The following is a 57,065-nucleotide window of genomic DNA, read 5'->3' as shown; positions in this document are numbered from 1 at the left end:
CGACCGCTCGAGCTTGGCGCCCTCGACGTCGACGTCCGGCACGATCCGGTCGAGCCACTTCGGGAACCACCACGCGCTCTCGCCGAGCAGGTGCATCGCGGCCGGGATGAGCAGCATCCGGACGACGAACGCGTCGACCAGCACACCGAACGCCAGGCCGAAGCCGATCGGCTTGATGGTGGAGGAGTCCGAGAAGATGAAGCCCGCGAACACCGAGATCATGATGATCGCGGCCGCCGTGACCACCGCGCGACCGGCGTGCAGGCCTCGCTGGACCGCGACCTTCGCCGAGGCTCCGTGGGCGTACGCCTCGCGCATGCCCGACACCAGGAAGAGCTGGTAGTCCATCGCGAGCCCGAACAGGATGCCGATCTCGATGATGGGCAGGAAGCTCAGGATCGGTGCGGGGTCGTGCACCCCGAAGACGCTGCCGAGCCAGCCCCACTGGTAGATCGCGGTCAGGCCACCGAACGACGCCAGGACGGACAGGATGAAGCCGGCCGTCGCGGTGATCGGCACGAGGAACGACCGGAACACGATGATGAGGATGATCAGCGACAGGCCGACGACCACCACGAGGTAGAGCGGCAGCACGTTCGAGAGCTTCTCGGACACGTCGATGTTGGCGGACGCGTTGCCGGCGACGCCGAGCGTGACCTTCCCGTCGTCGGTGGAGACGGTCTGCTCGCGGAGGTCCTTCACGAGGGTCTCGGTCGAGACGCTGTCCGGGCCACCGGCGGGCTTCACCTGGAACGCGATGATGTCGCGGTCCTTCGAGGCGCCGATCGGCAGGACGGCCTTGACGTCGTCGTTCTTCGCGATCGCTTCACCGATGGTGACCTCGGTCGCGGTGACGTCGTCCTCGCTGACCGAGTCCGGCAGGGTGGCGACGACGAGGAGCGGCCCGTTCTGGCCAGCACCGAACTCGTCGTCGAGGGCCTTGTACGCCTTGTACTGGCTGGACTCCACGGACTCGGACGCACCCGTCGGCAGGCCGAGGCGCATCTGCGTGGCGGGGAGGGCGATGGTGCCGAGCACCGCGACGCCGGCGACGAGCGTGATGACCGCGCGCCAGGTCGACATCGGCTTGTTCGGGACGCGGGTCGAGTCGGTGTTGCCGATCTTCGCGCGCTCCTTCTTCCGGAGGATCCGCATGCCGATGAGCGACAGCAGCGCCGGGGTGAAGGACGTCGCGATGAGGATCGCGAAGAACACGGCGACGGCACCGACCGTGCCCATCAAGCCGAGGAACGGGATGCCCGTGATGTTCAGGGCGAGCAGCGCGACGATGACGGTCGCGCCGGCGAAGACCACGGCGTTGCCGGAGGTGCCGTTCGCGAGCCCGATGGACTCGTGCACGCCCATGCCCTGCTTCAGCTGGGTCCGGTGTCGGTTGAGGATGAAGAGCGAGTAGTCGATGCCGACCGCCAGGCCCAGCATCACCCCCAGCACCGGCGTGACCGAGATGAACTCGACGAGGCTCGAGAACGACAGGGCCGCGAGGGATGCGACGCCGACGCCGAGCACGGCGGAGACGAGCGGGACGGCGGCGCCGATGATCGTGCGGAGCATGAGGAACAGCACGATCGCGGCGATGATCACGCCGCCGATCTCACCGGGGCCGAGGATCGACGGGACGCCCTGGGCGATGTCGTTCGAGACGTACACGTCGACGCCGCTGATGTCGGCCGCCTCGGCGTCGTCCGCGATCTGGGTCTTCGTGTCGGCCGGGACCTCGTAGGTCGACTTCGTGAACTGCACGGTGCCGATGACGGCGCTGCCGTTCGACGACACGAAGCGGATGTCCTTCGACAGGTCGAGGAGCTTGGAGCCCTGCTCGAGCTCCTGTTCGCTGTCGTCGAGCTTCTTCGTGTTGTCGTCGATCTTCTGCTGTGCGGCCTCGATCTGCTGCTCGCCCGAGGTGATCTGCTGCTGCTGCGCGTCGATCTGTGCCTGTGCCTGGGCGAGCTGGGTCTGGGCGGCCGCCGCCGCGGCACCTCCCGCTGCCTCGGCCTGGGCCTTCTGTGCGTTCAGCTGGGCCTGCGCGCTGGCGATCTGCTCCTTGCCGGACGCCAGCTGCGACTTCTGCGCGTCGAGCTCCTTCTGGCCGCTCTCGATCTGCGCACGGCCGTCGGTGATCTGCTCGCGGCCGTCGACGATCTTCTGCCGCTGGTCGTCGAGCTGCTGCTGGGTGTCGAACCCGCTCGTGGCGCCCTTGACGCCGTCGAGCTTCTCGACCTTCTGCAGGAAGTCGGCGACGTCGGACTTCTGGGCGTCGCTGAAGGCCTTGCCGTTCGTCGTCTCGAAGACGATCGTGCCGGTGCCGCCGTTCGCGGACGGGAACTTGTCGGCGAGCTCGTCCTGCACCTGGCTCGTCTTGGTGTTCGGGATCGTGATCGACGACGAGATGGTGCCGGCGAAGAGCGAGTACGTGACACCCGCGATGCCCATGATCACCACCCACGCGATGATCACGAGCCAGTGGCGTCGTGCGGAGAACCGTCCGAGACGGTAGAGGAGACCGGCCATGCGGTTGCCCCGATCCTTTCGTTGTCAGCTGCTGTGGAGCGGGGTGCGCCGGTGGACCCCTGGGAGGGAAGTGTCAGTCGTCGGCCATGTAGCCGCTGCGGACGCTGTGCACGAGTCGTGCGAGCAGGGCGTCCCAGTCGTCGAGCGCGTCCTGGTCGAGGCGGGGTCCGGTCGTCGTGAGCCAGTGCTCGGCGATCACGACGATCCCGCTCATCAGGGACTCGACGAGGAGTGCGGCGTCGAGGGCGTCGGCGGCCGGGTGGCGTCGGGCGACCTCGTCGCGGAGTCGTTCGGTGACCCGTGCGAAGGCGGTCTGGGTGAGCACCGCGGCCTTCGGGTCGTCCTTGCCGGGGTCGCCGAGGATCCGGTACATCCCGGCGATCGCGGGCGCCAGGTCGGCACCGCGGGCGGCGGACTCGAGCTCGTCGAACATCGACGAGCGGCTGCCGTCGCCGACCGGGGTCTTCGCCATGTCGGCGAGGAAGCGGTCGATGATGACCGAGAGCTCCTGCTCGCAGACGGCCAGCAGGACCTCGTCGAGCGACCCGAAGTGGTTGAACACGGTCCGGCGGGCGATGTCGGCCCGTGAGGCGAGGTCCTCGACGCTGAACCCGCGGCCCCCGCGCTCCTCGACGAGGTCGCGGGCGGCCTGCAGGATCGCCGCACGGTGCTTCGCCTTGAGGGCAGCACGGCGGTCGATCGACAGGGTCACGGCCACGACACTAGGTGCATCGATGCACTCGGTGCAACGACGTGGAGAGCATCTTCAGGTACGTACCCCGGCAGGAACCGTGGTTCTGAACAGATGTGCACGTGGTTGACTGGGCGAGCACGTCCGCCGTACGAAGGAGTACCCGATGCCCGTCCGTCTGTCGCCGCAGCACCTCGACGAGATCGCCGCGAGCGGTGTCGCCGTCCCGACCTACGACCGCGACGGGATCACCGCCGGCATCGTGCACTTCGGCGTCGGTGGCTTCCACCGGGCGCACCAGGCGATGGTGATCGACCGGCTGCTCCAGCAGGGCGAGGCCCGCGAGTACGGCATCTGCGGCGTCGGCGTGCTCGAGCAGGACCGTCGGATGGACACGGCGATGGCCGAGCAGGGCGGGCTGTACACGCTCGTGCTCAAGCACCCCGACGGCACCCGCGAGTCCCGCGTGATCGGCAGCATCGTCGACTACCTGCTCGCCGTCGACGACCCCGACGCCGTCGTCGAGAAGATGGCGCACCCGGACACCCGGATCGTCAGCCTGACCATCACCGAGGGTGGCTACAACTTCGACCACGTCACCGGCGAGTTCGTCGCCGACGAGCCGGGCGTCGCGGCCGACCTGCGCGGCGACGGCCCGCCGCACACCGTGTTCGGACTCGTCGTCGAGGCCCTGCGGCGCCGGCGGGACCGTGGGCTGGAGCCCTTCACCGTGATGTCCTGCGACAACATCCAGGGGAACGGGCACGTCGCCCGCGAGATGTTCACCGCCTACGCCCGGCTGCAGGACCCGGCGTTCGCCGACTGGATGGACGAGCACGTCTCGTTCCCGAACTCGATGGTCGACCGGATCACCCCGGTCACCGCCGACGAGGACCGCGCCTGGGTCCGTGACGAGCTCGGCATCGAGGACGCCTGGCCCGTCGTCGCCGAACCGTTCTTCCAGTGGGTGCTCGAGGACGACCACCCCGCCGGGCGCCCACCGTACGAGCAGGCCGACGTCCAGATCGTCGACGACGTCGAACCGTACGAGCTCATGAAGTTGCGGCTGTTGAACGCGAGCCACCAGGGCCTGTGCTACTTCGGGTACCTGTCCGGGTACCGCTACGCGCACGAGGCCACGCAGGACCCGGCGATCGCGACCTTCCTGCGCCGGTACATGGACGAGGAGGGCACGCCGACCCTGCACCCGGTGCCCGGCATCGACCTCGAGGACTACAAGTCCACCCTCGTCGAGCGCTTCCAGAACCCCGAGGTCCGCGACACCCTCGCCCGGCTCTGCGCCGAGTCGAGCGACCGCATCCCGAAGTGGCTGCTGCCGGTGGTGCGCGAGAACCTCGCCGCCGACCGACCCGTCACCCTGTCCGCGGGCATCGTGGCCTCGTGGGCACGCTACGACGAGGGCACCGACGAGTCCGGCGAGCCGATCCAGATCGTCGACCGGCTGGCCGAGCCGTTGCACCGCATCGCGCTCACGCAGCGGGACGACCGGCTCGCCTTCATCCGGAACCGCCAGGTCTTCGGTGACCTGGTGGACGACGACCGGTTCGTCACGGCCTACCGCGACGCCCTCGACGGGCTGATCGCGGACGGTGCCCACGCGACGGTGACGCGCCTGTCGCGTTCCTGAGACGCGACCGGATACGGTCCAGGAGGCGCGGTGCCAGTCCGCACCGCGCCTCCTGGCCCGTCCTGTGGTGCGTCCAGGGCGCTAGGGTCGCGTCGTGAACCGGACCGACCGCCTGTACGCGCTCGTCGAGGAGCTGCGCGCGGCGGCACCCGGCCGGCGGAGCGCTCGTCGCCTGGCCGAGCACTTCGGGGTGAGCGTCCGCACCGTCGAACGGGACCTGCACGCGCTGCAGGAGGCCGGCCTCCCGATCTGGTCCGAGCCCGGACGCACCGGCGGGTACACCATCGACGCCCGCGCGACGCTCCCGCCCCTCGGGCTCACGGTGGACGAGGCGCTCGCCGTGGCGATCGGCCTCGGGACCCTCGGTGCGAGCCCCTTCCGCGACGCCGCCAGGAGTGCGGCGCGCAAGGTCACCGCGGTGCTCGCCGAGGACGACGCCCGTCGGACGGCACGACTCGCGGCACGGGTGCTCCTGCTCGAGGCGGGGGACCGGGCCCCGGCACCCGTCGCACTCGCGGGGGCGCTCACGGGCGGACGCGTGGTGCGGATGCGGTACCGGGACGCGACCGGCACCGAGACCGACCGCACGGTCGAGCCGCTCGGGTACGTCGGCAAGGGGGAGGACTGGTACCTCGTCGCCTGGTGCCGACTGCGCGACGGGGTCCGGGCGTTCCGCGGCGACCGGGTGCTGGCCGTCGAGGAGACCGACGAGGTCGCGCCGCCGCGGGTCGTCCGGACCGAGGAGCTCGACATCCCGCACGGGGTGCTCCGACCCGTCCTCGGGGACTGACGGTCCGATCCGCGGAAACCCCGACAGGACGGTGTCGCGGACGGCGAGGATGCTCGACCCCGGGTGGCCACGGTGGTCACCCGGGAAGGCACACCGTGGAGTTCGCATCGATCCGCATCATCACCGACGACCTGGACGGGATGGTGGCGTTCTACGAGCGCGTCACCGGCACCACCGCCCGACGTCCGGCACCGGTCTTCGCGGAGATCGTGACCGGCGGCCTCGTGCTCGCGCTCGGGACGCCGGCGACGGTCGCGGTGCTCGGCGTCGACGCGCCCCGGGCGGGGGCGGCGGGCAGCGCGATCGTCGAGTTCCTCGTGGCGGACGTCGACGCGACGTTCGACCGCCTGCAGGACGGTCCCGCCGACGTGGTGCTGCCGCCGACGACGATGCCGTGGGGCAACCGGTCCGCGATCCTCCGGGACCCGGACGGCACGCTGGTGAACCTGTTCAGCCGTCCCGCGTGACCGTTCGGGTTCGTCGATCCCGGGGATCGCGAACCGCGACGGTCAGCGCTCGTCGTCGTCCCACGGCACCGGCGTGGTCGTGCCCGTCTCCCAATCGCGGCGGAGCACGCCGTAGCCGACCGAGGCGACGGGGCGTCCGCCCTCGACGGGCCAGCCCTCGCGGTAGTGCGCCTCCTTCACCCAGCCGGCGCGGACGAACACGCGCCGCATCGCGACGTTGTCCTCGCGCGTCTGCCCCTCGAAGCGCGTGACCTCGGGCAAGGTGCGGAACACGTGGTCGGTCGTCGCGCGGAGTGCCGGGACACCGAGGCCCTGCCCGCGGAACCGACCGGCGATCCGGAGGTCGAAGAGCGGGACGGGGTCGGCCAGGTCCTCGAGCCGGACGATCCCGACGCGGCCGAGCTCGTCGTGCTCCAACCAGGAGGTGTCGTGCTCGTCGTCGCGGTACGTACCGGCGTCGACGGCGGCCTCGGCGTCGGCGCGGGGGATGGTGCGCCGGACGTGGAACGGGAACTCCTCGCCGGTGAGGAACGCGATCAGGTCGGTGCGGTCGGCGCCGGTCGGGTCGAGCCGGACGAGCGAGACGGAGGACATGGCGATCAGGGTAGCGGCGTCGTGCTCAGCGGCGTCGTGTTCAGCGGCGTCGTGTTCAGCGGGGGAGCGCGGCGGCCCAGCGGCCGATCGCGTCGTAGGCGCGCTCGCGGACCTCGGGGGCGGAGAGCACGACGTCGTGCACGGCGCCGTGCAGGCGTCGGACCGTGACCTCGCTGCCCAGGGACAGGGCGCGGTGCGCGACGACGTCCACGTTGAGCGCGACGTCCGCCCGCGCCATCCCGTCGTCCCACCGGGGTTGCAGCATGCTCTTGTCGCTGAGGAGGACGAGCACGGGCACCTCGAGGTCGAGTCCGGCCTCGACCGTGGCCTGGCCGTCGAACACCGCAGCGAGCCAGTTCGGGTGCAGGGGGAAGCCCCGGTCGGGTCGCCACTGCTGGTCGTACGTCCACGAGCCCTCGCCCGCGGCGGACACCGTGCGGGTGTAGAAGCCGGGGTCGACGGCGGGCATCGGCGCGAGCGGGTTCCGACGGGCGCCGAGCTTGATGACCGGCGCCACGATCGCACGGCCGACCGCGCTCGCCTGGAACTCGAGCCACGGGCTGTTCAGGATGAGACCGTCGACCCGGTCGGCGTGCCGGGCCGCCCACAGCGACAGGGTCAGCCCGCCGGTCGAGTGGCCCATCGGCACGAGCCGACGACCGGTCTCGCCGTGGTGCTCCGCGGCGATGGCGTCGAGCGCGGCGGCGATGTCCTCGTCGTAGGTGGCGAGGTCGTCGACGTTCCCCGGGGTCTGCCGCGGTCGCAGGCTCCGCCCGTACTTGCGCAGGTCGAGGGCGTGGAACCGTGCGCCGAGCCGCTCGACGCGTTCCGCGAGCTCGACCTGGAAGAAGTAGTCCGACCAGCCGTGCACGTACAGCACGTCGACGCCGTGCAGCGGACCGCGTGCGTGCAGCAGGAGGTCCGCGGCGGATCGGCGTCGTCGGACGAGCGTCGCCACCACCGGTCCCTCGTGGTCCTCGCCGAGCGGGAGCTCGAGGCGCTCGAACGGCGCCCCGAGGACGTCCTCGCGCCACCCGTGGTCCGCCATCCGTCGAGCGTATCCGGAGCCCCTCCGCGTGGTACCGGGGTACCACGCAGCGCGCCCGGAGATCGGTTCCGGTGCCGATGTGCGGGCGGGTGCGGTCTCCGTACGGTTGCCGCATGATCGAGATCCAGAACCTGACGAAGCGCTACGGCGAGAAGGTCGCCGTCGACGACGTGTCGTTCACCGTCCGCCCCGGGGTGGTCACCGGCTTCCTCGGCCCGAACGGCGCCGGCAAGTCCACGACCATGCGGGCCGTGATGGGCCTCGACAGCCCGACCTCGGGCAGCGCCGTGGTCGACGGGCGCCCGTACCGCGAGCTCCGCGACCCGCTCCGCCGCGTCGGGGCGCTGCTCGAGGCGAAGGCCGTGCACAAGGGCCGCAGCGCGTACGACCACCTGCGCGCCCTCGCCGCGACGCACCGGATCCCGAAGGCCCGGGTCGAGGAGGTCATCGGCATGACCGGTCTCGAGCGGGTCGCGAAGCAGCGCGTCGGTGGGTTCTCCCTCGGCATGGGGCAGCGGCTCGGCATCGCCGCGGCGCTCCTCGGCGACCCGCAGACGCTCATCCTCGACGAGCCGGTCAACGGCCTCGACCCCGAGGGCGTCGTGTGGGTACGGCAGCTCGCCCGGAGCCTCGCCGCGGAGGGCCGTGCGGTCTTCATCTCGAGCCACCTGATGAGCGAGATGGCGCTGACCGCGGACCGCATCGTCGTGATGGGCCGTGGCCGGGTCCTCGCCGACACGGACCTCGCCGACCTCGTCGCGTCCTCGACCGAGCGCTCCGTCTCCGTCCGGACGCCGGAGCCCGACCGGCTCATGACCGCCATCGCCGGTCCGGACGTCACGGTGACGTACGAGGACGACGGCGCACTGCACGTGCGCGGACTCGGCGCGGAACAGATCGGCGAGGCGGCCGCTGCGTCCGGGATCGTCCTGCACCGGCTGGCCTCCACCGAGGCGAGCCTCGAGCAGGCGTACCTCGAACTCACGCACGACGAGGTCGAGTACCGGTCGGAGGTCGCACGATGAGCGCCACGATGACGACGGACCGGCCCCGCACGCTGCACCAGCACGACGCCGCACGCATCCGGTTCTCGGGCGTGCTGCACTCCGAGTGGATCAAGCTGCGGTCCCTCCGCTCCACGATCTGGAGCCTGCTCGTCCTCGTCCTCGTGCCGATCGGCATCGGCGTCCTGCTCGCCTCGCTGGCGGACGACGGGGGCCGGACCGTCACCGGGGACGCCGCCCGGAACGCGCTCGTGCAGTACAGCACCAGCGGTGCGACGATCGCCGTCCTGGTCGTGGCCGTCATCGGCGCCCTCGTCGTGACCGGCGAGTACGGCACCGGCATGATCCGGTCGACGTTCTCGGCGGTGCCCCGGCGGTGGGAGGCGCTCGCCGCGAAGGGCATCGTGCTCGCCGCGACCGTGTTCGTCACGAGCGCCGTCAGCGTGTGGGCGACGGCGTTCACGACGCTGCCGATCGCCGACGCGAACGGGGTCGAGGCCTCGCTCGACGCCAGCGTCGCGATGCCGCTGCTCGGTGCGTCGGTGTACCTGACCCTCATCGCGCTGCTCGCCTTCGCCGTGGGCATCGTGCTGCGTTCCACCGCGGGGGCGATCGCCACCGTGCTCGGGCTCATGCTGGTGGCCCCGGTGGTGGTCCAGCTCGTGCAGGGATTCACGAACGCGACGTGGCTCGGCACGCTGAACAACCTGCTCCCGCAGAACGCCGGGCAGCCGCTCATGCAGTTCGGCACCGAGGACACCTCGGGCTGGCACGACGGCGTCCTAGCCTTGGGAGGGTGGAGCGGATTCGCGGTGCTGGCGGCCTGGGTGGTCGCGGCGTCGGTGACGGCACTCGTCCTGGCGCAGAAGCGGGACGCGTGACGATGACCGAACCCGTCCCCGGCGCCGTGCACGACGGCGCCGGGGACCTCACGCTGCCCGTCGCACCCGGGCGGATCCGGCGCTGGTGGGCCGGACACCCGCGTGCGGCGGACGTCCTGCTCATCCTGTTCTGGGGCGGCCCCGAGGTCGCCTTCGCGATCGGCGGTGTCTGGCGCGCGGACTCCTCGGTCACGAACACGGTCGTGGTGCTGGTCCTCGTCGGCATCGCGGTCGCGGGCATCCCGTTCCGTCGGACCCGGCCGCAGGTCACGGTCGTGGCCGGGCTCGTGTCCGTCGTCGCGATGGCGTGGACCGAGGCGGGGTACTCGCCGATGCTGTTCGCCGCCTTCGCCGCGTGCGTGTGGTGGTCGCGGGCAGCGGGGTGGTGGAGCATCGCCGTCGCGTCCGTGCTCGGTGCGGCGGCCACCGGGGTCCGGGTGTGGGTCGTGGCCCCGGGATCGGGTGGACTCGGCGAGGTCTTCGCACCCGCGCTGCCGGCCTTCCTGGTCATCGCGGTGCTGATCGGCACGACGACCGGGGACCGCCGCCGCTACACCGAGGCGCTCATCGACCGGGCACGCCAGCTCGCCCGCGAGCGCGATCAGCAGGCCCGGCTCGCTGCGGCAGCCGAACGCGCACGGATCGCCCGCGAGATGCACGACATCGTGTCGCACTCGGTCACGATCATGGTCCGACTGGCCGAGGGCGCCGCGGCGGGGCTGCCGGACGACGACCCGTCCGCGACGGCGATGCGCGGCGTCGCGGACGTCGGCCGGAGCGCGATGACCGACATGCGGCGCATGCTCGGTGTGCTGTCCGAGCCGGGTGCCGGCAGCGGCGGCGCCGACGCTGCGGACTCCCTCGCCCCGCAGCCGGCCGTCCGTGACCTCCCGCAACTCGTCGACGGCTTCCGCGCGCTCGGCACCCCCGTCACGCTCGAGGTCGCCGGTGGTCCGCCGGACGACGACGCCCTGCAGCTGGCGGTCTACCGCATCGTCCAGGAGGCCCTCACGAACGTCGTGCGGTACGCCCCCCGTGCCCGCGCGGTGACCGCCACCGTGACCACCTCGTCCGACGAGGTCGTCGTCACCGTGACGGACGACGCTCGACGCACCGCCCCAGCACCGCAGATCGGTGCCGGGCGTGGGCTCGTGGGCATCCGCGAGCGCGTGCACGCCCTCGGTGGCAGCGTCCACGCCGGTCCGCGCCCCGCGGACGGCTGGGAGGTCCGGGCGACGATCCCGGTCCGGAAGGAGGCCTGAGTGATCCGCGTCGCGATCGTCGACGACCAGCAGCTCATCCGCACGGGGTTCCGGCTCCTGCTCGACGCCCAGCCCGACATCGAGGTGGTCGGGGAGGCCGAGGACGGTGCCGCCGGCGTCCAGCTGGCACGCGCCCACCACCCGGACGTCGTGCTCATGGACGTCCGCATGCCCCGCGTCGACGGGGTCACCGCGACCGCCGCGATCGTCGAGCAGCTCCCCGACACCCGCGTGCTCGTGCTCACGACGTTCGACCTCGACGAGTACGCGTTCGGCGGGTTGCGAGCGGGGGCGAGCGGGTTCCTCCTCAAGGACATCAGCTCCGCGCAGTTGCTCGACGCGATCCGTGCCGTGGCCTCGGGTGAGGCGGTCGTCTCACCCCGCGTCACGCAGCGGATGCTCGACCTGTTCGGCACCCGGCTGCCGGATCCGGGGGACGGCGGCCCGGACCCCGCGGCCGCGCTCACACCCCGGGAACGGGACGTGCTGCTCGCGATGGCGCGGGGACTGTCGAACCAGGAGATCGCGTCGTCGCTGCACACGAGCGAGTCGACGGTGAAGACGCACGTCGGCCGGGTCCTCGCGAAGCTCGGCCTGCGGGACCGCGTGCACGCGGTCATCTTCGCCTACGAGCACGGCCTCCTGTAACGATCCGTACCGCCTCGGGACCTTCCCAGCCGCCGTGACGGACTTCCCCGGGGAAGTCCCGGCTGTCGTCCGACCTCGGCTGGGACGCTCCGGGAACCGCAGCAGCGGTGATCCACACGAGGGGGAGGCCCAGGGGATGACGTTCAGACGTGCAGGAGGAGCCGCGCTCGGCTTCGTCGGCGGGAGTGTGCTCGCCGGGTTGCTGGTCGGGGTCGGCGTGACGCCGGTGCTGGCGGTGGCCGGGGTGGGGACGACCTCGGCGATCGGGGTCTTCGACTCGATGCCCGAGTACATCGAGATCGGCGAACTGCCGCAGCGCAACGAGGTCTGGGCGTACCGCGGCGGGAAGCCGGTGCACCTGGCGAACGTCTGGGCGCAGAACCGGCAGGAGCTCAGCCTCGACCAGATCAGCGACACCCTCGAGCACGCGGCCGTCGACGGCGAGGACAAGCGCTTCTACGAGACCGGCGGCGTCGACGCGACGAGCATGGTCCGGTCCCTCGTGAGCGTGGTCGCCGCGGGCGGCAAGGGTGGCTCCGGCGGGTCGACCATCACGATGCAGCTGGTGCGGAACATCAAGATCCAGCAGGCGAGCGAGCTCCCTACGGCCGAGGAGCGGGACGCCGCGTACAAGGAGGCGACGAAGCGTTCCGCGCAGCGCAAGCTCGCCGAGATGAAGCTGGCGATCGGCCTCGCGAAGGAGTACTCGAAGCAGGAGATCCTGTCGGCGTACCTCAACATCGCGTACTTCGGCGACCAGACGTACGGGGTGCAGGCCGCCGCGCAGCGCTACTACGGCAAGGACGCCACCGACCTGTCCCCGGCCGAGGCCGCGTCGCTCATCGCGATCGTGCAGTGGCCGGAGCGGCGGGACCTGTCGCGCCCGAGCCACTACGCCGACAACGTCGCCCGCCGCGACGTCATCCTCCGGTCGATGCGCGACCAGGGGCACCTGAGCCGTGCCGAGCTCACCGAGGCACTGGCGTCGAAGCCGGCCGAGTACGTCCGCCTGACGCCCCCGCAGCAGGGGTGCGAGGCCGTCGCCCGCGGCGCCGAGTTCTTCTGCCAGTACGCGGTCGAGGCCGCGCGGGAACTGCCGCAGCTCGGCCCGACGCAGGACCGCCGCGACGACGCCTGGCGGAAGGGCGGCTACCGCGTGCAGACGACCCTCGACCTCGACCTGAACGGGCAGCAGAAGGCGCTGCTCGACCGCTACGACCCGGCCACCGAGTCCCGGTTCGCACTCGGCGCCACGCTGGACACGGTCGAGGCCGGGACCGGTCGGGTCCTGACGATGGCGCAGAACAAGGACTACGACCGCTCGTCGAACGCCCCCGCGAGCGCGACCTCGCTGAACTACGCGACCGACGAGGCGAACGGCGACTCGACCGGGTTCCAGGTCGGCTCGACCTACAAGATGTTCACGCTCCTGCAGTGGCTCGCCGCCGGCAAGAGCCCCGACGCGGTCGTCGACGGCACCCGGCACGGGCGGAGCTCGTGGACGCAGTGCGGGCAGACGCTCGACTCGTACTGGAACCCGAAGAACGACTCGCCGGGGCAGACCGGCCGCTTCACGGTCCGCGCGGCGACGGCGCAGTCGGTGAACGCCGCCTACGCGTCGATGGCCGAGCAGCTCGACCTGTGCGACATCCGCGACACCGCGGCGGCGCTCGGCGTGCACCCGGCGACCGGGGGAGCCCTGCCGGCGAACCCCGCGGCCGTGCTCGGCACGACGAGCATCGCGCCGCTCACCATGGCGGCCGCGTACGCCGGCGTCGCGAACGGCGGCGTGTACTGCGCGCCGGTCGTCATCGACCAGGTGACCTCGCGGGACGGCGAGCAGCTCGGCGGCCAGCAGCGCTCGTGCCGGCAAGCCGTCCCCACCGCCGTCGCGACCACCGCGTTCGAGGTCATGCAGGGCGCGTTCCGCGGCGGTACCGCGAACGGCGGGCAGACCCCGGACGGTGCGACCCTGTTCGGCAAGACCGGCACCACCGACGACGCCGACCAGATCTGGCTCATCGGCGGGACGACCCGCGCGGTGACGGCCTACTGGCAGGGGAACACCGACGGCGGGAAGGCGAACCTGCGCCACTTCGACAACGTCGAGGGGACGTACGCGAGCACCCGTGCCGCCGTGTGGCGGCAGGCGCAGACGGCGGTCAACGCGGCGGTGCCCGTGGGGTGAGCTGCAGCGGACGAACGACGGGAGGCGCGGTGCCAGCCGGCACCGCGCCTCCCGTCCGTCGTCCGGTGGCGACTAGGACAGCTTCTTGCTGTCCTCGAGCCAGCCCGCGAGCTTCGTCATGTAGCCGGCCTGCGACGCGTAGTCGAGCGCCGGGAAGGTCCAGCTGTGCACCTGGCCGGCCTCGAGCGCCGCGTTGTCGGCGAACGTCGGCTGCTTCTCGAGGTCGGCGACCTGGTACCCCTGCTGCGACAGCAGGATCACGTCACCCGAGATCTGCCCGGCGTTCTCCCACGAGTAGATGCCCCAGTAGAAGCCCTTGGGCTTCGGGTTCACGAAGTCGACGCCGAAGGACGTGTACATCTGCAGCGTCGGCTCGTCGCTCGGGCGGGTGACGTAGGCGCCGTCGCCGTCGGCGTACATCGAGACGACCGAGAGGTCGGACTCCTTCGCGGCCTTCTCGAGGTCGTCCGCTGCGGTCTCGAAGCGGTCCTCGGCCGCGTCGACCGTGGACTCCTTCGCACCGAGGGACTCGGCGAGGTCGGCGATCGTCTTGATGACGTCCTCGCCCTTGCCGCCCCACTTGACCTGGGCGACCGGAGCGATCGCCTGGACCTGCTTCTGCTGTTCCTTGTCCTTGAAGCCGTAGCCCGGCTGGGTGGTGTCGAGCGTGCCCTTCTCGTCCGTCGGGTAGACCGAGGTGACGACGAGGTCGGGCTTCAGCGCGGCGAGCTGCTCGAGGTCGATGTCGCCGTAGGCCTCGCCGAGCTGCGTGATGCCGTCGGTGTCGAGGTCGTCGAAGCGGGCGTCCTTCGCCATGGTGAGCTGCCCGAAGGTACCGACCGGCTTGAGCCCGTACTCGATGAACGAGATCGCGATGTCGTTGAGCACGACGACGCGCTTCGGGGTGTGGTCGACCTTGACGGTCGTGCCGGTTGCGTCCTTGTACGACCAGGCGCCGTCGGCTGCGGCGCTGCTGCCGCTGCCGGCGCTGTCGTCGGAGCTGTTCGTGCTGGAGCAGCCGGCGAGGAGGAGGGCCGAGACGGCCACGGAGGTCACGAGGGCGGCGCGGAAGGAGCCGCGGCGGAAGGTCTTCACGTTAGGAGAGGCTAACCTAAGTTTAGCGCGCCCGCCAGTTCGTCGTGGCGGACCACGTCGTGCTCGTCGGCCTCGGGGACGATCATCGGGGCCCCGGTCACCGGGTCGGCGACGACGCGGGCGTGCAGCCCGAACGCGCGTTCCAGCAGCTCCGGCGTGAGGACGTCCGCCGGGGTGCCGTCCGCTGCGACACCGCCCTCGTGCAGGACCACGAGCCGGTCCGAGTACCGGGCCGCCAGCGTCAGGTCGTGCAGGACCATGACCACGGTCGATCCCTGTTCGCGGTTGAGGCGCCGGACGAGCCGGAGGACCTCGAGCTGGTGCGCCAGGTCGAGGTAGGTCGTCGGTTCGTCCAGCAGGAGCGTCTCGGCCTGCTGCGCGACCACGAGCGCGATCCAGGCGCGCTGCCGCTGCCCGCCCGACAGGCTCGCGACGTCCCGGTGGGCGACCTCGGTCAGACCGGTCGCCGCGATGGCCTGCTCGGCGACGTCGGCGTCGTCGGCGGTCCACGGCTTCGCCCACGACTGGTGCGGGTTCCGGCCGCGCATCACCAGGTCGAGGACGCTCGTCCCGGCCGGGGCCACGGGGGACTGCGGCAGGATCGCGAGCTTCTTCGCGACCGCTCGGTTCGACTCCCGGCGGATCGGGGTCCCGTCGAGGTGGACCTCGCCGGCCTGGGGCTTGAGCACCCGGCCGAAGGCCTTGAGGAGTGTGGACTTCCCGCAGCCGTTCGCGCCGAGGAACGTCGTGACGGTACCCCGCTCGATCCGCAGGTCGAGGTCGGAGAGGACGGGGTGCCGGTCGTAGCCGACCGCGAGCCCGCGCGCCTCGAGCACGGGGACGGTGGCGTCGGTCGTGGTGTCCGGGGTGGGGGTCATCGGGACATCTCCTTGCGGTGACGGATGAGGAGCCAGATCAGGTACGGGGCGCCGATCACGGTCGTGATGATGCCGACCGGCACCTGCCACGGGAACGCCGACCGGGCGAGCAGGTCCGCGGCGAGGACGAGGGCGGCACCGAGCGCTCCGGCGAGCAGCAGGGGTGGACGGTTCGTGCCGGCGAGCCGGAGCCCGACCTGCGGGACCACCAACGCGACGAAGCCGACCGGGCCGGCCGCGGCGACGGCGGCGGCGGTCAGGACGACCGCGAGCGCGATCACGACGAGTCGGTGTCGCTGCACGGCCAGGCCGACCCCGGTCGCGACCTCGTCGCCGAGCTGCCCGATGCCGAGGGCGGCGCTCGTGGCCAGGGCCAGGGGGACGGCGATCGCGGCGACCACGAGCAGCGGCCAGACGCTCGACCACGAGGTGCTCGACAGGCTGCCGACGAGCCACTGCGAGGCCGCCGCTGCCGCCGTGATCTTCGCGCGGACGAGCAGGTAGCTCGTGACCGCGTCGAGCGTGGCGCTCACCCCGATGCCGACGAGGATCAGCCGGTAGCTCTGCACGCCGCCACGCCACCCGAACCCGTACACCGCCGCGGCCGCGAGGAGCGCACCGATCGTCGCGGCCACCGGGATGCCCCCGCCGAGGACGATCGCCGAGACCGAGTACGACCCGCCGCCGAGCACGATCGCGGCCACCGCTCCGACGCTCGCGCCGGACGTCACCCCGATGATGTCGGGCGTCCCGAGCGGGTTCCGCGTGAAGGTCTGGGTGAGGGCGCCGGCGACGCCGAGGGTCAGGCCGACGAGTGCGCCGGTGAGGACACGGGGGAGGCGCAGGGTGGAGACGATGAAGGCGTCCGGCCCCGTCTCGAGCCCGAACAGCGAGCGGAGGACCGTGCCCGGGGCGATCCAGGTCGAGCCGATCGCGACACCGAGGACGACCAGGACGCCGACGGTACCGAGCGCTGCGACCGTGTACCAGAAGACGCGGGGGCGCCAGGCGAGCCCGACGGGACCGACCACGACGCCGCGACGGCGCGTTCGCGCCTGCTCCGCCGCGCTCACAGCGACACCAGCGATCGGCGACGTGCGACGGCGACGAACACGGGCCCGCCGATGACGGCCAGGACGATGCCGACCTCCACCTCGGCGAAGCCGCCGATCAGGCGACCGACCACGTCCGCGAGCACGACGAGCGCCGCACCCACCAGCGCGGACACCGGCAGGGTCCAGCGGTGCCCCGTGCCGACGAGTGCCCGGGCGACGTGCGGCACCGTGAGGCCGACGAACCCGATCGGGCCCGCGGCGGCGGTCGCCCCGGCGGCGAGGAGCGTGATGCCGCCGAGTCCGACGAGCCGCGCGACGAGCACGTTCTCGCCGAGGCCCTTCGCCAGGTCCGTCCCGAGCCCGAGCGCGTCGAGCGCCCGCACGTTCAGTACGGCGAGCACGAGTCCGACGACGAGGAACGGCCAGACCGCTCCGAGGACGTCGAGCTGCCGTGCCGCGAGCGACCCGACGACCCACAGCCGGTACGCGTCGAGCGAGTCCTGGTCGGTGAGCACCACGAACGACGTCAGGGCACCGAGCAGCGCCGAGACCGCGGCTCCGGCGAGGGCGAGGGGCACCGGGCTCGCGGTCCCGCTGCCCGCGATCGTCACCGAGAACACGACCACGCTCGCCACGAGGGCCCCGACGAGCGCGAACCACACCGTGGCGCCCGTGCTCGTGATGCCGAACACGTAGACGCCGATCACGACCGCGAGGCCGGCGCCGGACGAGACGCCGAACAGGCCGGGGTCGGCGAGCGGGTTCCGGGTGTGCCCCTGCATGAGCAGGCCCGCGATCCCGAGCGCCGCTCCGACCGCTGCACCGATGAGGGTGCGGGGGATGCGGGAGCCCCAGACGATCGCCTCGTCCGTGCTGCTGCCGGTGCGCATGAGCCCGTCGAGGACGCGGTCGGCGCCGATCCGGTTGCTGCCGAGGAGCAGGCTCGCGACCGCCACCAGGGCGAGCACCACGACGAGGGCGACGATCACCAGGGCCCGGCGTCGGACGGCGGTTCGGTGCACGCCGAGCGCGTCGGTCGGACGCGTGGCGGGGGCCTCCCGGACGGGAGCCAGGGTGGGGATGGGGGCTGGCACGGAGATCATCTTAGGTTAGCCTTGCCTCATGGCGAAGATCCCGCGGCTCCTGCCCGAGAACCCCCGGCTCTTCCGCGCGCGGGTCGTCCGCACCGAACGGGTCACCCCGTCGATGCACCGCGTCACGGTCACCGGTGACGACCTGCACGAGTTCCGCTACCTCGGGTTCGACCACTGGTTCCGCCTGTTCGTGCAGCGCCCGGACCAGGACGCCTTCCGGATGCCCGACCTCGACGGCACCAAGTGGTGGCCGACCTACCTCGCCATCCCCGAGGACGTCCGCCCGCACTGCGCGAACTACACCGTCGCGGCCTTCCGCCGGCTCGCCGACGGCACACCCGAACTCGACGTCGACTTCGTCGTGCACACTGACGCAGACGGCACCCCCGAGGGCCGCGCAGCCATCTGGGCCTGCGACGCCCGCCCCGGTGACGAGCTCGCGATGCTCGACCAGGGCTGCATCTTCGACTGCCCGCCCGACACGAGCGAGGTGCTGGTCGCCGCCGAGGAGACCGGGCTCCCCGGGGTCGTCGGCATCGCCGCCTCGCTCCCGCGCGACGCGGTCGGCCGCATCATCCAGGAGGTCCCGTCCAGAGGCGACGTCCGTCCTCTCGACGCACCCACGGGTGTCACCGTCACGTGGATCGTCCGCGACGAGGTCGCCCCGCACGCGGTCCCCGGTCGGGCGGCGCTCGCCGAGCTCCAGCGGCACGTCCCGGCCGACGACCGCGGGTACGCCTTCGTGGTGGGCGAGTCGACGCTCGCGACGGAGGGACGTCGACACCTGCACCGTGCCGGGCTGCCGAAGTCCCGGATCACGTTCTCCGGCTTCTGGAAGCACCAGGCCCGCGAGTCCGTCTCCGCCTGACCCGCGCCCCGTCGCGTCAGGGCGTCCAGCCCCGCGGCACGATGGCCGCGTCCCACAGCGCACGCCCCGACCGATCGGCGGTGCTGACGTCGAGCATGATGCCGTCGGCGTCGGCGGGCACCGTGATGGACAGGCGGGTGGTCGCGCCGCAGACGATTTCGCCCTCGTCGAGGACCGTGCGGGGATCCGTCGACTCGCCGTCGTGCTCCTTCCGCGCGGTGAAGTCGCGGATCGTCAGGTGCACGGTCGCCGTCGAACGGCACACCGCGAGGACGTCGTACGGGCCCGAGAGCTCGTACTGGAGCGCGGCTGACCCGGTGACCGGTCCGTGGTCGTCGTCGTCCGCGAGGAGCTGCCCACCCGCTCCGCCCTCCCCGTCCTCACCGCCGCCGAGGAGGGTCGTCATGCGGTCGAGCCACGCGTGCCCGTAGTCCTTCGGGAACGCGTTGTGGTGCGTGCACCCGGTCAGGGACAGGAGGACGCCCGTGGCGGCGATGGCGGCGAGCAGCCGCCGGTGGGTCTTCGGCACCCCGCGATCATGCCGGACGACGCGGCGGGCCGGCCACCCCGCGTCCGGGGTCCCCACACGCGGGACGGGAGGTGGGCCCCACCCGCCGGTTCCGGCGCACCGCGCCAGCGGGGTGACGGCCGAGACGGGAGGGACGGTGCCAGCTGGCACCGTCCCTCCCGTCCGTCCTGTGGTCGCGTCAGCCCTTGAGGCCGGAACCCGTCACGCCCTCGACGATCTGCCGCTGGAAGATCAGGTACAGGATGATCAGCGGCAGCGCCGCCAGGATCGCCCCGGCCTGGATGTCCGCGTAGCGCTGACCGAAGCTGCCCTGGACCGTGGCGAGCCCGACCGGGATCGTCATGAGGTCCGGGTTCGACAGCACGAACAGTGGCAGCAGCAGGTTGTTCCAGACCCCGACGAACGTCAGGATCGCCACCGCGGCGATGACCGGTCGCGAGAGCGGCAGGATCACCGACCAGTAGATCTTCCACATGCCGGCGCCGTCGATGCGCGCCGCCTCCTCGAGCTCCCGGGGGATGCCGTCGAAGAACTGCTTGAAGATGAACACCGCGATCACCGCGGGCACCTGCGGGAAGATGACCGACCAGTAGGTGTTCAGCAGGCCGACCGAGTTGAGCTCCTGGAAGATCGGGATGATCAGGACCTGCGTCGGGATCATGATGCCCAGGATGATGAGCAGGAACGCGACGTTCCGCCCGCGGAACGCGAGCCGGGACAGCGCGAACGCCGCCATCGACGCGAACAGCACCGTCAGGGCGGTCGTCACGAGGCTCGTGATGCCGCTCGCCAGGTACCAGTTCCAGATGTCGCCGGCCTGGAACAGTGCCGCGTAGGAGTGCAGCGTCGGGTTCCAGTTCGACAGGATCGAGTTGGCGCCGAGGGCCGCGACGCCGTTGTCGGACAAGGACGTCTTCAGGGCGAACAGGCTCGGGATGAGCCAGATCACCGCGAAGACGCCGAGGATGATGCCGGCGACGAGGTTGAAGCCCTTGCCGGAGACGCCGATCTTGGCGGCGTTCGCCGGTGCCGCGGCGGAGACCCCGGTGCGGAGCTTCGGGCGGTCGGTCGTGATGCTCTCGGTGGTGGTCACGTCAGGCACCCATCTCTCGCTTGGCGGCAGCGCGCTCGACGATCTGCCGGATGATCGCGATCGCGACGATCACGATGAACAGGAGCACCGATGCGGCCGATGCTGCGCCGAGTCGGTTGTCGGTGAAGCCGACGCCGGTGATGAGCTGCAGCGAGACCTGGGTCGAGATGCCCGGTCCGCCGTTCGTCATCAGGTACACCTGGTCGAAGATCTTCAGGCTGGCGATGATCTGCAGCAGGATGACCAGCGTCGTGGTGCGGCCGAGCAGCGGGAGCGTGATCGACTTGATCTGCTGCCAGTTCGACGCGCCGTCGACGGCCGCCGCCTCGTACAGTTCGCGCGGGATCTCCTGCAGGCCGGCCAGGTAGAGCACGAAGTTGAAGCCGAGGGTCCACCAGACCGTGGCGATCGCGACACCGATCATCGCGGTGTTCGGGCTCGCCAGGACGCCGGCGCCGGGGGTCAGCCCGAGGGCCGACTGGATCGACGCGAACAGACCGGTCGCGGGGGTGAAGATGAACACCCAGATCAGCGAGATCGTCGCCGACGGCAGGATGAACGGCAGGAAGAACGCCAGTCGGAAGAACCACTGGCCGCGGTTCATCCGGTTCGTCAGCACGGCGAAGAGGAACGCCAGGATGACGAGCGGCGGCGTCGTGTAGAGCGTGAACTGCAGGGTGTGCCAGAGCGACGACCAGAAGTCGTCACGGCCGAGCATCTCGGCGTAGTTCGCGAACCCGGCGAAGCTGCCGAGCCCGGTGCGGACCGTCGAGGTGTTGAAGAAGCTCGACACGATCATCCACACCGTGGGGCCGAGCAGGAAGGCCAGGTAGAACAGGCCGAAGGGGGCGAGGAAGAGCCACCCCGTGCGGCCCTGGCCGCGCGTGAGGCTGGTCCGGAAGGAGCCGGCCCGGCGAGCACGCGGCGCCGTGGTGGCGTCGGTGGGCCGGTCGAGGACAGGTGCTGTGGTCACGTCATCGTGCCTTTCGCGCGGGCTTACAGCGGGCTCGGGGTGTTGAGGTAGGTGGACAGCTGGGACTTGATCGCGGACATGGCCTGCGCGGGGGAGCTGCTGCCCTGCTGGACGAGGGCGAGCTGGGCGCCGACCGTGTTCTCGAAGGTCGACCCCGATCCGCCGTACCAGGCCGGGTCGTCGAACACGGCGCTCTCGGCGGCCGAGGCGTAGTTCGACTGCGGCGTGAGCTTCTTGTACGCGGTGCTGTCGTAGGTCGGCATGTAGGCCGGGACGTGACCGCCCTGCGCCCACGTGAGGCTCTGCTCGAGCATCTGCTTGATGAAGAGCATGTGCGCCTTGCGCTGCTCGGGCGTGCGGTCCTTCCTCGGGAGGATGAACGTGTGCGAGTCGGCCTGCGTCGCCGGCTTGTCGAAGAGCTGCGGGATCGGCGCCATGCCGAACTTCAGGCCCTTGATGGACTGCGCCGTGCTGATCTCCCACTCGCCCTGCATGAAGAAGCCCGCCTTGCCGGTGAACATCAGCGTCTGCGCGGTGGCGTAGTCGAGGCCCTTGTTGAGCCAGCCGTTCTTCACCCACTTCTGGGTCATGTCGGTGACCTTCGTGTACGCGTCCTCGTTGACGGTGAGCTTCGCGCCACCGTCGCTGATGAACGGCGTCGCACCGTCGATCTGGTTGTACATCGTCCAGAAGAACCGCCACGGGGTCGCGATCTCGCTGACGTTCGCGACGTTGAGGGCCGTGCCGCCGGTGACCTTCGCGACCGCGGCGAGGGCGCTCTCGAAGGCGTCGATCCCGGTCAGGTCCTTGAGGTTGCCGTCGCTGTCGATGAGGCCGGCCTTCTGGCAGACATCAACGTTGTAGAAGAGCACGAACGGGTGGGTGTCGAGCGGGATGCAGATGTTCTTGCCGTCGGTCTTCTGCGCCGTCCACGCCTTCTGGTTGAAGTCGCTGGCACTCAGGCCGACGCTCGCCAGGTCCTCGTTCGTGATCGGGTCGAGCAGGTCGCCGTCCCAGAGCGGCTTCGCACGGGTGAGGTGGGCGATCGCGACGTCCGGCGGCTTGTTCCCGACGGTGGCCAGTGTGACCTTGGAGTAGTACGGGTTGCCCCACGCGAACGTGGTCGCCTGCAGCGAGGACGAGCCGCCGTGCTGCTTGGCGTAGCCGGCCTCCATCTCCTGCATGCGGAGGCCGTCACCGCCACCGAACAGGTTCCAGAAGACGAGCGTCTCCGGGTTGAGCGGTGCACCGGCGATGCCGGCGGCGAGGGGGCTGGAGCAGGCGGCGAGCGGCAGGACCGTCGCGGCGGCTGCGCCCGCGGCGAGGAGGCTCCGCCGTGTGAAGGCGCCGCCTCGTGGGTGCGGGGTGGGTACGGGGATTCGGTTCGGCATGGCATCACTCCATCGGGACGGGCCGAGTCGGAGCAGGGTCGGTGCTCCGTGAGCGCTCACATTAGCGCGCGTCCCGGCGTGCCGCCACCCTTTCGGCGCGGGTGACGACCGATCCGTGATGTTCGTGGCCGCCCCCTTTCGTGTCGCGCGGAAAGCCGCTAGCGTTTCGGGAACGTGAGCGCTCACTTTCGCCGAGCGCAGGCAGCCCCACGATCGAAGGAGATCCATGCCCCGCACACACCTCGTCCTCGACGCCGCGTTCACCGTGGGGCCGGTGCGACGTCGCCTGTTCGGCGGGTTCGTCGAACACCTCGGACGCCACGTCTACGACGGCATCCACGAGCCGTCGCACGAGACCGCCGACGAGCACGGCTTCCGCAAGGACGTCGTCGAGCTCGTCAAGGAACTCAACGTGTCCGCGATCCGCTACCCCGGCGGCAACTTCGTCTCCGGCTACAAGTGGGAGGACGGCGTCGGCCCGGTCGAGCAGCGCCCCCGCCGCCTCGACCTCGCCTGGCACTCGACCGAGACGAACGAGGTCGGCCTGCACGAGTTCCAGCACTGGCTCGACCAGGTCGGTTCGGAGCTCATGCTCGCCGTCAACCTCGGCACGCGCGGCACGCAGGAGGCCATCGAGCTCCTGGAGTACGCGAACATCGACGCCGGCACCGCCCTCAGCGAGTACCGCAAGTCGAACGGTCGCCAGGAGCCCTTCGCCATCAAGATGTGGTGCCTCGGCAACGAGATGGACGGCCCGTGGCAGCTCGGTCACAAGAACGCCGAGGACTACGGCAAGCTCGCCGCCATGACCGCCAAGGCCATGCGGCAGATCCAGCCCGACCTCGAGCTCGTCGCCTGCGGTTCCTCCGGGGCGTCGATGCCGACGTTCGGCGAGTGGGAGCGGACCGTCCTCGAGCACACCTACGACGACGTCGACTACATCTCCGCCCACGCCTACTACGAGGAGGGCGACGACCTCGCCTCCTTCCTCGCCTCCGGCGTGAACATGGACCACTTCATCAAGACGGTCACGACCGCCGCCGACCACGTACAGGCGCAGAAGAAGTCCGACAAGCGGATCGACATCTCCTTCGACGAGTGGAACGTCTGGTCCATCTCGAAGTGGAACGAGCAGCAGAAGACCTTCGAGCTGCAGGACTGGCCGGTCGCGCCGCGCCTGCTCGAGGACGTCTACACGGTCGCCGACGCCGTCGTCGTCGGTGGCCTGCTCATCTCGCTGCTGCGGCACGCCGACCGCGTCGCCTCGGCCTCGCTCGCGCAGCTCGTCAACGTGATCGGCCCGATCATGACCGAGCCCGGCGGCCCGGCCTGGCGTCAGACGACGTTCTTCCCGTTCTCGCTGACGTCGAAGCTCGCCAACGGCACGTCGCTGCAGGTCAAGGCCTCGGGTGACACGGTCGACGGCGGCAAGTACGGCGAGGTCCCGGTCGTCGACTCGGCCGCCACGGTCTCGGACGACGGTGCCGCGGTGTTCCTCGTGAACCGGCACCCGTCGGAGTCGACCACGGTGACGATCGACCTCGCCGGCCTGTCGGTCGACGGTGACGTCCGTGCCGAGGGCGTCTGGGACGACGACCTGCACGCCGTGAACGACCTGGCGAACACCGAGCGCGTCGGGCTCCGCACCAACGAGTCCGTCCGCCGCGAGGGTGACACCATCACGATCGAGCTCCCGCCGGTCTCCTGGACCGCCGTGTCGATCGGCTGAGACGCCTCGGCGCACGCTGCGGCGGGCGTCGAGTGAGCACAGAGGGCGTCGGACCGCTTCGCGGTGCCGGCGCCTTCTGCCGTGCGGCGCGGCCGCGGGGCGGGGCGGGGCGGTCGCGACTTCACGGGGTGGGCGACAGTTCACGGGGCTGCTGGCGCGTGAGGTGTCGCTGGGCGCGTGAGGTGCGCGACGGCGGACGGGAGGCGCGGTGCGGACTGGCGCCGCGCCTCCCGTCCGGCGGTCAGTCGCAGCGCAGTCCGTGCTGCGGAAGCGACAGCCTACCGCGTGCGGCGCGCGTCCGTGTCGCCAGGGCGACAGATGTGCGCCGGAGGTTCGCTGTGACCTGTCGCTTTCGTGACGGCGGCCGGGAGGCGCGATGCGGGCTGGCACCGCGCCTCCCGTCCGTCGGCGGTGCGGCGCAGTCCGTGCTGCGGAAGCGACACCGTGCCGCGTGCGGCGCGCGTCCGTGTCGCCAGGGCGACAGTTGTGCGCCGGAGGTTCGCTGTGACGTGTCGCTTTCGCGACGGCGGACGGGAGGCGCGCGGCGGACTGGCACCGCGCCTCCCGTCCGTCGCGCTCGTCAGGCGTGCGGCGGCGGCGTGCAGCGCACGGCGCGCGCCCGCCACGAGATCTCCTCGACGAAGGCAGCCGTGTCGGGGCCGAGCGGGTCGTCGGCGGCGTCCTCGATGAGGAGCCCGAGCGCCGGGGCGAGCAGGAACGACGTCGTCGTGGTGCTCCCGAACGCGTCGACGGTGGGGACGGCGACGGTGTCCGCGAGTCCGGCGTGCGCGAGTGCTGCGGCGTAGTCCAGCACGGCGTCCGCGGCCTCGTCGGAGGTCAGGACGGCGGTCAGGCCGTACACGATGTTCTTCATGATCCGAACGCGCCGAGGTGGGGAGATGAGGACCGCAGCGGTGGCTCGTCCTCCGGACACACGGAAGTGGCGCACACCCGGGGCCGGGACAGCAGACCGGCTCCGTGTGCACGGTACGCCCCGCGCGCTGACCGTGTGACGGACGCCGCGGCGGCGGGGTGCGTCAGGCCGGCGGCGGCGCGGTGCTCGCCCGGACCACCAGGCGGACCGGCACGAGGTCGGCCTCGGCGCGGACCGGCTGCCCGTCGATCTGGGCGAGGAGGTTCCGGACCGCCCGGCGCCCGACCTCGTCGAAGGACTGGTGCACGGTGGTCAGCGGCGGCCAGAACGAGTCGGACTCGGGGGAGTCGTCGAAGCCCACCACGCTGAGGGTCTCCGGCACGGGACGCCCGAGTTCGTGGGCGGCGCGGAGCACCCCGAGGGCCGTCTGGTCGTTCGCGGCGAAGACGGCCGTGATCTCGGGGCGGCGGGCGATCTCCTGCCCGGCGCGGTACCCGGACTCGGCACCCCAGCCGCCGCGGAACACCGACGGGACGGTGCGCCCGGCGGCCTCGAGCGTGGCCTGCCAGGCGGCGAGACGCCGGGCGGCCGAGTACGACGACTCGGGGCCGGCGACGTGCCAGACGGTCTCGTGCCCGAGGTCGAGCAGGTGCTGCGTGGCCCGGCGGGCGCCGTCGGCCTGGTCGGTGTCGATCGCCGGGTGCTGCGTGGTGCCGGTCGAGTCGACGACGACCATCGGGACGCCGTCGGGCAGGACGACCTCGGCCGTGTCGATGATGTGCGACTCGATGATGATGACGACCCCGTCGACGGCCTGTTCGTGCAGGCGGGAGAAGGCCGAGCGGACGCCTTCCTCGGTGCGGGAGGCCATCGGCAGCAACGTGATCGTGAAGTCGGCGACGCCGGCCGCGTCGGCGATCGCCTCGAGCGTGCGCATGTTGCCGTACGACGCGAGGGTGAACATGATCACGCCGATCGTCCGGAAGCGCCCGGAGCGGAGGGCCCGGGCAGCGCGGTTCGGGCGGTAGCCGAGGTCGTCCATCACACGCTGGACCCGGTCACGGGTGTCCGGCGAGACGTTGTCGAAGCCGCGAGCGACGCGGGACACGGTCTGCATCGAGACCCCGGCGGCCTCGGCCACGGCGGCCATCGAGGGGGACCGGCGCGTGGCGGACAGGTCGGTCGTCACGGGGTCTCCCATCGGTGCGAGTGGACGTCGAGCGCGACGGCCTGCACCGGACGCTAGCGCATGTTGACGTTGCCATGCTATCGTCGCGCCGTTCGATGTTGACGTCAACATCGACGGACCCGAACACAGCACGACAAGGGAGTCACATGAGCACGCTGGAAGCGCGCGCAGCCGGAGCCACCGCCCCGGCCGTGCCACCGCGGCGCCGCGCCAGACCGCGCGGCCGGTACACGGGATGGCTCTTCGTCGGCCCGTTCGTCGTCGTCCTCGTCGCGATGCTCATCGTCCCGATCGGCTACGCGCTCTGGCTCAGCCTGTTCCGCGACCAGCTCATCGGCGGCAACCAGTTCGTCTGGTTCGCCAACTACGTGCAGCTCTTCCAGGACGCGAAGTTCTGGTCGGGCCTCGGCCGGGTCGCGGTGTTCCTCGTCGTGCAGGTCCCGATCATGCTCGGCCTCGCGCTCGTCGCCGCCCTCGCACTCGACAGCGCGCGCCTCTGGGGAACGAGCTTCTTCCGCATCGCGGTGTTCCTGCCCTACGCGGTCCCCGGTGTCGTCGCCGCGCTGATCTGGGGCTTCATCTACGGCAACCAGTTCGGCCTCACCGGTACCGCGAACCACGCGCTCGGCATCGACCTGCTGCAGCCGTTCAGCCCGGACTGGGTCCTCACGTCGATCGGCAACGTGGTCACGTGGGAGTTCCTCGGCTACAACATGCTGATCTTCTACGCCGCGCTCCGCACCGTGCCCGGCGAGCTGTACGAGGCGGCCGAGCTCGACGGCGCCGGCCCGATGCGCACGGTCTTCTCGATCAAGCTCCCGGCCCTGCGCGGCCCGATGGTGATCGCCACGATCTTCTCGATCATCGGCAGCTTCCAGCTCTTCAACGAGCCGAACCTGCTCAAGACGCTCGCCCCGAACGTCATCGGCAGTGCCTTCACGCCGAACATGTACGCCTACTCGCTGTCGTTCAGCGGCCAGCAGTTCAACTACTCCGCCACCGTCGCGATCGTCATGGGCGTGATCACCGCGGTGATCGCCTACGTCGTCCAGGTCCGCGGCACCCGCGAGGAGAACCGATGAGCACCCTGCAGCACCCGGCGACCGGCGCGTCCGGCCCGGCTACCGTCACCGAGGCGACCACGACGCTGCGCGACCCGCAGGCCCGGTCGAGCCGCGCCTCCAGGCGTGCCGAGCGGAAGGCCGAGCAGCACGTCGACGGACGCAAGCCGAAGCGTTCCGGCCTGCTCACGGCCGTGATGATCGTCTTCGTCGTCTACTCGTTCGCGCCGCTGTTCTACCTGCTCGTGAACAGCACGAAGACGCAGGCCTCGCTCCTCTCGACCTTCGGCCTGTGGTTCGGCGGGAAGTTCAACCTCTGGCAGAACATCGTCGACACGCTGACGTACAACGACGGCATCTTCGTGCAGTGGCTCGGCAACACGCTGCTCTACGTGGTCGTCGGCGCCGGTGGCGCGACCCTCCTCGCCACGATCGCCGGCTACGGCATGGCGAAGTTCCAGTTCCCCGGCCGCCGTGCGGTCTTCGCCGTCGTCCTCGGTGCGATCGCCGTCCCCGGCACCGCCCTCGCCGTCCCGACCTTCCTGCTCTTCTCGCAGTTCGGCCTGACGAACACCCCGTGGGCGATCATCCTGCCGTCGCTCATCAGCCCCTTCGGCATGTACCTGATCTGGACCTACGCGGTGGACGCGATCCCCGCCGAACTCCTCGAGGCCGCCCGCATGGACGGCGCCGGCGAGTTCCGGATCTTCTTCACCATCGCGCTCCGCCTGCTCGCGCCCGGTGTCGTCACGGTCCTCCTCTTCGCCGTCGTGGCCACCTGGAACAACTACTTCCTGCCGCTCATCATGCTGAGCGACCCGAAGTGGTACCCGCTGACGGTCGGCCTCAACCAGTGGAACGCGCAGGCCACCGGGTCCGGTGCCGAGCCGATCTACAACCTCGTCGTCACGGGATCGCTCCTCACGATCATCCCGATCGTGGTCGCGTTCCTCTTCCTCCAGCGCTTCTGGCAGTCCGGCCTCGCGGCCGGTTCCGTCAAGGCCTGATCCGTCGGACGGGAGGCACGCAGCGGCCCCGCCACGCGCCTCCTGCCCGACACACAGCAGCTCCACCCCCTCTCCACGAAGAAGTGAAAGGCACCTCCATGAACAAGCGTCTCCGGCGCGGCCTCAGCGCCGTCGCCATCGGCGTCACCGCAGCCGTCGCCCTCGCCGCCTGCGCCTCCGGCGGCTCCTCGTCCGGCGGTTCGTCCGACGACATCTCGAAGGCCCTCAAGGACGGCGGCACGCTGACCTACTGGTCGTGGACCCCGTCCGCGAAGGACCAGGTCGCCGCGTTCGAGAAGGCCTACCCCAAGGTGAAGGTCAAGCTCGTCAACGCCGGCACCGGCGCCGACCAGTACACGAAGCTCCAGAACACGATCAAGGCCGGCTCGGGCGCCCCCGACGTCGCCCAGGTCGAGTACTACGCGCTCCCGCAGTTCGCGCTGTCCGACTCGCTGCTCGACCTGTCCTCGTACGGGTTCGGCGACCTGAAGGACAAGTTCGCGACGAGCACGTGGAACTCGGTCGACATGGACGGCAAGATCTACGGTCTGCCCCAGGATTCCGGCCCCATGGCGCTGTTCTACAACAAGACGGTCTTCGACAAGCACGACATCGCCGTGCCGACGACGTGGGACGAGTACGTCGCCGCGGCCAAGAAGCTGCACGACGCCGACCCGGACGCGTACATCGCGGCCGACTCCGGCGACGCGGGCTTCACCACGAGCATGATCGCCCAGGCCGGCGGCACGCCCTTCACCACGACGGGCGACAAGGTCACGATCAACCTCGAGGACGCCGGCACGAAGAAGTGGACCAAGACCTGGGACCAGCTCGTCGAGCAGGGTCTGCTGTCGAAGACCGTCGGCTGGAGCGACGACTGGTACAAGCAGCTCGGCAACGGCCAGATCGCCACGCTCATCACCGGCGCCTGGATGCCCGGCAACCTCGAGGCGAGCGTCGCCGACGCCAGCGGTGACTGGCGCGTCGCGCCGATGCCGACCTACGACGGCGGCAGCGCGCAGACCGCGAACAACGGCGGCAGCGCCGAGGCGGTGATGAAGCAGTCGAAGAACCCGGCGCTCGCGGCGGGCTTCCTCAAGTGGCTGAACTCCTCGAAGGAGTCGACCGGGATCTTCATGAAGTCCGGTGGGTTCCCGTCGACCACCGCCGACCTCGAGTCCTCGGCGTTCCTCGACGAGAAGCCGGAGTACTTCGGCGGCCAGCAGATCAACAAGGTGCTCGTCGACGCGTCGAAGTCGTCCGACAACGACTTCACCTACCTGCCCTACCAGGTGTACGCGAACAGCGTGTACGCGGACACCGTCGGCCAGTCGTACGAGAACGGCACCTCGCTCGAGAGCGGTCTCGCCGCCTGGCAGAAGGCCCTCGCGAAGTACGGCAAGGACCAGGGCTTCACGGTCTCGTCCAAGTAGTCACCACACCAGTTCGACCCGGGGCCGTGCGGAACCTTCCGCACGGCCCCGTCTCCTGAAAGAGTTCCCCCATGCGCTTCGCCATCGGCGACACCGACTTCCTGCTCGACGGCGAGCCGCACCGGATCCTGTCCGGCGCGATCCACTACTTCCGTGTCCACCCCGACCTGTGGGCGGACCGGATCCGCAAGGCGAAGCTGATGGGGCTCAACACCATCGAGACGTACGTCGCCTGGAACGCGCACGCGCCGTCGCCTTCTTCGTTCAGTTTCGAGGACGGTCTCGACCTCGGCCGCTTCCTGGACCTCGTCGCCGCCGAGGGCATGCACGCCATCGTCCGTCCCGGCCCCTACATCTGCGCGGAGTGGACGAACGGCGGCCTGCCGTACTGGCTCTTCGCCGACGGCACCGTCGCAGTCCGCCGCGACGAGCCGGGGTTCCTCGCCGCCGTGCAGGGGTACTTGGAGCATCTCGCGCCGGTGCTGGTCCCGAGGCAGATCGACCACGGCGGGCCGATCGTGCTCGTGCAGGTCGAGAACGAGTACGGCGCGTACGGCTCCGACCCCGTCTACCTGTCGAAGCTCGAGGCGATGCACCGCGCGATCGGGCTCACCGTCCCCTTCACGAGCGTCGACCAGCCGATGGGCACGATGCTCGAGGACGGTTCGCTGCCCTCGCTGCACAAGACCGGGTCGTTCGGCTCGCGTTCCGTCGAACGGCTCGCGCGACTCCGACAGGCCCAGCCGACCGGCCCCCTGATGTGCTCGGAGTTCTGGGACGGCTGGTTCGACAGCTGGGGCGAGCACCACCACACCACGCCCGCCGTCGCCTCAGCGTCGGACCTGGACGACCTGCTCGCCGCCGGTGGCTCGGTCAACATCTACATGTTCCACGGGGGCACGAACTTCGGCTTCACGAACGGCGCGAACGACAAGGGCGTGTACCGCCCGATCGCGACGTCGTACGACTACGACGCACCGCTCGACGAGGCCGGGCGTCCGACGGAGAAGTTCCACGCCTTCCGCTCGGTCATCGAGCGCTACGCGCCCGTGCCGCCGCTGCCCGCTGCGATGCAGCCCGGTGGGTCGGGTCGGCTCGCATCCGTCGGTCCCGTCGGACCCGTCGGTCCCGTCGGGTCGGCTCCGGGCCAGGAGGCGCGGCTCGCCCCCGCCTCGGACGTCGCCGTCCGCCTCGACCGCGTCACACCCCTGCGCTCCCTGCTGCCGTCCCTCACGTCGTGGTCCGCGCACGACACCCCGCCGACGTTCGACGCCCTCGGCGCTGCGAGCGGCTTCGTGCTGTACCGGACCGAGGTGGACCTGCCGTCCGGCGGCGTGCTCACCGTCGGCGAGGAGGTCCGCGACCGCGCCGTCGTCTCCGTGGACGGGATCGTCGTCGGTGTGCTCGAACGGGAGCACCACGACCGCGCCATCGCCCTGCCCCCGGTCACCGGCAAGCTCGAGCTCCTCGTCGAGGACCAGGGCCGCGTCGACTACGGCCCGCGCATCGGCGAGCCGAAGGGCCTGATCGGCGGGATCGCCGTCGACGGGGTCCCGCTCGCCCGGTGGACGGCGTCGCCCCTGGCCCTCGACCCGTTGCCCGAGGCCGCGCTGACGATCCTCGCCGACGCACTGCCCATCGACGGCGACGTGCTGGCCGGACCGGTGTTCGCCACGGGGTCGTTCGACCTCGCCGAGGCGGGGGACCGCTACCTCGCCCTCGACGGGTTCCGGAAGGGTGTCGCCTGGGTCAACGGGTTCTGCCTCGGCCGGTACTGGTCCCGCGGACCGCAGCGCACCCTGGCCGTCCCCGGACCGGTGCTCCGCGCCGGGAGGAACGACGTCGTCGTCCTCGAACTGCACGCCGCGGCCTCCCGGTCGGTGTGCCTGCGGGTCGAGCCGGACCTCGGGCACACGGAGGGCTGACGGGGTTAGGATTCGCTGGAGTCCGAGCAGCCGAGGGGGATGCGATGGTGCGGGTGTTGCAGTGGGTCGGGCGCGTGGTCGTCTCCGTGCTCCACGTCCTGGCGGGGGTGCTCACCTCGTTCGGTTCCGGCGGGATCGTCGGTGCGGGAGCGCCGCCGACCCCGACCCCGAACAAGCCCGACGACTACCGCCCCTGACCGTTCCGGGAGTCAGACTGCTCGAGCTCCGGCCCACGCCCGCACCTCGAGCAGCGCCGCACGTCGCCACCGCCACAGTGGGGCGAACTTGGTGCCGTCGTCCTCCCTCGCCTGCGTGAGCATCCAGATCTGCCGCCGGTGTTCCGTGCCGCTGTCATCACGCCACTCGACGAACGCATCGTCGAGCACCGTGGTGATGCCGTCGCGCGGCGCCGACCAGCTGACGAGGAAGCCGTGGTACCGCAGCGTGTCTCCGCACAGTTGGACGCCGAGCCGCGGGAGCCGGACCAACACCCAGGTAGCGATCGCAGCGAACACGACACCCAGGACGAAGACGAAGACCCGGGCTGACGCGCCCGGTGAGAAGGCGACCGAAGCAACCGCGACACCCGTCCCGATGCCGACGGGACCGAAGACGATGATGTTGAGCACGCGGTCGAGTCGCGGCGGCCGGATGGTCTTCACGGCAGCGGCCGGCTCGAGGCGTCGGGCGAATCGGTGTCGAGGGCGTCGAGGTCGTGCAGTGCTCGCCGGGCGTCGGCGATCCGGTCGGCCTCGGGGCGGGTCCACCACTCGGGCCCGCGTTCGCCGAGCCCGTGCTTCGCCAGGCCGTTGCGGTGCCGTGCTGCGGCGAGGGCGTCCTCGTCGCCGGAGCGCTTGGCCTGCTTGACGGCGTTGCGGCCCCGACCGAGGTGCGACCGGAGGGCTGCGGCGACGTCCTCGGGGAGCGCTGGGTCGGTGCGTCGCCACCGCCGACCGTCGACCACGAAGAAGTGGTCGTCGGGCGTCGCGGTCATGCACCCGAGTCTTGCAGCGGACACCGGGTTCGTCCGGAGGGATGACCGTTCTGGTTCGTGGAGTCCGGGAATCGCGAACCAGAACGGTCACCGCGCGGATCCGGTGCACGGTGTCAGGGGTGGGCGGTAGAACGGCGGTGATGCCCGAACCCCGCACCCGCGCCCTGCTCGACGTCCGCCGGATCTACGCCGAGCCGGCAGCCCTCGAGCTCCAGCGCGGGCAGGAGGTCGTCGGCCAGTGGCCCGACGCCGAGATCGTCCCCGTCGAGTCGCACTGGAACATCCCGGAGGTGCACGGCGACGAACGGAACGTCCAGCGATGGGTGCGCATCAAGACCGAGGCGCTCGTCCTCGGCGTGAAGAAGTCGCTCGTGACCCGGCCGAACGGACGCTCCGCGGACTTCATCGCCCCGTCGACGGCGAACGGCTGCGCCATGGCGTGCGCCTACTGCTACGTCCCACGGCGCAAGGGCTACAGCAACCCCGTGACGGTCTTCGCGAACATCGACCAGATCACGAAGCACGTCGCCCGCAACATCGCGAAGCAGGGACCGAAGACCGAGCCGAACCAGTGCGACCCGCACGCGTGGGTCTACGACATCGGCGAGAACAGCGACTGCTCGGTGGACGCGATGCTCAGCGACAACGTGCGGGACCTCTGCGACCTGTTCCGGATGTCACCGACTGCCAAGGCCTCCTTCGCGACGAAGTACGTCAACCGCGACCTGCTCGACTGGGACCCGATGGGCCGCACGCGCATCCGGTTCTCGCTCATGCCGCACGAGACCGCGAAGGTCACCGACATCCGCACCAGCCCGATCGCCGAGCGGATCGCCGCAGTGAACGACTTCGTCGACGCCGGGTACGAGGTCCACTTCAACTTCTCGCCCGTCATCCTGACCCCGACGTGGGAGTCCGACTGGGCCGACCTCCTGCGTCAGGTGGACGACGTCCTCTCCCCGGCCGCGAAGGCGCAGCTCGCGGCCGAGGTCATCTTCCTCACCCACAACGAGCCCCTGCACGAGGTCAACCTCGGCTGGCACCCGAAGGCCGAGGACCTGTTGTGGCGCCCGGACCTGCAGGAGCAGAAGGTGTCGCAGAACGGCGCGGTCAACGTCCGCTACCGCTCAGGGATGAAGGGGCAGCTGGTCGAGCGGTTCCGGGAACTCGTCGCGGAGCACCTGCCGAGCTGCCGCATCCGCTACGCCTTCTGAGACGACGAACGCCCGCGCCGTCGGGCGCGGGCGTTGCGTGGTGCGACGGGCTCAGTGACCGTCGAGGTGGTCCTTCGCCTTCTCGGTCTCGAGACGTCCCTCGCCCATGACCTGGTCCTTCTGGCCCTGGTGCTTGAGCTCGTCGTCGTCGGTGTGCTTGCCGACCGCTTCCTCGACCTTGCCGACGACCTTCTGGGTGACGTCCTTCGCCTTGTCTCCGAGCGACATGGTGTCTTCCTTCCTCCGGGGACCGCCGAGGGTCCTCGGGGCCTGTGCCACGAACACAACCAGGGGCAGCAGCGCGGCTCGCGGCCGGGCCGCAGGTTCGTGTCCCCCGATTACTTCCACCGGGGTACGGATCAGGGGATCAGCCGGTCGGCGCGGTAGCGGTCTAAGAGCTCGGCGAAGGCACGTTCGGTGCGACGGAAGGCGGTGAAACCGGCGTCGCGGCTCTTGCCCATGTCGGTGACGACCTCCATCGCACGACCGAGGTCGGCGTCGGTGTGCCACCACGAGGCGAGCCGGGTGATGTCGGGTTCGACGAGGCCGTGGCGCTCCGCGATGTCGGCCCACGCAGCCTCGTGCGGCGCCATCTGCTCCTCGAGCGGACGCGGCGCATCCTCGTACCCCACGACCCGCGCCGGGTCGACACCGAGGTGGGAGGCGAGCCGAGGCCACATCCAGCGCCAGCGGAACACGTCGCCGTTCACGATGTTGAACGCCTCGTCGGCACCCTCGGGCGTGGTCGACGCCCAGACCATGTGCTCGGCCAGGATGCCGGCGTCCGTCATGTCGGTGAGGCCGTTCCACTGCGCCTCGCTGCCCGGGAACACGAAGTCCAGACCGAGCTCCTTCGCCAGGGTCGCCTGCACCGCGATGGTCAGCCCCATGTTCATCGCGTTGCCGACGGCGTGGCCGATCACCGTGTGCGAGCGGTGCACCGACCAGGTGAAGCCCTGGCGGTCGGCGGCGGCGAAGAGCTCGTCCTCCTGGGCGTAGTAGAAGTTCGGGGTGTCGAGGCGCGGTTCTTCCTCGTGGAACGGGGTGTCGGGCATCTCGCCGGCGGCGTACGCCTCGAACGGGCCGAGGTAGTGCTTCAGCCCGGTGACGAGGGCGACGTGCTCGAGCGGCGCGTGGGCGAGGGCAGCGAGGAGGTCGCGCACCATGCCGCCGTTCACGCGGATGTTCTCGGCCTCGGTGTCCTGCCGCTGCCACGCGGTGAAGAAGACGTGGGTCGGGCGCTCGTCGGCGAGGGCGGTGCCCAGCGAGTCCGGGTCCCGCAGGTCCGCGGCCACGGTGCGGACACCGTCGCGGGCGAGGGGCCGGCGGGAGAGCGCGGTCACCTCCCACCCGAGGTCGAGCAGGTGCGAGACGAGCGCCGATCCGGTGATGCCGCTGGCACCCACCACGAGGGCTCGGAGACGGTCGGGGGACTGTGCGGCGGTGTCGATCGAGGTCATCCCGATGCTCAACACGTGTCGTGCTGTGCTTGTTCCCGGACGAGCAGTTGACGCCGCGATTCGAAGCGACTGACCACGGTGATGAACACGGCGACGGCGAGGAGGCCGACCATCAAGGACCATCCAGCCGTCCCGTTGGTCATCGCGACCGAACCGGAGAGCCCGACCAGACTGAGGAACACCCCGACGAGCACCGGGACGGCGGCACGCGACGAGCGGCGCTGCCAGTCGATCATGCTCCGGACGAGTCCCGCGTACGGTTCCGTGACGGTGCCCGGTCGCCTCAACTGTCGTCGGAGTTCGCGACGTTGCGCCGGGGTGAGGACCGCGAGCGGCCGCTCGGGAGCGGTGAGGAAGAACGGCAGCAAGGCCCCCGTCCGACGGGCGCGGATCCACACGGTGACGGTGAGCACTGCACCGATCGCTGCGATGATCGTCCAGACGAGTTCCGCGGGCCGGGTGATCCCGACGGCGCCGAGTGCGGTCCACAACACGGAGAGTCCGGCGAGGGCGGCCTGTTGCGAGATGCCGATGACGGTGCCGCCGACGGCAGCGAGGTGATCGGCGCGGTGAGTGGCCGTGACGAGGCGGTCGTCCATGTCAGCGCGGTCGGCGGATACGGATCGGGCCCTTGGCGGTGGACGGGTCGACGACGCTGCCGTGCTGCGTGATCTCGACCTCACCGCGGGCCACCATGCGCCGTGCGGCCCGCCGTGCCGGCTCCATGAGGTCACGCCAGCCGTCTGGGTCGAGGGCCCGGGCGGCGTCCGACGGGCAGATGCTGGACGTGCGGGCCCGTGCGGCGAGGAGCTCGTCGATACGCTGCTCGAGCGCGAGGTCGGTCTCGTCGACGCCGTGCTTCCGGCACGCTGCCGAGCACCACTTCGCCTCCGGCCCGGCGGAATCGGGCATCCGTCGTCCGCACGCGGCACACGTCCGATCGGCGTGCTCCGCCTCGTTCGCGGCGGCGTCCGCCTCGGTCCTGATCGCTCGTCCCATGCGACCATCCTGTCCCCGCTGTCCGGTCTCGCGCCCAGCCCAGGCACGGCTGGCAGCATCGGGTCGGTGAACACCGACACCGCACCCAAGCGTCCCGCCGAGCCCGCCTGGGTCGAGCACGTCATGTGGTGGCACGTCTACCCGCTCGGGTTCGTCGGTGCCGACGTCCGGCCGGACACCCCCGTGGACGAACGCCCCGTCGACCACCGGCTCGGCCGCATCGAGCCCTGGCTCGACCACGTCGTGGACCTCGGGCTGAACGGGCTGCTGCTGGGTCCCGTCTTCACGAGCTCGACGCACGGCTACGACACGGTCGACCACTTCCGGATCGACCCGCGGCTCGGTGACGACGACGACTTCGACCGGCTCGTCACGGCCGCGCACGACCGGGGGATCCGGGTCCTGCTCGACGGGGTGTTCAACCACGTCGGACGGGAGCACCCGGCCTTCCGCGCCGTCGAGGAGCAGGGGCCAGACGCGCCGACGGCGGATCTGTTCGCGATCGACTGGGCAGGCTGGTCGCCCGGCGACGACGTGCCGGTGGGACTGTTCGAGGGGCACGACATCCTCGTCGCGCTCGACCACGGCAGCCGCGCCACCGAGGACCTCGTCGTCGAGGTGATGACGCACTGGCTCGCACGGGGCGTCGACGGCTGGCGGCTCGACGCGGCCTACGCGGTACCGACGGCGTTCTGGGCACGGGTGCTGCCGCGCGTCCGGGAGCGCTTCCCGGACGCCTGGTTCACGGGCGAGGTCATCCACGGGGACACGGCTGCGTTCGTCCGCGCCTCGACGGTCGACTCCACCACGCAGTACGAGCTCTGGCAGGGCATCTGGCACGGCATCGCCGACCGGAACTGCTTCGAGCTCGCCCACGCCGTCGAACGGCACGACGAACTGCTGGCCGCACAGGCACCGAGCACGTTCGTCGGCAACCACGACGTGACGCGCATCGCGAGCGCCGTGGGGGAGCGGTTCGCCGGGCACGCCGCCGCCGTCCTCTTCACGGTCGCCGGGACCCCGAGCGTCTGGGCCGGTGACGAGTACGGCTGGACCGGGGTGAAGGAGGAGCGCGTCGGCGGGGACGATGCCGTCCGCCCGGAGTTCCCGGCCGCTCCGCCCGAGTCCGTGGCGCTCACGCACGCGTACGAGGCGCTCATCGCCCTCCGTCGCCGCGAGCCCTGGCTGCACCGCGCCCACACCGACGTCGTCCACCTGACGAACACCGCGATCGTGCTGCGGACCGCGACCGCGGAGCGGGCGGTGGTGACCGCCCTGAACCTGTCGCCCGATCCCGTCGACCTGCCCACAGCGGGTGCGACGCGCGTCGAGGCGGGCGGAGCCGACGTCGGGGACGGGACCTTGCGCCTCCAGGCCGCCGCCTGGGCCGTGATCTCCGGATCGTGAGCAGAAATGGTCGGGTCCCCGGACAGGACCCGACCATTTCTGCACACGAAACGAACGCCCGCGCGCCCGCGCGAACGCGCGCCCGCGCTACTTGCGCGCGGACGCCGCCCGGCGCTTGTTGAACACGTCGAACGCGACGGCGGCGAGCAGCACCAGGCCCTTGATGAGCGACTGGTACTCGGTCCCGATGCCGAGGATCGACATGCCGTTGTTCAGGATGCCGATGATGAGACCACCGACGATCGCTCCCGGCACCGTCCCGATACCACCGGTGACGGCCGCGCCGCCGATGAACACCGCGGCGATGGCGTCGAGCTCGAAGCCGTTGCCGGCACCCGGAGCCGCGAGGTTGAGCTGGCCGGTGAACACCACGCCGGCCAGCGCCGAGATGACGCCCATGTTGACGAAGAGCAGGAACGTGACCCGCTTCGTCTTCACACCGGAGAGCTGGGCGGCGAGCGCGTTCCCGCCGATCGCGTAGATGTGGCGGCCGAACACCGCGCTCCGCATGACGACCGAGTAGATCACCACGAGGGCACCGAGCACGACGAGCACGATCGGGGTGCCGTTGTAGCTCGCGAGCAGGAGCGCCACGTAGATGACGAGCGCGACCGTGAAGGCGAGCTTCGTGATGAACCAGGCGAACGGTTCGCTCTCGAGCTGGTACTTGCGCCGTGTGGCACGACCGCGGAACGCCGTGACCACGAGGACGATCGCGGCCGCGAAACCGAGGATCATCGTGAGGGGCTCGTACCCTGTGGTGCCGAACGACGGCAGGAAGCCGGAGCCGAGGGAACGGAAGCCCTCCGGGAACGGCGAGATCTGCTGGTTGTGCAGGACGATCTGCGCGGCGCCGCGGAACGCGAGCATGCCCGCGAGCGTGACGATGAACGCCGGGATCCCGAAGTAGGCGATCCAGAACCCCTGCCAGGCACCGACGAGGGCGCCGACCACCAGGCAGAGCACGACCGCGATCGGCCAGGGCAGGCCCCACTGCGTGATCATGACACCGGCCATGGCGCCGGTGAAGGCCACGACCGAGCCGACCGAGAGGTCGATGTGCCCGGCGATGATGACCATCACCATGCCGATGGCGAGGATGAGGATGTAGCTGTTCTGGACGATCAGGTTCGAGACGTTGATCGGGGCGAGGGTGATGCCGTTCGTCGTCACCTGGAAGAAGATGACGATGACGATCAGCGCGATGAACAGGCCGATCTGTCGGAGCTGCCCGGTGAGGTAGCCGGCGGCGGACTTAAGCGCGTTCATTGACAGGGGTCTCCCGTTCCTGGGTCATGTACTGCATGAGGGCCTCGGGCGTGGCCTCGGAGCGGGGCACGTCGGCGGTGATCGTGCCCTCGGAGAGCGTGTAGATGCGGTCGCAGATGCCGAGGAGCTCGGGGAGCTCGGAGGAGATCACGATGATCCCCTTCCCCTGGTCTGCGAGCTGGTTGATGATCGTGTAGATCTCGTACTTCGCGCCGACGTCGATGCCCCGCGTGGGCTCGTCGAGGATGAGCACGTCGGGGTCGGCGTACATCCACTTCGACAGGACGACCTTCTGCTGGTTGCCGCCGGAGAGCTTCCCGGTGACGACGTCGACGTTCGGTGCCTTGATGTTGAGGCTCCGGAGGAACTGCCCGGCGACGGTGGTCTCCTCGGACGCGTTGACGAAGCCCCAGTTCGCGAGCTTCCCGAGCGCCGACCCGGAGATGTTCCGCTTGATGTCGTCGATGAGGTTGAGCCCGTAGCGCTTCCGGTCCTCGGTGACGTACGCGATGCCGTTGTCGATCGCCTGCGACACCGTGTGGGTCTTGATCGGGACGCCGCACTTGTACACGGTGCCGCTGATCCCGGTGCCGTAGGACTGGCCGAACACGCTCATCGCGAGTTCGGTCCGTCCGGCACCCATGAGCCCGGCGATGCCGACGACCTCGCCCGCGCGGACGGAGAGGTTCGCCTGGTGGATGATCTCGCGCGAGGCGTCGAGCTGGTGGTGGACGGTCCAGTCCTCGATGCGGAGGAGTTCCTCGCCGATCTGCGGGTCCTCGCGCTCGGGGTACCGGTTCGACAGGTCGCGACCGACCATGCCGCGGATGATCCGGTCCTCGGAGACGTCGTCGGCGTGCATGTCGAGCGTCTCGATGGTCTTGCCGTCGCGGATGATCGTGACCTTGTCCGCGATCGCCTTGATCTCGTTGAGCTTGTGGCTGATGATGATCGCCGTCATCCCCTCGGCCTGCAGCGACCGGATGAGGTCGAGCAGGTGCGCCGAGTCGTCGTCGTTCAGCGCTGCCGTCGGCTCGTCGAGGATGAGGAGCTTCACCCGCTTCGACAGGGCCTTCGCGATCTCGACGAGCTGCTGCTTGCCGACGCCGATGTCGACGATCTTCGTGACCGGGTTGTCCTTGAGGCCGACGCGCTGCAGGAGCTCGGCGGCCGCGAGGTTCGTCTTGTTCCAGTCGATGAACCCGGCCTTCGACTGTTCGTTGCCGAGGAAGATGTTCTCGGCGATCGACAGGAACGGGCTGAGCGCGAGCTCCTGGTGGATGATCACGACCCCGGCCGCTTCCGAGCCGTTGATGTCGCCGAACTCGACGGGGGATCCGTCGATGAGGATCTCGCCGTCGAAGGAGCCGTGCGGGTAGACCCCGGACAGCACCTTCATCAGGGTGGACTTGCCGGCGCCGTTCTCGCCGCAGATCGCGTGGACCTGGCCGCGCTCGACCTCGATCGAGACCCCCTGCAGCGCCTTGACCCCGGGGAACGTCTTGGTGATGTCACGCATCTCGAGGATGGTGTCCGCCATGTGGGACCGCCTTTTCGTCGTCCGCGCGTGGGCGCGCGGGTGGTGACGGACTGGAGGCGCGGGGCGGGGTCGACCCGCGCCTCCAGTCCGACAGATGGGTTGCGTCCTACTTGAGGTCGGCCTCGGTGTAGTAGCCCGAGTCGACGAGGACTTCCTTGTAGTTGTCCTTCGTCACGACGGTCGGCTGGAACAGGTAGGTCGGGACGACCTTGACCTTGTTGTCGTAGCTCTTCGTGTCGTTGACCTCGGGCTTCTTGCCGGTGAGCAGGTCCTCGGCCATGGTGACCGACTGCTTGGCGAGCTTGCGCGTGTCCTTGTAGATGGTCGAGTACTGCTGACCGGCGATGATCGACTTCACGCTGGCCTGCTCGGCGTCCTGCCCCGTGATGGTCGGGAGCGGGCGGTCACTCGAGCCGTACCCGGCGCCCTGGAGCGCCGAGATGATGCCGATCGACATGCCGTCGTACGGCGAGAGCACGCCGTTCAGCGTGGTGCCGCCGGAGTACGACTTCGCGATGAGGTTCTGCATGCGGGCCTTGGCGGTCGCCGGGTCCCACTGCTGCGTCGCGGCCTGCGAGAGCTGGTCCTGGCCGGACTGGATCTTCAGGGTGCCGTCCTCGAGGTACGGCTTGAGGGTCTTCATCGCACCGTCGAAGAAGAAGCCCGCGTTGTTGTCGTCGAGCGAGCCGGCGAAGACCTCGATGTTGAAGGGGCCCTTCTCGCCGGTCTTCTTGCCGTCCGCGTCGAGGACGCCGAGGCCGGTGAGCAGGCTCGTCGCCTGGTCGACGCCGACCTTCTCGTTGTCGAACGACACGTAGTAGTCGACGTTCTTGTTGCCCGTGAGCAGGCGGTCGTAGGAGATCACCTTGATGCCGGCCTTGGCGGCGGCGTCGAGCTGGTCGGAGAGCGCTCCGCCGTCGATCGACGCGATGATGAGGACCTTCGCGCCCTTCGTGATCATGTTGCTGACCTGCTGCGCCTGCTGCTGGACCTTGTTGTCGCCGTACTCGAGGTCGACCTTGTAGCCGGCCTTCTCGAGGTCGCTCTTGACGGCGTTGCCGTCCTTGATCCAGCGTTCCGAGACCTTGGTCGGCATCGCGACGCCCACCAGGGCGCCCTTGTTGTCGCCGCTGCTGCTCCCACCGTCGGTGGACGCGCGTCCGCCGGCGGAGCAGCCGACGAGTGCGATGGCGATGCCGAGGGCGGCGACGCCCGCGACGATCTTGCGCTTCATCATCGAAGTACCTCTGTTCCTGCGCGTCCACGTCGACGCGCTCGGTGCCGGGGCTGCTGTGCCCCGAGGGATTTGCTCGTGTGAGCGCTCACATACTGGGGGTTCCGTGACGGGGTGTCAACTCACCGTGACCGTTTCGCGATCTTGTCGCGTCGGCCGGACTGCGCGGTACGGTTGGCGACGTGACGACCACGACCGCGCTCGGGGACGCCGGCGGCAAACGTCGCAAGGCACCCACGATCTTCGACGTCGCCGAGCGCGCGGGCGTCTCCCACCAGACCGTCTCGCGGGTGATCAACGGCGACCCGACGGTCCGCGAGCAGTTCCGCGCCCAGGTGTCCGACGCGGTCACCGAACTCGGGTACCGGCCCCGTGCCGCCGCCCGGGCGCTCGCCGGGGGGCGCAGTCGGGCGCTCGGCATCATCACCGCCGGGGACGCGCTGTACGGACCGTCGAGCACTGCCATCGGATTCGAGCGGGCAGCCCGGTCCGCCGGCTACCACGTCCTGCTCTCCACGCTGCCCGACGACCCGCGCCCCGTCGACCTGTCGAACGCCCTCGTGACGCTGCTCGCCCAGGACGTCGCCGCCATCGTGCTCGTCGCCGCCGACAACCGGGTGCTCGACGCCCTCGCCTCGCTGACCGTCCCGGTCTCGGTGCCCGTCGTCGTCGCGAACGCCGTGCAGCGGGACGCGGCCAGGGCTCCGGTGGCACCGAGCGTCGCGGCGGTCGCGATCGACCAGGCGGCGGGGACCTCGCTCGTGATGGAGCACCTGTTCGCCCGCGGGCACCGCCGGATCGTGCACATCGCCGGCCCTGCGGTCTCGCAGGAGTCCGAGGTCCGCCGGGTGACCTACGAGCGGATCATGCGCGACGCGGGGCTCGAGCCCGTGGTGCTCGACGGCGACTGGACCCCGGCGAGCGGGTTCGCGGCGGCCCGGACGATCGACGTGCACACCGTCGACGCGGTCTTCGCCGGGAACGACCAGATGGCGCTCGGGGTCCTGCACGCCTTCGCCGACGAGGGACTGCGGGTGCCGGACGACATCGCCGTGGTGGGTTTCGACGACGTTCCCGAGGCGGCGCACTTCACGCCGCCGCTCACCACCGTGCGGCAGGACTTCCGGGCGATGGGGGAGCGGGTGCTCGACACCGTGCGGGCCCTCGTCGAGGGGGAGCCGCGGGACGAGACGTTGCTCGTGCCCGAGCTGGTGGTGCGCCGGAGCGCGTAGGGCGCGGCGCGCCGCGCAGGCGGTACGGCGGCGCGGGCGCGGGGGCACGGCGGCGCGGGCGCAGCTTCGCGGGTTCGCCGAGCGGGCACGACTCGCCGCGGGTTCGTCGTCGAGCGGGCAGAACAGGCCGGGTGTGCGGGCCGAATGTGACGTTCTTCGCCCGCTCGGGGCCCCCGGCCCGCGGCAACGCCGCCCCGGCCCGCGGCAGCGCCGCTCTCGCACGCGGCAGCGCCGCCCCCGCACGGTGCGAGGACGGCGCCGCGCGGCAGCGCCGACCGTCAGCCCTTCAGCGCGCCGGACGACAGCCCGGCGACGTAGAACCGCTGCAGCCCGACGTACAGCGCGATGCACGGGATCATCGCCACGACGGACCCGGCCACGAGGTTCCCGTACGACACCTGCCCGTACGCCCCGGTCTGCAGGTTGAGCAGCGCGACGGGCAGCGTGTAGAGCGAGTCCTTCGTGAGGAAGGTCAGCGCCCCGAGGAACTCCGTCCACGACGCCAGGAACGCGTACAGCGCGGCCGTCGCGGCACCGGGCAGCAGCAGCGGCCGCAGCACCGACACGACGACCCGGAAGCGCGAGGCGCCGTCGACGAACGCCGAGTCCTCGAGCTCCGTCGGGATCGACTCGAACGCGTTCCGCATCACGAACACCCCGAACGGCAGGTTCACCGTCGTGTAGAAGAGCACGAGCCCGAGCAGTGAGTTCGTGAGCTTCATCGCGTTCATCTCGAGGTACAGCGGCGTGAGGATCGCCTGGAACGGCACCATCATCGTCAGCAGCACCAGCCCGAAGACGACGCCGGAACCGCGGAACCGGAACCGGGCGAACCCGTACCCGGCCATCGTCGCGATCACGGCGGTCAGGACGGCCGTGGCGATCGACACGACGAGCGAGTTCACGACGCCGGTGAGCAGGTGCGACGAGGGGCTGAAGACCGCGGCGAAGTTCTGCCACCCGAGCTGGAAGAACGTCGCCGGGTCGGCCGCCTGGGTGATGACGGCCTCGGACTGGAAGGCCCGCAGGATCGACCAGATGAGCGGGACGCCGAACACCAGCGTCGCGCCGACCCCGGCGATGACGTACAGCGTGCGCTTCACGGCGGTGTCGCGCGGGTGGCGCACGCTGCCCTGGTGGCGGCGACGGCGGCCTCCGTCGCCGGAGGTGGTCAGCGTGCGGGTGGACAGGTCCGGGGCCGCGAGGCCCGCACGGGAAGCGGTGGTGCTCATGGCTCAGTCCTTCTCTCGCAGTGCCCAGAACTGGAACACGGTGACGGCGGCGATGACGACGACGAGGGCGATCGACTCGGCGGTCGCCGCGCCGAGCTGCAGGTTCACGAAGCCGCGGTTGTAGATCGCGTTGACGATCGTCGTGGTCTCCGTGCCCGGCCCGCCCTGGGTCAGGATGTAGAACTGGTTGAACGCGAGCAGTGACCCGATGACCGAGATGATCGCGCTGAGGGCGAGCGTGGAGCGGATCATCGGCATCGTGATGAGGCGTTCGGTCTGCCACCACGAGGCCCCTTCGAGCTGGGCGGACTCGTACACCTCGTCGGGGATGCCCTGCATGGCGGACATCACGAGCACCATCGTCAGCCCGGACACCGCCCAGACGACGAGCACGCAGATGAGCAGCGTCGCGAGCGGGCCGTTCACGAGCCACGCCGTGCTGCCGTCGGTGATCCCGAGCCAGCGCAGCACCATGTTCACCGCGCCGGAGTTCGGCTGCGCCTCGAGCACGAGCATGAACGACAGCGTGGTCAGCCCGACGACGTACGGCAGGAAGAACACCGTGCGCAGGAACGTCGACCCGCGCCGTCGGGCCCGGATGAGCACGGCGAGGAAGTACCCGAGCGCCAGGATCGGCACCGTCACGATCGCCGTGTAGAGCAGCGTGTACCCGATGGCGTGCACGAACGTCGGGTCCTGGAACAGCGTCAGGTAGTTCTGCAGTCCGATGAACCGGTACGGGCCGATCAGGGGCCAGTTCGTGAACGAGATGTAGAGCGCGAACACCAGCGGCGCGAGGACGAACACCGCGACGAACACGATCGCCGGGGTGACGAGCACGGCGCCGGTGCGCGGCGGGTGCGTGAGCGAGTTCCGGGACGGACCCGGGCGGCTGACGCCACGGCCGACGGTCGGACGGCCGGCGCCGGTCCGTCGGTTGGAGACGGTGGTCATGTCTGCACCTCTCTGTGCAACGAGCGAACGAGCGAACGAGCGAACGGTCGCTCAGGCCTGGACCTGGTCGAGGATGCGGATGTAGTCCGACTGCGCCGTCTTCATGGCCGCAGCGGCCCCCGAGCCGAACACCGCCTCGCGGAACATCGCGAAGTACGGCGACGAGGGCTGGTTGACGAGCAGGTTGTACGCGAGCGTCTGCGGCGCGTACCCCTTCTCGATCGCGTCGAGCGGGCCGAACGCGAGCGGGTACTTCTTCCGGTAGGCCGGTGTCGCGGCGTCGGACCGGGTCGGGAAGTACCCGCCGTCCGGCAGCGCCTGCTGTTGCTGCAGACCGTTCGCGTACTGCATGAACGCCCAGCCCCCGGACGGGTTCGCCGCCCCGTTCGGGATGCACATGTTGTCGCCGCCGTCGAAGAACGAGCGCTTGCCGTCCCACGACGGGATCAGCACCGTCTGCATCTTCGCCCGCATCGCCTTCGTCGCGGCGGGCACGGTCGCACCGTACGAGGTCGGGAAGATGCCGACCTTGCCGGCCCGGAAGTCGGCACCCCACGTGGTCCCGGCGTCCGCGAAGGTCGCCTTCGACAGCACGCCGTCCTTCCACAGCTGCCGGTAGAACTCGAGCATGCGTTCGAGCGCCTCGTTGCCGGTGATGTTCGCCGTCTGCTTGCCGACCTCGCCGGACATCATGTCGACGCCGGTGGCCCAGACGTGCGGCTGCGTGACGAACCCGATGATGCCGGCGGCGTTGCCCGAGATCGACCACCCGTACACGTCGTCGCCGGTCTTCCGGATCGCCTTCGCGGCGGCGAGCAGCGAGTCGAGGTCCTTCGTCGCGTCCTCGACGTCGAGGCCGGCCCGGTCGAACAGCTCGGTGTTGACGAACAACTGCGAGTTGTCCGCCAGGTACGGCAGCCCGTAGTACCGGTCGCGGTACTCGAGCAGCCGGAGGTGGCCGGGTGAGATCGCGTCGAAGTAGTCGAGCCCCTTCACGACGTCGGTGAGGTCGGCGAACGCTTCGCGGAAGATGAACAGCTGCGAGTTGATGTCGTCGATGTCCACGACGTCCGGCGGCTCACCACCACGGATCGCGGTCGCGAGCTTCGTCACGTACTGTCCGTCCGGCACGGGCGTCAGCTCGACCTGCAGCTCCGGGTTCGCCTTGTTGAACCCGGCGACCGCCGCCGTCAGTCCGGCCTGCGTCGCCGAGCGGCACCAGACGTGCACGGTGCCGGTCGCGTTCCGGCCGAAGCTCGCGACGCGCGCGTCGACCTTCGGCAGGGTGCCGGAGCACCCCGCCAGGGCGAGGGCCGCCCCGCCGGCGAGACCGCCGGCGAGGAACGCTCTGCGGTCCATCGTGTCACCGCGCCAGCGGGAGCCAGACGCGCATCGGCGCGGCTCCGCGGTTCGCCCAGGCGTAGTACGGGACCGCGGTGGCGGTGACGTCCTGGAGGCGCGTGGCGGCCGCCGTGGACCCGGCCGCGTCGTCGACGCTGGTCGCCGCACCTGCGTGATCCGTTCCTCCTGGACCGTCCAGTCGGCGGTACGGCCACGCTGCCTGCGCGTGCTCGGCCGGGGCGTGTCCGGCGACGCGCAGCGTGACGACGCCGTCGAGGAGCCCGTCCTGCCGCTCCTCGGTGATCGGCGCGTCGGCGTCGACCGTCAGGTCGTCGACCGTGAAGCCCTGCTGGTCCGCCTGCTCGACCGCGTACACCAGCGGTCCGCGCTCGATGGCGACCTGCCCGCGTGCGGCGTCGATCCGGGCGTCGGCGACGTACCGGTGCGGCGTCGTGTCGAAGACGAGTTCGACGGTGTCGCCGGCCGCCCACTCGCGGTCGATGACGTGCAGCGTGCCCGCGGCGGGGCTGGCCGTGCCGTCCGGACCCTGCACCGTCGTGGTGTCCGACCAGGACGGGATCCGCAGGCCGAGGGCGAGCGGGCCGTCCTCGGTGACGGTGACGACCACGCGGCCGTCGTGCGGGTACCCGGTCTCGACGTCGACCGGGCCGAGCGAGGCCGTGGCGTACTGGTGCAGCTGGAGGCCGCCGTCGGTCGCGGTGGCGAGGTAGCCGTCGAGGCTCGCGAACGTCCGCATGATGTTCGGCGGGCAGCAGGCGCAGTCGAACCAGCCGCGGCGGCCGTGCGCGGGGGAGCGGTTCTCGTCCTGGTGCGCGTGGTCACGTTGCTGCAGCGGGTTGACGTAGAAGTACTCGGTGCCGGCGAGGCTCACGCCCGCGAGGAACGCGTTGTACAGCAGGCGCTCGATCGCGTCGGCGTACACGGGCTTCCCGGTCGCGAGGAGCAGGCGCCAGGCCCACTGGATCCCGCCGATGGCCGCACAGGTCTCGGCGTACCCACGGTCGGTCGGGAGCTCGTACGGATCGCCGAACGCCTCCCAGTCCCAGCGCGCGCCGAGACCGCCGGTGATGAACGCCTTCGTGGCCATCATGTCCGCGAACTGCGTCTCGCTCGCGGTCAGGAGCTCGGTGTCGCCGGTCTCGATCGCGACGTCCACGGCGCCGGCTGCGAGGTACACGGCGCGGACCGCGTGGCCCTCGACGGTCGTCGCCTGGCGGCTCGGCACCCGGTCGGAGAAGTACGTCGGCTCGCCGCCGGCGCGCTCGATGATGCCGGTGCCCCGGGCGTCGACGAACCAGTGCGCGAGGTCGAGGTACTCGCGGTTGCCGGTCTCGCGGTAGAGCTCCACGAGGCCCATCTCGACCACCGGGTGGCCGTCGACGTCGCGGACCTTGCCGGGGCCGTCGCCGAACGTGCGGACGAGGTGGTCCGCGTTCTTGATCGCGACGTCGAGCAGCCCGGTGTCGCCCGTCGCGCGGTGCTGTGCCACGGCCGCCTGGTACAGGTGTCCGGCGCAGTACATCTCGTGGCTCCACTTGAGGTCCGTGTACCGCTCGCCCTTCCCGCGGATCTGCTGCACGGAGTCGAGGTAGCCGTCGTCGGCCTGCGCCTGGGCGTACAGGGCGGTGACCTCGCGCTGGAGTTCCAGCAGGTCCTCGGCGGGGGCTCGGCCGTACTCCCACGCCACCGCCTCGAGCCACTTGGTGACGTCGGAGTCCATGAAGATCGGGCCGGTCGCGTCGCCTTCCTCGAGGCCGGCGGCGATGCGGAGGTTCCGGAAGTTCCCGGCCGCCTCGAGCAGGGCGTACCCGCCGCGGACCGCGTCGCGGCCGTTCCGGTCCTGTCGGAGGGCCCAGAAGCCGCCGGTGATCCGGGCGTCGCCCGTGGGCAGCGGACGGAGCGTCAGGTGCGCGTCCGCGGTCGGGAGGACCGGGGTCGCGGTGTGCGCGCGGCTGTCGGTCGCGAGCGTGGTGGTCATGTCGCCTCCTTGCGATGTGACTCAGGCCGGGTCCGGTTCCGTGCTGGTTCCGGAAAACGGTTTCTGCGGAGGACGTTACGACACGACCTGGAGGCGCGCAAGGGCGTCTTCTCACATCGTGCGTATAGTCGTGGTCAGTTTCCCGCATCCGGAAAGGGGTTTGCCGTGACTCTGGAGCGCGCTGGGCGGACCGTCCGGATCACCGACGTCGCGGCGCTCGCCGGCGTGTCGATCGGCACCGCCTCGAAGGCACTGAACGGCACCGGGCAGCTCCGGGAGTCGACGCGCGCGCGGGTGAAGGACGCCGCCGAGAAGCTCGGGTTCGTCGGCGATGCCCGGGCCCGCGCGCTCTCCTCGGGTCGGACCTACACGGTGGGCATGATCACGACGGACTCGTTCGGCCGGTTCTCGATCCCGGTGCTCCTCGGCGCTGAGGACGCCCTCTCCGCCGGGCAGATGGCCGTGCTGCTGTGCGACACCCGCGACGACCACGTCCGCGAGGCCCACTACCTCCGCTCGCTCGCCGCCCGCGGGGTCGACGGCATCATCGTGACCGGCCGTTCCGCCGACGCCCGGCCGCCGATCGACGTGCCGATCCCGGTCGTGTACGCGTTCACGCCCTCGACCGACCCGGACGACGTGTCGGTCACGCTCGACGACGCCGCCGGGTCGGCGGCCGTCGCCGCGCACGTGCTGTCGACCGGGCGACGGCGGGTGGCGATCGTCACGGGGCCCGAGCGGCACCGGTCGGCGGTCCGGCGTGTGTCCGGCGCCACCGAGGTGCTCGGCGCGAGCCTCGTGGCCGAACCGCTGTACGGCGAGTGGTCGGAGCGGTGGGGGCGGCAGGCGGTGGACGTGCTGGCGCGGGGCGTGGGGCTCGCGTCGGCAGGGACCGGGGCCGGGGCGGCGTCCGGGTCGGGTGCGCTCGGCGTGGACGCGATCGTCTGCGGAAGCGACCAGATCGCGCGGGGCGTGTGCGACCGGCTGCGGGAGCTCGGGCTGTCCGTGCCGGACGACGTCGCGGTCGCCGGGTTCGACGACTGGGACGTGATGGCGCTCGCGAGCCGGCCGCCGCTGACCACGGTGGACCTGCGCCTCGAGGAGCTCGGGCGCGTGGCCGGTCGGGCGCTGCTCGACCTCATCGACGGGGGCGCTGCGGCGTCCGCGACCGTGACCCCGTCTCTGGTCGTCCGCGAGAGCACCGTCGGCGCGTAGGGCCCGCGCGGGGCGCCAGCCGGCGGGCGGGCCGAGGTCGCACGACTCGCCGTGGCCTGGTCGGTCAGGTCGCACGACGTGCCGTTCGGGGCGGCGGCGAGCGGCGGTTCGTGCGACCTGGGCGGGCGCGGGCGTGGCGGCGTTGCGGGAGTGAGCGCTCACGTGCCAGGATGTGAGCGCTCACGGAGGACGACGAGGTTCTGGAGGAACGCATGGGCGACGACCGCAGGCAGCAGGTCGTGGACGGCCGAACCACGCTCGGGATCGAGCTCGGCTCCACCCGCATCAAGGCGTGCCTCGTGGACGAGGACCTCGTCCCCATCGCCGCGGGCGCCCACGAGTGGGAGAACGAGTTCGTCGACGGGCGCTGGACGTACTCCCTCGAGGCCGTCGAGACCGGACTCCGCGCCGCCTACGCCGCCCTCGTGGCCGACGTCGAGGCCCAGTACGGCGTCACCCCGACGACCTTCCGCGCCGCCGGCGTGAGCGCGATGATGCACGGCTACCTCGCGTTCGACGCCGCGGGCGAGCTGCTCGTGCCGTTCCGCACCTGGCGCAACACCTCGACCGGCCCCGCCGCCGAACGACTCAGCGACGCCCTCGGGTTCAACATCCCGCTGCGCTGGTCCATCGCGCACCTGTACCAGGCCGTCCTCGACGACGAGCCGCACGTCGCCGACCTCGCGAGCGTCACGACCCTCGCCGGGTACGTGCACCGACGGCTCACGGGGCGGGACGTGCTCGGCGTCGGCGATGCGAGCGGTGTCTTCCCGATCGACAGCACCCCGGCGGACAGCGGACCGGGCGACCCCGGCACGCGCGACTACGACGGCGCGATGCTCCGGACGGCCGAGGACCTGATCGGGGTCGGGGACCTCCGGGCGCTCCTGCCCGAGGTGCTCGTCGCCGGGGACGACGCGGGAGCCCTCACCCCCGAGGGAGCCGCGTGGCTCGACCCGTCCGGCACCCTGCTCCCTGGTGTTCCCCTCTGCCCGCCCGAGGGTGACGCCGGCACGGGCATGGTCGCGACGAACGCCGTCGCACCGCGCACGGGCAACGTCAGCGTCGGCACGAGCATCTTCGCGATGGTCGTGCTGGAGCACCCGCTCGCGACCCCGCACGAGGAGCTCGACGTCGTCACCACGCCCTCCGGGGACGCCGTCGCGATGGTGCACTGCAACAACGGTGCGAGCGAGATCGCGAGCTGGGCGCGCGTGTTCGGCCGGTTCGCCGAGGCCGCGAGCGAGCGCACCGGCAGCACGGCACCGGACATCGACACCGTCTACGCGACGCTGCTGGCCGAAGCCGAGCACGCGGACCCCGACGCCGGCGGCCTGCTCTCCTTCAACTACCTCGCCGGGGAGCCCGTCACGCACGTCGAGGACGGCCGACCCCTGCTGCTCCGGACCCCGGACGCACGCTTCACGCTCGGCAACCTCGTGCGCTCCGAAGTGCACGGCGCCTTCGCCACCCTCGCGATCGGCATGGACGTCCTGCACGGCGAGGAGGTCCAGGTCGACCGGATGACCGCCCACGGCGGGCTCTTCCGGACGCCCGGCGCACCGCAACGCCTGCTCGCAGCCGCCCTCCGCGTGCCCGTCGCGCTCGAGGAGACCGCGGGCGAGGGCGGTGCGTGGGGGATCGCGGTGCTCGCCGCCTACCTCGAGCACACCGACCAGCACCTGGCGGACTTCCTCGCCGACACGGTGTTCGCCGGCGACGCCGTGCACGTGTCCGAGCCCGAGCCGGCCGACGTCGACGGGTTCCAGACGTACCTCGAGCGCTACCGGCGGGCCCTGCCCGTCCAGGACGTCGCCGCCGCCGCGACCCGCCCCGAAGCGACCCCCGCAAGCACCGACACCAGCGCCAGCGCCAGCGCGACCACCCCCGGAGCCGAGCCGACGACGGCAGGCGAACCGCGCCTCCAGGCCGAGAAGGAGCCGACCCGATGACCACCGACACCCAGCAGGCCGTCGCCGCCACCCGCGAACGCGTCGCCCGCCTGCACGGCGAACTCGTCCGCTACGGCCTCGTGATCTGGACCGGCGGCAACGTCTCCGAGCGGGTGCCGGGCACGGACCTCTTCGTCATCAAGCCGAGCGGCGTGTCCAGCGACGACCTGACCCCCGGGAACCAGGTCGTCTGCACGCTCGACGGGGTGCCGGCCGACGGCTGGGAGAACAGCCACGGGCCGAGCTCCGACACCGCCGCGCACGCCTACGTCTACCGGAACATGCCGGAGGTCGGCGGCGTCGTGCACACCCACTCGACGTACGCGACGGCGTGGGCGGCACGGGCAGAGCCCATCCCGTGCGTCATCACCGCGATGGCGGACGAGTTCGGCGGACCGATCCCGGTCGGACCGTTCGCGATCATCGGCGACGACTCGATCGGACACGGCATCGTCGAGACCCTCGCCGGCCACCGCTCGCGTGCGGTGCTCATGCAGAACCACGGCGTCTTCACGATCGGCCGCGACGCGAAGGACGCCGTGAAGGCCGCCGTGATGTGCGAGGACGTCGCCCGGACCGTGCACATCGCGAAGCAGGGCGGGGACGTCGTCCCGATCGCCGAAGCAGACATCGACCGACTCTTCGATCGCTACCAGAACGTCTACGGACAGACCCCCGAAGGAGCACTCCAGTGACCCACGACACCGCGACGCACGTCGTCGACCCCGCCGAGACGCTGGCGGGCTACGAGGTCTGGTTCCTCACCGGCTCCCAGGGGCTGTACGGCGAGGAGACCCTGCGCCAGGTGGAGTCGCAGAGCAAGCACGTGCACGAGACGCTGGCACCGCACGTGCCGGTGAAGCTCGTCTGGAAGCCCGTGCTGAAGGACGCGGACGGCATCCGGCGCGCCCTCATCGAGGCCAGCGCGGACGACAAGGTCATCGGTGTGACGACGTGGATGCACACGTTCAGCCCCGCGAAGATGTGGATCGGCGGCCTGCAGGCGCTCACGAAGCCGCTGCTGCACCTGCACACCCAGGCGAACGTCACGCTGCCCTGGGCGGACATCGACTTCGACTTCATGAACCTCAACCAGGCGGCGCACGGTGACCGCGAGTTCGGGTACGCCCTGGCGCGCCTCGGCGTCCGGCACGCCACCGCCGTCGGGCACGTCTCGGACCCCCGCGTCCAGCAGCGGGTCGCGAACTGGACCCGCGCCGCCGCCGGTGCCGCGGCCGTGCGGGAGCTCAAGCTCACCCGGTTCGGCGACAACATGCGGTACGTCGCGGTCACCGAGGGCGACAAGACCGAGGCGGAGATCGAGCTCGGCGTGCAGGTGAACACCTGGGCCGTCAACGAGCTGGCCGAGGCGGTCGCCTCGGCGGAAGCCGACACGGCAGCGGTCGATGCGCTCGTCGCGACCTACCAGCAGGACTACGACGTCGACCCGTCGCTCCGTGACGGTGGTGACCGCCACCAGTCCCTCCGCGACGGCGCCGCGATCGAGATCGGCCTCCGCACCCTGCTCGCGCAGAACGGGTCCGCCGCCTTCACCACCAACTTCGAGGACCTCGGCACGCTCAAGCAGCTGCCGGGCCTCGCCGTGCAGCGCCTGATGGCCGACGGGTACGGCTTCGGTGCCGAGGGCGACTGGAAGACCGCCGTCCTCGTCCGTGCGATGAACGTCGCCGGCGCCGGCCTCCCCGGTGGCGCGTCGCTCATGGAGGACTACACGTACGACCTCACGCCGGGTGCCGAGAAGATCCTCGGCGCGCACATGCTCGAGGTCTCGCCGACCCTCACCACCACGAAGCCGACGCTCGAGATCCACCCGCTCGGCATCGGCGGCAAGGACGACCCGGTGCGCCTGGTCTTCACGGCCGACGCCGGCGAGGCCGTCGTGGTCGCCCTCTCCGACACCCGCGACGGCTTCCGCCTCACCGCGAACGTGGTGGACGTCGTGCCGCCCACCGAGGCTCTGCCGAAGCTGCCGGTCGGCCGTGCCGTCTGGGAGCCGCGCCCGTCGTTCCCCGTCGCCGCAGAGGCCTGGCTCACCGCCGGCGCCGCCCACCACACCGTCATGACGACGGCCGTCGGCCTGCAGGTGGTCGAGGACTTCGCGACCATGGTCGGCACGGAGTTCCTCGTCATCGACGAGCACACCACCGAGCGCGGGTTCCGCGACGAGCTGCGCCTCCAGCAGACGTGGCACCGTCTCGACCGGGGGTTCTAGGCTCGTGACCGTGAGCGCGACGACGCGGACGAACTGGGCGGGCAACGTCACCTACCGGGCGTCCGGCCTGGCGCGCCCGACGTCGGTCGACGAGCTGCAGCAGCTCGTCGCGTCGACGCCGCGCCTGACGGCGCTCGGGTCACGGCACTCGTTCAACACGATCGCCGACACCGACGCGCTCCAGGTGTCGCTGGCGGACCTGCCGCCGGTGCTCGACATCGACGAGGACCGGCGGGTCGTGCGCGTCGCCGCCGGCATGATCCACAGCCAGGTGGCCGCGGGCCTGGAGGCGCGGGGCTGGGCACTCGCGAACCTCGCCTCCCTGCCGCACATCTCCACCGCCGGCGCGGTCGCCACCGGCACGCACGGCTCCGGCGTCCGCAACCCGTCGCTCGCGCAGGCTGTGGTCGGCCTCGAGGTCGTCCGCGCTTCCGGAGACCTGGCGTTCGTCGATGCGTCGACACCGGACGGTTCCCTCGACGCGCACCGGGTGGCGCTCGGCGCGCTCGGTGTCGTCACCGCGGTGGAGCTCGCGATCGAGCCCACCTTCCAGGTCGCCACGACCGTGCACCTCGACCTGCCGTGGGGCGCCGTCGCGGAGCACTTCGACGAGGTCGTGTCGGACGCGTACTCGGTGTCGCTGTTCACCTCGTTCGACGACCGCGGGGCCCGGCAGGTCTGGGTCAAGCACCGCGTGGGCGAACCGGCACCGGCCGTCGACCTCGTCGCGCTCGGCGCCCGTCCCGCCGACGGCCCGGTGCACCCGGGGGAGAACGACCCCGCCGGCGTCACCGAGCAGGGCGGCGTGCCGGGGCCCTGGTCCGAGCGACTCCCGCACTTCCGGTCCTCGTTCACGCCGTCGACCGGGGCGGAGATCCAGGCGGAGTACCTGCTGCCGGCCGGTTCCGCGGTCGACGCACTGCAGGCGCTCCGACCCCTGGAGTCGCTGTTCGCGCCGATCCTCATCGCGACCGAGGTCCGGACGATCGCCGCCGACACCGCCTGGCTCGCACCGTCCTCGGAGCGGCAGTCGGTCGGCATCCACTTCACGTTCCGGCGGGACGTGAGCGCGGTGGCAGCCGCGGTGGAGCGGATCGAGGACGTCCTCGCCCCGTTCGACGCCCGCCCGCACTGGGGGAAGGTGTCGGCGGCGAGTGCCGAGCGGCTGCACGAGGTGTACCCGCGGCTGTCCGACTTCGCCGCGCTCGCCCGTGACCTCGACCCGACCGGGCGGTTCCGGAACGCGTTCCTCGCGCGCATCCTGACCTGACCGGGGGTCGGCGTTCCCTCGAACTGGGGCTGCAGTCCGTCGGCACCCGGGCCCTACGGTGTGGGCATGAGCACGAGGGGGACGGTATGACGCTGCCGGTCGCAGGGTGGTACCCGGACCCGGAGGACCAGGCGCGACTGCGCTGGTGGGACGGCCTCCGTTGGGGAGCACTCGCTCCGCAGCCAGCGCCGACGCTCCCCGCTGGCATCCCAGGGGCCGAAGCGTCGCCGCGGCCACCCGCACCGTCGGAGTACCGCATCGGATCGAGTGATCGACCGCTGACCGGACGCAAGGCCCGCGTCGCCAAGGACCGGGCGACGCGATCGGCGAACCCGTTCGGGTACGCCGGGCTCGTGCTCTCCCTGATCGCGTTCATCTTCAACCTGCTCGCGATCCCGAGCATCCTCGGCATCGTCTTCGGCGCGATCGGCCTCGCCCGGGCCGGGCAGCTGACGGGGCAGCGGATCACCGGGTTCGGCGTGTCCTTGGCCGCTGTGATCCTCGGACTCGTCGCAGGCGGCTTCTTCTTCCTCCGCGTCGCCCAGATCCTCGGCTGAAACGCCAGGGTGGGACGCCCGGGCGCTGCGAGGGACCGGGCGTGCCTCACAGGGGCTTCGGATGACATCTCCGGCCGATCCACCGGGGCGTTCCTGAGTGCTCACATGTGCGATCACAAAGGTTGGGGCATGGCGAACCTCAACCGCATCATCGGCATGGCCGGCAAGGTCATCGACAAGCAGCTCCAGAAGCGCGGGCAGGCGGGACCCGCGGCCGGCGCCGGGCAGCAGCAGGGCGGGACGGACTGGCGCGGCATCGTCCGGAGCGCGGCGGACAAGCTGACCGGGGACGACCGGTACCAGCAGGCGCAGCACGGGCAGCAGCAGCCGTACGGCCAGCAGCATCCGTACGGCCAGGCGCCCGGCCAGCAGCAGCACGGCCAGCGGCAGCACGGGTCGGCCGACTCCGACCAGGTCGCGATCGCCAAGTACGACTACCTGCTGCGAACCGCCCCGCCGGAGCAGCTCGAGCAGGTCCACCACGACGCCTTCGCCCGGCTCACCCCCGCGCAGCGCCAGCAGATCCGCAACCGCCTGAACTCCGAGCTGCCGCCGCACGAGCACCTCCGCGACGACTCCGCCGGTGGGATGGCCCGCGCGATGACCCGCGGCGAGGTCGCTCGGCCCGGACTCGTCCGACGTGTCCTGGGCGGCGGCGGATCGGCGGGGCGCGGCCGCGGTGGAGCGTTCGCCGGCGGGGCAGCGGTCGGCGCCGGTGCGATGGCGCTCGGCGGTCTGGGCGCAGCGGTCGCCGGTGGCGCGGTGCTCAGCGCGGCCGCGGGGCCGGTGCTGGCCGAGGCCGCGAACCTCGGCGTCGATTTCGAGGGCATCGCCGCCGGGATCGGCGACCTCGGACTCGGAGACCTCGGCGGTGGTGTCGAGGGACTCGCGGGCGAGGGCGAGCAGCTGCTCGGTGGGCTCGGTGAGCAGGCGTCGAAACTCGGCAACGACTTCCTCGGCGGGCTGTTCGACCGCTGATCGGGTGGCGAGTGGTGACCGTTCTGGTTCGCGATCCCCGG

At 70.9% G+C, this 57,065-nt stretch carries 52 protein-coding genes (1 of these 52 only partly in view); 25 read left to right on the top strand and 27 right to left on the bottom strand.

Annotated elements, in window-relative coordinates; genetic code table 11:
• Together BIV01_RS10485 and BIV01_RS10480 are read right to left on the bottom strand one after the other, a co-directional pair.
• A protein-coding gene (locus BIV01_RS10485; RefSeq protein ID WP_071302780.1) for an MMPL family transporter crosses the window boundary here: on the bottom strand, window positions 1-2,529 show its 5' portion. Its footprint begins 108 nt before the window's first position; the window shows 2,529 of its 2,637 coding nt (coding positions 1-2,529); the start codon lies at window positions 2,527-2,529; its stop codon lies beyond the left edge, outside the window.
• Window positions 2,530-2,602: 73 nt separating this feature from the next.
• The gene (locus tag BIV01_RS10480; RefSeq protein WP_139219791.1) at window positions 2,603-3,241 is read right to left on the bottom strand and encodes a TetR/AcrR family transcriptional regulator; all 639 of its coding nucleotides are present in this window, start codon (window positions 3,239-3,241) and stop codon (window positions 2,603-2,605) included.
• A gap of 145 nt (window positions 3,242-3,386) precedes the next feature.
• Here BIV01_RS10480 and BIV01_RS10475 point away from each other — a divergent pair, with 145 nt between their 5' ends.
• The 3 genes from BIV01_RS10475 to BIV01_RS10465 all read left to right on the top strand — a co-directional run bounded on the left by BIV01_RS10475 (window position 3,387) and on the right by BIV01_RS10465 (window position 6,125).
• Window positions 3,387-4,868 carry a mannitol dehydrogenase family protein gene (locus BIV01_RS10475; protein WP_071302779.1) on the top strand — a complete coding sequence of 494 codons (1,482 nt, stop codon included), beginning with the start codon at window positions 3,387-3,389 and terminating at the stop codon, window positions 4,866-4,868.
• A gap of 94 nt (window positions 4,869-4,962) precedes the next feature.
• A complete protein-coding gene (locus tag BIV01_RS10470) occupies window positions 4,963-5,658 on the top strand; it encodes a helix-turn-helix transcriptional regulator (RefSeq protein ID WP_071302778.1) in 696 nt (231 codons plus the stop codon).
• A gap of 95 nt (window positions 5,659-5,753) precedes the next feature.
• Entirely contained in the window at window positions 5,754-6,125 is a 372-nt protein-coding gene (locus BIV01_RS10465; RefSeq protein WP_071302777.1) for a VOC family protein, read from the top strand.
• Window positions 6,126-6,167: 42 nt separating this feature from the next.
• Here the strand turns inward: BIV01_RS10465 and BIV01_RS10460 are convergent, their stop codons facing one another.
• Entirely contained in the window at window positions 6,168-6,719 is a 552-nt protein-coding gene (locus BIV01_RS10460) for a GNAT family N-acetyltransferase (RefSeq protein ID WP_071302776.1), read from the bottom strand.
• A gap of 55 nt (window positions 6,720-6,774) precedes the next feature.
• Window positions 6,775-7,767, bottom strand: a complete 993-nt coding sequence (locus BIV01_RS10455) for an alpha/beta hydrolase (RefSeq protein ID WP_071302775.1) — start codon at window positions 7,765-7,767, stop codon at window positions 6,775-6,777.
• A 113-nt stretch (window positions 7,768-7,880) separates the two neighbouring features.
• Here BIV01_RS10455 and BIV01_RS10450 point away from each other — a divergent pair, with 113 nt between their 5' ends.
• From BIV01_RS10450 to BIV01_RS10430, 5 genes are all read left to right on the top strand, one after another.
• Window positions 7,881-8,792, top strand: coding sequence for an ABC transporter ATP-binding protein (locus BIV01_RS10450; RefSeq protein ID WP_070418174.1), 912 nt, complete (start codon window positions 7,881-7,883; stop codon window positions 8,790-8,792).
• Window positions 8,789-9,652, top strand: coding sequence for an ABC transporter permease subunit (locus BIV01_RS10445; protein WP_083413946.1), 864 nt, complete (start codon window positions 8,789-8,791; stop codon window positions 9,650-9,652). Before BIV01_RS10450 ends, BIV01_RS10445 begins: the two co-directional genes overlap by 4 nt.
• Before the next feature lie 2 nt (window positions 9,653-9,654).
• Window positions 9,655-10,914 carry a sensor histidine kinase gene (locus BIV01_RS19770; protein WP_071302773.1) on the top strand — a complete coding sequence of 420 codons (1,260 nt, stop codon included), beginning with the start codon at window positions 9,655-9,657 and terminating at the stop codon, window positions 10,912-10,914.
• Window positions 10,915-11,562, top strand: coding sequence for a response regulator (locus tag BIV01_RS19765; RefSeq protein WP_070418175.1), 648 nt, complete (start codon window positions 10,915-10,917; stop codon window positions 11,560-11,562).
• A 136-nt stretch (window positions 11,563-11,698) separates the two neighbouring features.
• Window positions 11,699-13,750: a transglycosylase domain-containing protein gene (locus tag BIV01_RS10430; RefSeq protein WP_071302772.1), complete on the top strand. Its 2,052-nt coding sequence runs from the start codon at window positions 11,699-11,701 to the stop codon at window positions 13,748-13,750.
• A 72-nt stretch (window positions 13,751-13,822) separates the two neighbouring features.
• Here the strand turns inward: BIV01_RS10430 and BIV01_RS10425 are convergent, their stop codons facing one another.
• The 4 genes from BIV01_RS10425 to BIV01_RS10410 are packed head-to-tail and all read right to left on the bottom strand — an operon-like array spanning window position 13,823 to window position 17,872.
• The gene (locus BIV01_RS10425; RefSeq protein ID WP_071302771.1) at window positions 13,823-14,845 is read right to left on the bottom strand and encodes an ABC transporter substrate-binding protein; all 1,023 of its coding nucleotides are present in this window, start codon (window positions 14,843-14,845) and stop codon (window positions 13,823-13,825) included.
• Between the two features lie 11 nt (window positions 14,846-14,856).
• Window positions 14,857-15,723, bottom strand: coding sequence for an ABC transporter ATP-binding protein (locus BIV01_RS10420; protein WP_070418178.1), 867 nt, complete (start codon window positions 15,721-15,723; stop codon window positions 14,857-14,859).
• Complete coding sequence (locus BIV01_RS10415) at window positions 15,720-16,754, bottom strand: FecCD family ABC transporter permease (protein WP_254791819.1); 1,035 nt, start codon at window positions 16,752-16,754, stop codon at window positions 15,720-15,722. The genes BIV01_RS10420 and BIV01_RS10415 overlap by 4 nt, the downstream gene beginning before the upstream one ends.
• 38 nt (window positions 16,755-16,792) lie before the next feature.
• A complete protein-coding gene (locus BIV01_RS10410) occupies window positions 16,793-17,872 on the bottom strand; it encodes a FecCD family ABC transporter permease (RefSeq protein ID WP_229086028.1) in 1,080 nt (359 codons plus the stop codon).
• 28 nt (window positions 17,873-17,900) lie between these two features.
• On the opposite strand from BIV01_RS10410, the gene BIV01_RS10405 reads away from it, so the two are divergent.
• A complete protein-coding gene (locus tag BIV01_RS10405) occupies window positions 17,901-18,740 on the top strand; it encodes a siderophore-interacting protein (protein WP_071302770.1) in 840 nt (279 codons plus the stop codon).
• Between the two features lie 16 nt (window positions 18,741-18,756).
• Here the strand turns inward: BIV01_RS10405 and BIV01_RS10400 are convergent, their stop codons facing one another.
• From BIV01_RS10400 to BIV01_RS10385, 4 genes are all read right to left on the bottom strand, one after another.
• A complete protein-coding gene (locus tag BIV01_RS10400; protein ID WP_071302769.1) occupies window positions 18,757-19,269 on the bottom strand; it encodes a hypothetical protein in 513 nt (170 codons plus the stop codon).
• A 178-nt stretch (window positions 19,270-19,447) separates the two neighbouring features.
• The gene (locus BIV01_RS10395) at window positions 19,448-20,362 is read right to left on the bottom strand and encodes a carbohydrate ABC transporter permease (RefSeq protein ID WP_083413944.1); all 915 of its coding nucleotides are present in this window, start codon (window positions 20,360-20,362) and stop codon (window positions 19,448-19,450) included.
• 1 nt (window position 20,363) lies between these two features.
• Window positions 20,364-21,335, bottom strand: coding sequence for a carbohydrate ABC transporter permease (locus BIV01_RS10390; protein WP_070418180.1), 972 nt, complete (start codon window positions 21,333-21,335; stop codon window positions 20,364-20,366).
• A 23-nt stretch (window positions 21,336-21,358) separates the two neighbouring features.
• Window positions 21,359-22,726 (bottom strand): extracellular solute-binding protein, encoded by a 1,368-nt coding sequence (locus BIV01_RS10385; RefSeq protein WP_071302768.1) that lies wholly within the window; start codon window positions 22,724-22,726, stop codon window positions 21,359-21,361.
• A 226-nt stretch (window positions 22,727-22,952) separates the two neighbouring features.
• Between BIV01_RS10385 and arfA the strand changes: the two genes are divergently transcribed.
• Window positions 22,953-24,455, top strand: a complete 1,503-nt coding sequence (gene arfA / locus BIV01_RS10380) for an arabinosylfuranosidase ArfA (protein WP_070418182.1) — start codon at window positions 22,953-22,955, stop codon at window positions 24,453-24,455.
• Between the two features lie 580 nt (window positions 24,456-25,035).
• Here the strand turns inward: arfA and BIV01_RS10375 are convergent.
• The gene (locus tag BIV01_RS10375; protein WP_071295568.1) at window positions 25,036-25,329 is read right to left on the bottom strand and encodes a hypothetical protein; all 294 of its coding nucleotides are present in this window, start codon (window positions 25,327-25,329) and stop codon (window positions 25,036-25,038) included.
• A gap of 163 nt (window positions 25,330-25,492) precedes the next feature.
• Window positions 25,493-26,530, bottom strand: a complete 1,038-nt coding sequence (locus BIV01_RS10370) for a LacI family DNA-binding transcriptional regulator (RefSeq protein ID WP_071302767.1) — start codon at window positions 26,528-26,530, stop codon at window positions 25,493-25,495.
• Window positions 26,531-26,664: 134 nt separating this feature from the next.
• Here BIV01_RS10370 and BIV01_RS10365 point away from each other — a divergent pair, with 134 nt between their 5' ends.
• The 5 genes from BIV01_RS10365 to BIV01_RS19760 all read left to right on the top strand — a co-directional run bounded on the left by BIV01_RS10365 (window position 26,665) and on the right by BIV01_RS19760 (window position 32,141).
• Window positions 26,665-27,600 carry a carbohydrate ABC transporter permease gene (locus tag BIV01_RS10365; protein ID WP_070418185.1) on the top strand — a complete coding sequence of 312 codons (936 nt, stop codon included), beginning with the start codon at window positions 26,665-26,667 and terminating at the stop codon, window positions 27,598-27,600.
• Window positions 27,597-28,586 (top strand): carbohydrate ABC transporter permease, encoded by a 990-nt coding sequence (locus BIV01_RS10360; RefSeq protein ID WP_175473685.1) that lies wholly within the window; start codon window positions 27,597-27,599, stop codon window positions 28,584-28,586. Before BIV01_RS10365 ends, BIV01_RS10360 begins: the two co-directional genes overlap by 4 nt.
• 98 nt (window positions 28,587-28,684) lie before the next feature.
• Window positions 28,685-30,019, top strand: coding sequence for an ABC transporter substrate-binding protein (locus BIV01_RS10355; protein ID WP_175473684.1), 1,335 nt, complete (start codon window positions 28,685-28,687; stop codon window positions 30,017-30,019).
• Window positions 30,020-30,090: 71 nt separating this feature from the next.
• Window positions 30,091-31,944 (top strand): glycoside hydrolase family 35 protein, encoded by a 1,854-nt coding sequence (locus BIV01_RS10350; RefSeq protein WP_071302765.1) that lies wholly within the window; start codon window positions 30,091-30,093, stop codon window positions 31,942-31,944.
• Between the two features lie 44 nt (window positions 31,945-31,988).
• Window positions 31,989-32,141 carry a hypothetical protein gene (locus tag BIV01_RS19760; protein WP_175473683.1) on the top strand — a complete coding sequence of 51 codons (153 nt, stop codon included), beginning with the start codon at window positions 31,989-31,991 and terminating at the stop codon, window positions 32,139-32,141.
• A gap of 12 nt (window positions 32,142-32,153) precedes the next feature.
• Here the strand turns inward: BIV01_RS19760 and BIV01_RS10345 are convergent, their stop codons facing one another.
• Together BIV01_RS10345 and BIV01_RS10340 are read right to left on the bottom strand one after the other, a co-directional pair.
• Window positions 32,154-32,606, bottom strand: coding sequence for a hypothetical protein (locus tag BIV01_RS10345; RefSeq protein WP_071302764.1), 453 nt, complete (start codon window positions 32,604-32,606; stop codon window positions 32,154-32,156).
• Complete coding sequence (locus BIV01_RS10340; RefSeq protein ID WP_071302763.1) at window positions 32,603-32,938, bottom strand: biopolymer transporter Tol; 336 nt, start codon at window positions 32,936-32,938, stop codon at window positions 32,603-32,605. Before BIV01_RS10340 ends, BIV01_RS10345 begins: the two co-directional genes overlap by 4 nt.
• Before the next feature lie 140 nt (window positions 32,939-33,078).
• On the opposite strand from BIV01_RS10340, the gene BIV01_RS10335 reads away from it, so the two are divergent.
• Window positions 33,079-34,152, top strand: a complete 1,074-nt coding sequence (locus BIV01_RS10335; protein ID WP_071302762.1) for a spore photoproduct lyase family protein — start codon at window positions 33,079-33,081, stop codon at window positions 34,150-34,152.
• 51 nt (window positions 34,153-34,203) lie between these two features.
• Here BIV01_RS10335 and BIV01_RS19360 read toward each other — a convergent pair whose 3' ends face one another.
• The 4 genes from BIV01_RS19360 to BIV01_RS10320 form a co-directional block, all read right to left on the bottom strand.
• Window positions 34,204-34,380 carry a CsbD family protein gene (locus BIV01_RS19360; protein ID WP_139199296.1) on the bottom strand — a complete coding sequence of 59 codons (177 nt, stop codon included), beginning with the start codon at window positions 34,378-34,380 and terminating at the stop codon, window positions 34,204-34,206.
• A gap of 131 nt (window positions 34,381-34,511) precedes the next feature.
• A complete protein-coding gene (locus BIV01_RS10330) occupies window positions 34,512-35,612 on the bottom strand; it encodes an SDR family oxidoreductase (protein ID WP_071302761.1) in 1,101 nt (366 codons plus the stop codon).
• Window positions 35,613-35,620: 8 nt separating this feature from the next.
• Window positions 35,621-36,211 carry a hypothetical protein gene (locus BIV01_RS10325; RefSeq protein WP_071302760.1) on the bottom strand — a complete coding sequence of 197 codons (591 nt, stop codon included), beginning with the start codon at window positions 36,209-36,211 and terminating at the stop codon, window positions 35,621-35,623.
• A 1-nt stretch (window position 36,212) separates the two neighbouring features.
• Window positions 36,213-36,611, bottom strand: coding sequence for a DUF3253 domain-containing protein (locus BIV01_RS10320; protein WP_071302759.1), 399 nt, complete (start codon window positions 36,609-36,611; stop codon window positions 36,213-36,215).
• Window positions 36,612-36,677: 66 nt separating this feature from the next.
• Between BIV01_RS10320 and BIV01_RS10315 the strand changes: the two genes are divergently transcribed.
• Window positions 36,678-38,018 carry an alpha-amylase family glycosyl hydrolase gene (locus tag BIV01_RS10315; RefSeq protein ID WP_139199295.1) on the top strand — a complete coding sequence of 447 codons (1,341 nt, stop codon included), beginning with the start codon at window positions 36,678-36,680 and terminating at the stop codon, window positions 38,016-38,018.
• An 87-nt stretch (window positions 38,019-38,105) separates the two neighbouring features.
• On the opposite strand, the gene mmsB is transcribed toward BIV01_RS10315, so the two are convergent.
• From mmsB to chvE, 3 genes are all read right to left on the bottom strand, one after another.
• Complete coding sequence (mmsB, locus tag BIV01_RS10310; RefSeq protein ID WP_071295576.1) at window positions 38,106-39,287, bottom strand: multiple monosaccharide ABC transporter permease; 1,182 nt, start codon at window positions 39,285-39,287, stop codon at window positions 38,106-38,108.
• A complete protein-coding gene (gene mmsA / locus BIV01_RS10305) occupies window positions 39,274-40,827 on the bottom strand; it encodes a multiple monosaccharide ABC transporter ATP-binding protein (protein WP_071302758.1) in 1,554 nt (517 codons plus the stop codon). Before mmsA ends, mmsB begins: the two co-directional genes overlap by 14 nt.
• A gap of 106 nt (window positions 40,828-40,933) precedes the next feature.
• Window positions 40,934-42,064 carry a multiple monosaccharide ABC transporter substrate-binding protein gene (gene chvE / locus BIV01_RS10300; protein WP_071302757.1) on the bottom strand — a complete coding sequence of 377 codons (1,131 nt, stop codon included), beginning with the start codon at window positions 42,062-42,064 and terminating at the stop codon, window positions 40,934-40,936.
• A gap of 179 nt (window positions 42,065-42,243) precedes the next feature.
• On the opposite strand from chvE, the gene BIV01_RS10295 reads away from it, so the two are divergent.
• A complete protein-coding gene (locus BIV01_RS10295; RefSeq protein ID WP_070418196.1) occupies window positions 42,244-43,293 on the top strand; it encodes a LacI family DNA-binding transcriptional regulator in 1,050 nt (349 codons plus the stop codon).
• A 278-nt stretch (window positions 43,294-43,571) separates the two neighbouring features.
• On the opposite strand, the gene BIV01_RS10290 is transcribed toward BIV01_RS10295, so the two are convergent.
• Genes BIV01_RS10290 through BIV01_RS10275 form a run of 4 tightly spaced genes read right to left on the bottom strand, consistent with a single transcriptional unit; the run spans window position 43,572 to window position 48,819 of the window.
• Window positions 43,572-44,525 (bottom strand): carbohydrate ABC transporter permease, encoded by a 954-nt coding sequence (locus BIV01_RS10290; protein ID WP_071295577.1) that lies wholly within the window; start codon window positions 44,523-44,525, stop codon window positions 43,572-43,574.
• 3 nt (window positions 44,526-44,528) lie between these two features.
• Window positions 44,529-45,479, bottom strand: coding sequence for a carbohydrate ABC transporter permease (locus BIV01_RS10285; protein ID WP_070418198.1), 951 nt, complete (start codon window positions 45,477-45,479; stop codon window positions 44,529-44,531).
• Between the two features lie 51 nt (window positions 45,480-45,530).
• Window positions 45,531-46,838: an ABC transporter substrate-binding protein gene (locus BIV01_RS10280; protein ID WP_071302756.1), complete on the bottom strand. Its 1,308-nt coding sequence runs from the start codon at window positions 46,836-46,838 to the stop codon at window positions 45,531-45,533.
• A 4-nt stretch (window positions 46,839-46,842) separates the two neighbouring features.
• Complete coding sequence (locus BIV01_RS10275) at window positions 46,843-48,819, bottom strand: glycoside hydrolase family 127 protein (protein ID WP_071302755.1); 1,977 nt, start codon at window positions 48,817-48,819, stop codon at window positions 46,843-46,845.
• A 165-nt stretch (window positions 48,820-48,984) separates the two neighbouring features.
• Between BIV01_RS10275 and BIV01_RS10270 the strand changes: the two genes are divergently transcribed.
• The 7 genes from BIV01_RS10270 to BIV01_RS19755 all read left to right on the top strand — a co-directional run bounded on the left by BIV01_RS10270 (window position 48,985) and on the right by BIV01_RS19755 (window position 57,024).
• The gene (locus BIV01_RS10270) at window positions 48,985-50,034 is read left to right on the top strand and encodes a LacI family DNA-binding transcriptional regulator (RefSeq protein ID WP_070418201.1); all 1,050 of its coding nucleotides are present in this window, start codon (window positions 48,985-48,987) and stop codon (window positions 50,032-50,034) included.
• 212 nt (window positions 50,035-50,246) lie between these two features.
• Window positions 50,247-51,986, top strand: coding sequence for a xylulokinase (locus BIV01_RS10265; RefSeq protein ID WP_071302754.1), 1,740 nt, complete (start codon window positions 50,247-50,249; stop codon window positions 51,984-51,986).
• Window positions 51,983-52,681, top strand: coding sequence for an L-ribulose-5-phosphate 4-epimerase (locus tag BIV01_RS10260; RefSeq protein WP_071295581.1), 699 nt, complete (start codon window positions 51,983-51,985; stop codon window positions 52,679-52,681). Before BIV01_RS10265 ends, BIV01_RS10260 begins: the two co-directional genes overlap by 4 nt.
• Complete coding sequence (gene araA / locus BIV01_RS10255) at window positions 52,678-54,219, top strand: L-arabinose isomerase (protein ID WP_071302753.1); 1,542 nt, start codon at window positions 52,678-52,680, stop codon at window positions 54,217-54,219. Before BIV01_RS10260 ends, araA begins: the two co-directional genes overlap by 4 nt.
• A 10-nt stretch (window positions 54,220-54,229) precedes the next feature.
• Window positions 54,230-55,489 (top strand): D-arabinono-1,4-lactone oxidase, encoded by a 1,260-nt coding sequence (locus BIV01_RS10250; RefSeq protein WP_071302889.1) that lies wholly within the window; start codon window positions 54,230-54,232, stop codon window positions 55,487-55,489.
• An 86-nt stretch (window positions 55,490-55,575) separates the two neighbouring features.
• The gene (locus BIV01_RS10245; protein ID WP_071302752.1) at window positions 55,576-56,046 is read left to right on the top strand and encodes a DUF2510 domain-containing protein; all 471 of its coding nucleotides are present in this window, start codon (window positions 55,576-55,578) and stop codon (window positions 56,044-56,046) included.
• A 129-nt stretch (window positions 56,047-56,175) separates the two neighbouring features.
• The gene (locus BIV01_RS19755) at window positions 56,176-57,024 is read left to right on the top strand and encodes a hypothetical protein (RefSeq protein WP_071302751.1); all 849 of its coding nucleotides are present in this window, start codon (window positions 56,176-56,178) and stop codon (window positions 57,022-57,024) included.
• Window positions 57,025-57,065 lie beyond the last annotated feature (41 nt).

The sequence above is a fragment of the Curtobacterium sp. MCBA15_013 genome (genome assembly GCF_001865095.1).
GTDB lineage: Bacteria > Actinomycetota > Actinomycetes > Actinomycetales > Microbacteriaceae > Curtobacterium.
Note: the sequence above shows the minus strand (reverse complement) of the source record. Positions and strands in the feature narration are given on the sequence as shown.

Bases quoted from the DNA above. Each gene is read 5' to 3' on its own strand.
- BIV01_RS10475 (WP_071302779.1), top strand. From the start codon at position 3,387: ATGCCCGTCCGTCTGTCGCCGCAGCACCTCGACGAGATCGCCGCGAGC.
- BIV01_RS10460 (WP_071302776.1), bottom strand. From the start codon at position 6,719: ATGTCCTCCGTCTCGCTCGTCCGGCTCGACCCGACCGGCGCCGACCGC.
- BIV01_RS10455 (WP_071302775.1), bottom strand. From the start codon at position 7,767: ATGGCGGACCACGGGTGGCGCGAGGACGTCCTCGGGGCGCCGTTCGAG.
- BIV01_RS10450 (WP_070418174.1), top strand. From the start codon at position 7,881: ATGATCGAGATCCAGAACCTGACGAAGCGCTACGGCGAGAAGGTCGCC.
- BIV01_RS10445 (WP_083413946.1), top strand. From the start codon at position 8,789: ATGAGCGCCACGATGACGACGGACCGGCCCCGCACGCTGCACCAGCAC.
- BIV01_RS19770 (WP_071302773.1), top strand. From the start codon at position 9,655: ATGACCGAACCCGTCCCCGGCGCCGTGCACGACGGCGCCGGGGACCTC.
- BIV01_RS10430 (WP_071302772.1), top strand. From the start codon at position 11,699: ATGACGTTCAGACGTGCAGGAGGAGCCGCGCTCGGCTTCGTCGGCGGG.
- BIV01_RS10420 (WP_070418178.1), bottom strand. From the start codon at position 15,723: ATGACCCCCACCCCGGACACCACGACCGACGCCACCGTCCCCGTGCTC.
- BIV01_RS10405 (WP_071302770.1), top strand. From the start codon at position 17,901: ATGGCGAAGATCCCGCGGCTCCTGCCCGAGAACCCCCGGCTCTTCCGC.
- BIV01_RS10385 (WP_071302768.1), bottom strand. From the start codon at position 22,726: ATGCCGAACCGAATCCCCGTACCCACCCCGCACCCACGAGGCGGCGCC.
- arfA (WP_070418182.1), top strand. From the start codon at position 22,953: ATGCCCCGCACACACCTCGTCCTCGACGCCGCGTTCACCGTGGGGCCG.
- BIV01_RS10375 (WP_071295568.1), bottom strand. From the start codon at position 25,329: ATGAAGAACATCGTGTACGGCCTGACCGCCGTCCTGACCTCCGACGAG.
- BIV01_RS10370 (WP_071302767.1), bottom strand. From the start codon at position 26,530: ATGGGAGACCCCGTGACGACCGACCTGTCCGCCACGCGCCGGTCCCCC.
- BIV01_RS10365 (WP_070418185.1), top strand. From the start codon at position 26,665: ATGAGCACGCTGGAAGCGCGCGCAGCCGGAGCCACCGCCCCGGCCGTG.
- BIV01_RS10360 (WP_175473685.1), top strand. From the start codon at position 27,597: ATGAGCACCCTGCAGCACCCGGCGACCGGCGCGTCCGGCCCGGCTACC.
- BIV01_RS10355 (WP_175473684.1), top strand. From the start codon at position 28,685: ATGAACAAGCGTCTCCGGCGCGGCCTCAGCGCCGTCGCCATCGGCGTC.
- BIV01_RS10350 (WP_071302765.1), top strand. From the start codon at position 30,091: ATGCGCTTCGCCATCGGCGACACCGACTTCCTGCTCGACGGCGAGCCG.
- BIV01_RS19760 (WP_175473683.1), top strand. From the start codon at position 31,989: ATGGTGCGGGTGTTGCAGTGGGTCGGGCGCGTGGTCGTCTCCGTGCTC.
- BIV01_RS10340 (WP_071302763.1), bottom strand. From the start codon at position 32,938: ATGACCGCGACGCCCGACGACCACTTCTTCGTGGTCGACGGTCGGCGG.
- BIV01_RS10335 (WP_071302762.1), top strand. From the start codon at position 33,079: ATGCCCGAACCCCGCACCCGCGCCCTGCTCGACGTCCGCCGGATCTAC.
- BIV01_RS19360 (WP_139199296.1), bottom strand. From the start codon at position 34,380: ATGTCGCTCGGAGACAAGGCGAAGGACGTCACCCAGAAGGTCGTCGGC.
- BIV01_RS10330 (WP_071302761.1), bottom strand. From the start codon at position 35,612: ATGACCTCGATCGACACCGCCGCACAGTCCCCCGACCGTCTCCGAGCC.
- BIV01_RS10325 (WP_071302760.1), bottom strand. From the start codon at position 36,211: ATGGACGACCGCCTCGTCACGGCCACTCACCGCGCCGATCACCTCGCT.
- BIV01_RS10320 (WP_071302759.1), bottom strand. From the start codon at position 36,611: ATGGGACGAGCGATCAGGACCGAGGCGGACGCCGCCGCGAACGAGGCG.
- mmsB (WP_071295576.1), bottom strand. From the start codon at position 39,287: ATGAACGCGCTTAAGTCCGCCGCCGGCTACCTCACCGGGCAGCTCCGA.
- mmsA (WP_071302758.1), bottom strand. From the start codon at position 40,827: ATGGCGGACACCATCCTCGAGATGCGTGACATCACCAAGACGTTCCCC.
- chvE (WP_071302757.1), bottom strand. From the start codon at position 42,064: ATGATGAAGCGCAAGATCGTCGCGGGCGTCGCCGCCCTCGGCATCGCC.
- BIV01_RS10290 (WP_071295577.1), bottom strand. From the start codon at position 44,525: ATGAGCACCACCGCTTCCCGTGCGGGCCTCGCGGCCCCGGACCTGTCC.
- BIV01_RS10285 (WP_070418198.1), bottom strand. From the start codon at position 45,479: ATGACCACCGTCTCCAACCGACGGACCGGCGCCGGCCGTCCGACCGTC.
- BIV01_RS10280 (WP_071302756.1), bottom strand. From the start codon at position 46,838: ATGGACCGCAGAGCGTTCCTCGCCGGCGGTCTCGCCGGCGGGGCGGCC.
- BIV01_RS10275 (WP_071302755.1), bottom strand. From the start codon at position 48,819: ATGACCACCACGCTCGCGACCGACAGCCGCGCGCACACCGCGACCCCG.
- BIV01_RS10265 (WP_071302754.1), top strand. From the start codon at position 50,247: ATGGGCGACGACCGCAGGCAGCAGGTCGTGGACGGCCGAACCACGCTC.
- BIV01_RS10260 (WP_071295581.1), top strand. From the start codon at position 51,983: ATGACCACCGACACCCAGCAGGCCGTCGCCGCCACCCGCGAACGCGTC.
- BIV01_RS10245 (WP_071302752.1), top strand. From the start codon at position 55,576: ATGACGCTGCCGGTCGCAGGGTGGTACCCGGACCCGGAGGACCAGGCG.
- BIV01_RS19755 (WP_071302751.1), top strand. From the start codon at position 56,176: ATGGCGAACCTCAACCGCATCATCGGCATGGCCGGCAAGGTCATCGAC.